The organism is Micromonospora sp. CPCC 206061 (assembly GCF_036906915.1).
Lineage (GTDB): Bacteria > Actinomycetota > Actinomycetes > Mycobacteriales > Micromonosporaceae > Phytohabitans.
In genome coordinates this window covers 57,672-113,816 of the sequence record NZ_JBAKHX010000009.1, presented here as the reverse complement: position 1 = coordinate 113,816, position 56,145 = coordinate 57,672, and the positions used below count along the sequence as shown (strand labels likewise).

At 70.0% G+C, this 56,145-nt stretch carries 64 protein-coding genes and 1 pseudogene (2 of these 65 running past the window's edge); 50 read left to right on the top strand and 15 right to left on the bottom strand.

From position 1 onward, the window contains the following. A protein-coding gene (locus tag V6V89_RS10185; protein ID WP_334618775.1) for a GNAT family N-acetyltransferase crosses the window boundary here: on the bottom strand, window positions 1–319 show its 5' portion. The gene continues 200 nt to the left of window position 1, outside the view; 319 of the gene's 519 nt are visible here — the first part of the coding sequence; the start codon lies at window positions 317–319; its stop codon lies beyond the left edge, outside the window. A 328-nt stretch (window positions 320–647) separates the two neighbouring features. On the opposite strand from V6V89_RS10185, the gene V6V89_RS10180 reads away from it, so the two are divergent. The 7 genes from V6V89_RS10180 (at window position 648) to purF (ending at window position 8,307) form a co-directional block, all read left to right on the top strand. Further along, window positions 648–1,598 (top strand): SDR family oxidoreductase, encoded by a 951-nt coding sequence (locus V6V89_RS10180; protein ID WP_334618774.1) that lies wholly within the window; start codon window positions 648–650, stop codon window positions 1,596–1,598. Beyond that, complete coding sequence (locus V6V89_RS10175; RefSeq protein WP_334618773.1) at window positions 1,595–2,938, top strand: B12-binding domain-containing radical SAM protein; 1,344 nt, start codon at window positions 1,595–1,597, stop codon at window positions 2,936–2,938. Before V6V89_RS10180 ends, V6V89_RS10175 begins: the two co-directional genes overlap by 4 nt. A gap of 12 nt (window positions 2,939–2,950) precedes the next feature. Then, window positions 2,951–4,045 (top strand): radical SAM protein, encoded by a 1,095-nt coding sequence (locus V6V89_RS10170; protein WP_334618772.1) that lies wholly within the window; start codon window positions 2,951–2,953, stop codon window positions 4,043–4,045. After that, window positions 4,042–5,028: an aminotransferase class I/II-fold pyridoxal phosphate-dependent enzyme gene (locus V6V89_RS10165; protein WP_334618771.1), complete on the top strand. Its 987-nt coding sequence runs from the start codon at window positions 4,042–4,044 to the stop codon at window positions 5,026–5,028. The genes V6V89_RS10170 and V6V89_RS10165 overlap by 4 nt, the downstream gene beginning before the upstream one ends. Then, window positions 5,025–5,984: a hypothetical protein gene (locus V6V89_RS10160; RefSeq protein WP_334618770.1), complete on the top strand. Its 960-nt coding sequence runs from the start codon at window positions 5,025–5,027 to the stop codon at window positions 5,982–5,984. The genes V6V89_RS10165 and V6V89_RS10160 overlap by 4 nt, the downstream gene beginning before the upstream one ends. A gap of 26 nt (window positions 5,985–6,010) precedes the next feature. After that, window positions 6,011–6,850 (top strand): class I SAM-dependent methyltransferase, encoded by an 840-nt coding sequence (locus V6V89_RS10155; protein WP_334618769.1) that lies wholly within the window; start codon window positions 6,011–6,013, stop codon window positions 6,848–6,850. Between the two features lie 86 nt (window positions 6,851–6,936). Continuing rightward, window positions 6,937–8,307 carry an amidophosphoribosyltransferase gene (purF, locus tag V6V89_RS10150; RefSeq protein WP_334618768.1) on the top strand — a complete coding sequence of 457 codons (1,371 nt, stop codon included), beginning with the start codon at window positions 6,937–6,939 and terminating at the stop codon, window positions 8,305–8,307. Window positions 8,308–8,493: 186 nt separating this feature from the next. Here purF and V6V89_RS10145 read toward each other — a convergent pair whose 3' ends face one another. From V6V89_RS10145 to V6V89_RS10125, 5 genes are all read right to left on the bottom strand, one after another. Beyond that, the gene (locus V6V89_RS10145; protein WP_334618767.1) at window positions 8,494–9,492 is read right to left on the bottom strand and encodes a hypothetical protein; all 999 of its coding nucleotides are present in this window, start codon (window positions 9,490–9,492) and stop codon (window positions 8,494–8,496) included. After that, window positions 9,492–9,740: a hypothetical protein gene (locus V6V89_RS10140; protein WP_334618766.1), complete on the bottom strand. Its 249-nt coding sequence runs from the start codon at window positions 9,738–9,740 to the stop codon at window positions 9,492–9,494. Before V6V89_RS10140 ends, V6V89_RS10145 begins: the two co-directional genes overlap by 1 nt. Before the next feature lie 119 nt (window positions 9,741–9,859). Then, window positions 9,860–10,528, bottom strand: coding sequence for a hypothetical protein (locus tag V6V89_RS10135; protein ID WP_334618765.1), 669 nt, complete (start codon window positions 10,526–10,528; stop codon window positions 9,860–9,862). A 322-nt stretch (window positions 10,529–10,850) separates the two neighbouring features. After that, complete coding sequence (locus V6V89_RS10130) at window positions 10,851–11,318, bottom strand: DUF2690 domain-containing protein (RefSeq protein WP_334618764.1); 468 nt, start codon at window positions 11,316–11,318, stop codon at window positions 10,851–10,853. Between the two features lie 168 nt (window positions 11,319–11,486). Continuing rightward, complete coding sequence (locus V6V89_RS10125) at window positions 11,487–11,828, bottom strand: hypothetical protein (RefSeq protein WP_334618763.1); 342 nt, start codon at window positions 11,826–11,828, stop codon at window positions 11,487–11,489. A gap of 771 nt (window positions 11,829–12,599) precedes the next feature. Between V6V89_RS10125 and V6V89_RS10120 the strand changes: the two genes are divergently transcribed. Next, entirely contained in the window at window positions 12,600–13,085 is a 486-nt protein-coding gene (locus tag V6V89_RS10120) for a hypothetical protein (RefSeq protein WP_334618762.1), read from the top strand. Between the two features lie 247 nt (window positions 13,086–13,332). Next, the gene (locus tag V6V89_RS10115; RefSeq protein WP_334618761.1) at window positions 13,333–14,166 is read left to right on the top strand and encodes an SAM-dependent methyltransferase; all 834 of its coding nucleotides are present in this window, start codon (window positions 13,333–13,335) and stop codon (window positions 14,164–14,166) included. A gap of 319 nt (window positions 14,167–14,485) precedes the next feature. Here the strand turns inward: V6V89_RS10115 and V6V89_RS41675 are convergent, their stop codons facing one another. The 3 genes and pseudogenes from V6V89_RS41675 to V6V89_RS10105 all read right to left on the bottom strand — a co-directional run bounded on the left by V6V89_RS41675 (window position 14,486) and on the right by V6V89_RS10105 (window position 16,828). Then, window positions 14,486–15,283, bottom strand: a complete 798-nt coding sequence (locus V6V89_RS41675) for an SAM-dependent methyltransferase (RefSeq protein ID WP_442935108.1) — start codon at window positions 15,281–15,283, stop codon at window positions 14,486–14,488. A gap of 120 nt (window positions 15,284–15,403) precedes the next feature. Beyond that, window positions 15,404–15,856 (bottom strand): annotated as a pseudogene (locus tag V6V89_RS41670) (DUF6545 domain-containing protein); the annotation flags it as partial. 489 nt (window positions 15,857–16,345) lie between these two features. Further along, on the bottom strand, window positions 16,346–16,828 hold the full coding sequence (locus tag V6V89_RS10105; protein WP_334618759.1) for a helix-turn-helix transcriptional regulator: 483 nt from the start codon (window positions 16,826–16,828) through the stop codon (window positions 16,346–16,348). A 243-nt stretch (window positions 16,829–17,071) separates the two neighbouring features. On the opposite strand from V6V89_RS10105, the gene V6V89_RS10100 reads away from it, so the two are divergent. Together V6V89_RS10100 and V6V89_RS10095 are read left to right on the top strand one after the other, a co-directional pair. Beyond that, on the top strand, window positions 17,072–18,040 hold the full coding sequence (locus V6V89_RS10100; protein ID WP_334618757.1) for a DUF6545 domain-containing protein: 969 nt from the start codon (window positions 17,072–17,074) through the stop codon (window positions 18,038–18,040). 65 nt (window positions 18,041–18,105) lie between these two features. After that, window positions 18,106–18,939: an SAM-dependent methyltransferase gene (locus V6V89_RS10095; RefSeq protein ID WP_334618756.1), complete on the top strand. Its 834-nt coding sequence runs from the start codon at window positions 18,106–18,108 to the stop codon at window positions 18,937–18,939. A gap of 37 nt (window positions 18,940–18,976) precedes the next feature. Here the strand turns inward: V6V89_RS10095 and V6V89_RS10090 are convergent, their stop codons facing one another. After that, window positions 18,977–20,836: a putative bifunctional diguanylate cyclase/phosphodiesterase gene (locus V6V89_RS10090; protein ID WP_334618755.1), complete on the bottom strand. Its 1,860-nt coding sequence runs from the start codon at window positions 20,834–20,836 to the stop codon at window positions 18,977–18,979. 480 nt (window positions 20,837–21,316) lie between these two features. Between V6V89_RS10090 and V6V89_RS10085 the strand changes: the two genes are divergently transcribed. From V6V89_RS10085 to V6V89_RS10070, 4 genes are read left to right on the top strand one after another with little or no spacing between them, the layout of a single operon-like run. Next, complete coding sequence (locus tag V6V89_RS10085) at window positions 21,317–21,886, top strand: hypothetical protein (RefSeq protein ID WP_334618753.1); 570 nt, start codon at window positions 21,317–21,319, stop codon at window positions 21,884–21,886. Then, window positions 21,883–22,470: a hypothetical protein gene (locus V6V89_RS10080; protein WP_334618752.1), complete on the top strand. Its 588-nt coding sequence runs from the start codon at window positions 21,883–21,885 to the stop codon at window positions 22,468–22,470. The genes V6V89_RS10085 and V6V89_RS10080 overlap by 4 nt, the downstream gene beginning before the upstream one ends. Continuing rightward, a complete protein-coding gene (locus V6V89_RS10075) occupies window positions 22,463–23,671 on the top strand; it encodes an MAB_1171c family putative transporter (protein WP_334618751.1) in 1,209 nt (402 codons plus the stop codon). The genes V6V89_RS10080 and V6V89_RS10075 overlap by 8 nt, the downstream gene beginning before the upstream one ends. Further along, window positions 23,668–24,297, top strand: a complete 630-nt coding sequence (locus tag V6V89_RS10070) for a hypothetical protein (RefSeq protein WP_334618750.1) — start codon at window positions 23,668–23,670, stop codon at window positions 24,295–24,297. Before V6V89_RS10075 ends, V6V89_RS10070 begins: the two co-directional genes overlap by 4 nt. 484 nt (window positions 24,298–24,781) lie before the next feature. Here the strand turns inward: V6V89_RS10070 and V6V89_RS10065 are convergent, their stop codons facing one another. The 4 genes from V6V89_RS10065 to V6V89_RS10050 all read right to left on the bottom strand — a co-directional run bounded on the left by V6V89_RS10065 (window position 24,782) and on the right by V6V89_RS10050 (window position 27,239). Then, window positions 24,782–25,126 (bottom strand): hypothetical protein, encoded by a 345-nt coding sequence (locus V6V89_RS10065; protein ID WP_334618749.1) that lies wholly within the window; start codon window positions 25,124–25,126, stop codon window positions 24,782–24,784. A 44-nt stretch (window positions 25,127–25,170) separates the two neighbouring features. Beyond that, window positions 25,171–25,656, bottom strand: coding sequence for a hypothetical protein (locus tag V6V89_RS10060; RefSeq protein WP_334618748.1), 486 nt, complete (start codon window positions 25,654–25,656; stop codon window positions 25,171–25,173). A 9-nt stretch (window positions 25,657–25,665) separates the two neighbouring features. Then, window positions 25,666–26,178, bottom strand: a complete 513-nt coding sequence (locus V6V89_RS10055) for a hypothetical protein (protein ID WP_334618747.1) — start codon at window positions 26,176–26,178, stop codon at window positions 25,666–25,668. Between the two features lie 77 nt (window positions 26,179–26,255). Beyond that, the gene (locus V6V89_RS10050) at window positions 26,256–27,239 is read right to left on the bottom strand and encodes a hypothetical protein (RefSeq protein WP_334618746.1); all 984 of its coding nucleotides are present in this window, start codon (window positions 27,237–27,239) and stop codon (window positions 26,256–26,258) included. 660 nt (window positions 27,240–27,899) lie between these two features. Here V6V89_RS10050 and V6V89_RS10045 point away from each other — a divergent pair. The 25 genes from V6V89_RS10045 to V6V89_RS09925 all read left to right on the top strand — a co-directional run bounded on the left by V6V89_RS10045 (window position 27,900) and on the right by V6V89_RS09925 (window position 48,317). Continuing rightward, window positions 27,900–28,283: a hypothetical protein gene (locus V6V89_RS10045; protein WP_334618745.1), complete on the top strand. Its 384-nt coding sequence runs from the start codon at window positions 27,900–27,902 to the stop codon at window positions 28,281–28,283. Window positions 28,284–28,367: 84 nt separating this feature from the next. After that, window positions 28,368–30,389 carry a ParB/RepB/Spo0J family partition protein gene (locus V6V89_RS10040; protein ID WP_334618744.1) on the top strand — a complete coding sequence of 674 codons (2,022 nt, stop codon included), beginning with the start codon at window positions 28,368–28,370 and terminating at the stop codon, window positions 30,387–30,389. A gap of 601 nt (window positions 30,390–30,990) precedes the next feature. After that, window positions 30,991–31,527: a hypothetical protein gene (locus V6V89_RS10035; protein WP_334618743.1), complete on the top strand. Its 537-nt coding sequence runs from the start codon at window positions 30,991–30,993 to the stop codon at window positions 31,525–31,527. A gap of 33 nt (window positions 31,528–31,560) precedes the next feature. After that, window positions 31,561–31,818 carry a hypothetical protein gene (locus V6V89_RS10030; RefSeq protein WP_334618742.1) on the top strand — a complete coding sequence of 86 codons (258 nt, stop codon included), beginning with the start codon at window positions 31,561–31,563 and terminating at the stop codon, window positions 31,816–31,818. Window positions 31,819–31,958: 140 nt separating this feature from the next. Then, window positions 31,959–32,363, top strand: coding sequence for a hypothetical protein (locus V6V89_RS10025; protein WP_334618741.1), 405 nt, complete (start codon window positions 31,959–31,961; stop codon window positions 32,361–32,363). Between the two features lie 86 nt (window positions 32,364–32,449). Continuing rightward, complete coding sequence (locus tag V6V89_RS10020; protein WP_334618740.1) at window positions 32,450–32,731, top strand: hypothetical protein; 282 nt, start codon at window positions 32,450–32,452, stop codon at window positions 32,729–32,731. A gap of 132 nt (window positions 32,732–32,863) precedes the next feature. Then, window positions 32,864–34,357: a hypothetical protein gene (locus tag V6V89_RS10015; RefSeq protein WP_334618739.1), complete on the top strand. Its 1,494-nt coding sequence runs from the start codon at window positions 32,864–32,866 to the stop codon at window positions 34,355–34,357. A 264-nt stretch (window positions 34,358–34,621) separates the two neighbouring features. Beyond that, entirely contained in the window at window positions 34,622–35,326 is a 705-nt protein-coding gene (locus V6V89_RS10010) for a hypothetical protein (protein WP_334618738.1), read from the top strand. Window positions 35,327–36,013: 687 nt separating this feature from the next. Beyond that, window positions 36,014–36,409, top strand: coding sequence for a single-stranded DNA-binding protein (locus V6V89_RS10005; RefSeq protein WP_334618737.1), 396 nt, complete (start codon window positions 36,014–36,016; stop codon window positions 36,407–36,409). Between the two features lie 182 nt (window positions 36,410–36,591). Continuing rightward, window positions 36,592–37,131 carry a hypothetical protein gene (locus V6V89_RS10000; RefSeq protein ID WP_334618736.1) on the top strand — a complete coding sequence of 180 codons (540 nt, stop codon included), beginning with the start codon at window positions 36,592–36,594 and terminating at the stop codon, window positions 37,129–37,131. 140 nt (window positions 37,132–37,271) lie between these two features. Further along, a complete protein-coding gene (locus V6V89_RS09995) occupies window positions 37,272–37,676 on the top strand; it encodes a hypothetical protein (protein WP_334618735.1) in 405 nt (134 codons plus the stop codon). 90 nt (window positions 37,677–37,766) lie between these two features. After that, the gene (locus tag V6V89_RS09990; RefSeq protein ID WP_334618733.1) at window positions 37,767–38,054 is read left to right on the top strand and encodes a hypothetical protein; all 288 of its coding nucleotides are present in this window, start codon (window positions 37,767–37,769) and stop codon (window positions 38,052–38,054) included. A 29-nt stretch (window positions 38,055–38,083) separates the two neighbouring features. Beyond that, entirely contained in the window at window positions 38,084–38,611 is a 528-nt protein-coding gene (locus V6V89_RS09985; RefSeq protein WP_334618732.1) for a hypothetical protein, read from the top strand. Between the two features lie 44 nt (window positions 38,612–38,655). Then, window positions 38,656–38,913, top strand: coding sequence for a hypothetical protein (locus V6V89_RS09980; RefSeq protein ID WP_334618731.1), 258 nt, complete (start codon window positions 38,656–38,658; stop codon window positions 38,911–38,913). A 113-nt stretch (window positions 38,914–39,026) separates the two neighbouring features. Further along, complete coding sequence (locus V6V89_RS09975; RefSeq protein ID WP_334618730.1) at window positions 39,027–39,617, top strand: hypothetical protein; 591 nt, start codon at window positions 39,027–39,029, stop codon at window positions 39,615–39,617. A 192-nt stretch (window positions 39,618–39,809) separates the two neighbouring features. Then, entirely contained in the window at window positions 39,810–40,310 is a 501-nt protein-coding gene (locus tag V6V89_RS09970; protein WP_334618729.1) for a hypothetical protein, read from the top strand. A 162-nt stretch (window positions 40,311–40,472) separates the two neighbouring features. Further along, window positions 40,473–40,766, top strand: a complete 294-nt coding sequence (locus tag V6V89_RS09965) for a hypothetical protein (protein WP_334618728.1) — start codon at window positions 40,473–40,475, stop codon at window positions 40,764–40,766. A 132-nt stretch (window positions 40,767–40,898) separates the two neighbouring features. Further along, window positions 40,899–41,852 carry a hypothetical protein gene (locus tag V6V89_RS09960; RefSeq protein WP_334618727.1) on the top strand — a complete coding sequence of 318 codons (954 nt, stop codon included), beginning with the start codon at window positions 40,899–40,901 and terminating at the stop codon, window positions 41,850–41,852. Between the two features lie 157 nt (window positions 41,853–42,009). Next, window positions 42,010–42,537 carry a hypothetical protein gene (locus V6V89_RS09955; protein ID WP_334618726.1) on the top strand — a complete coding sequence of 176 codons (528 nt, stop codon included), beginning with the start codon at window positions 42,010–42,012 and terminating at the stop codon, window positions 42,535–42,537. A 101-nt stretch (window positions 42,538–42,638) separates the two neighbouring features. Next, window positions 42,639–43,415 carry a hypothetical protein gene (locus V6V89_RS09950; RefSeq protein ID WP_334618725.1) on the top strand — a complete coding sequence of 259 codons (777 nt, stop codon included), beginning with the start codon at window positions 42,639–42,641 and terminating at the stop codon, window positions 43,413–43,415. After that, window positions 43,412–44,200, top strand: coding sequence for a deazapurine DNA modification protein DpdA family protein (locus V6V89_RS09945; RefSeq protein ID WP_334618724.1), 789 nt, complete (start codon window positions 43,412–43,414; stop codon window positions 44,198–44,200). The genes V6V89_RS09950 and V6V89_RS09945 overlap by 4 nt, the downstream gene beginning before the upstream one ends. Next, window positions 44,197–45,177, top strand: a complete 981-nt coding sequence (locus tag V6V89_RS09940; RefSeq protein ID WP_334618723.1) for a hypothetical protein — start codon at window positions 44,197–44,199, stop codon at window positions 45,175–45,177. Before V6V89_RS09945 ends, V6V89_RS09940 begins: the two co-directional genes overlap by 4 nt. Then, complete coding sequence (locus V6V89_RS09935) at window positions 45,174–46,367, top strand: hypothetical protein (protein ID WP_334618722.1); 1,194 nt, start codon at window positions 45,174–45,176, stop codon at window positions 46,365–46,367. Before V6V89_RS09940 ends, V6V89_RS09935 begins: the two co-directional genes overlap by 4 nt. Before the next feature lie 84 nt (window positions 46,368–46,451). Continuing rightward, entirely contained in the window at window positions 46,452–47,378 is a 927-nt protein-coding gene (locus V6V89_RS09930) for an N-6 DNA methylase (RefSeq protein ID WP_334618721.1), read from the top strand. A 279-nt stretch (window positions 47,379–47,657) separates the two neighbouring features. Beyond that, window positions 47,658–48,317, top strand: coding sequence for a hypothetical protein (locus V6V89_RS09925; protein WP_334618720.1), 660 nt, complete (start codon window positions 47,658–47,660; stop codon window positions 48,315–48,317). A 91-nt stretch (window positions 48,318–48,408) separates the two neighbouring features. Here V6V89_RS09925 and V6V89_RS09920 read toward each other — a convergent pair whose 3' ends face one another. Next, on the bottom strand, window positions 48,409–48,849 hold the full coding sequence (locus tag V6V89_RS09920; RefSeq protein WP_334618719.1) for a hypothetical protein: 441 nt from the start codon (window positions 48,847–48,849) through the stop codon (window positions 48,409–48,411). 707 nt (window positions 48,850–49,556) lie between these two features. Between V6V89_RS09920 and V6V89_RS09915 the strand changes: the two genes are divergently transcribed. The 10 genes from V6V89_RS09915 to V6V89_RS09870 all read left to right on the top strand — a co-directional run. Continuing rightward, a complete protein-coding gene (locus V6V89_RS09915) occupies window positions 49,557–49,886 on the top strand; it encodes a hypothetical protein (RefSeq protein ID WP_334618718.1) in 330 nt (109 codons plus the stop codon). After that, window positions 49,883–50,212 (top strand): hypothetical protein, encoded by a 330-nt coding sequence (locus tag V6V89_RS09910; protein WP_334618717.1) that lies wholly within the window; start codon window positions 49,883–49,885, stop codon window positions 50,210–50,212. The genes V6V89_RS09915 and V6V89_RS09910 overlap by 4 nt, the downstream gene beginning before the upstream one ends. Then, complete coding sequence (locus tag V6V89_RS09905; protein WP_334618716.1) at window positions 50,209–50,628, top strand: hypothetical protein; 420 nt, start codon at window positions 50,209–50,211, stop codon at window positions 50,626–50,628. The genes V6V89_RS09910 and V6V89_RS09905 overlap by 4 nt, the downstream gene beginning before the upstream one ends. After that, window positions 50,625–51,524 carry a tyrosine-type recombinase/integrase gene (locus V6V89_RS09900; RefSeq protein ID WP_334618715.1) on the top strand — a complete coding sequence of 300 codons (900 nt, stop codon included), beginning with the start codon at window positions 50,625–50,627 and terminating at the stop codon, window positions 51,522–51,524. Before V6V89_RS09905 ends, V6V89_RS09900 begins: the two co-directional genes overlap by 4 nt. Window positions 51,525–51,536: 12 nt before the next feature. Continuing rightward, window positions 51,537–51,965, top strand: coding sequence for a hypothetical protein (locus V6V89_RS09895; RefSeq protein ID WP_334618714.1), 429 nt, complete (start codon window positions 51,537–51,539; stop codon window positions 51,963–51,965). A 22-nt stretch (window positions 51,966–51,987) separates the two neighbouring features. Further along, a complete protein-coding gene (locus V6V89_RS09890) occupies window positions 51,988–52,350 on the top strand; it encodes a hypothetical protein (protein WP_334618713.1) in 363 nt (120 codons plus the stop codon). Between the two features lie 258 nt (window positions 52,351–52,608). Next, complete coding sequence (locus V6V89_RS09885; protein ID WP_334618712.1) at window positions 52,609–52,773, top strand: hypothetical protein; 165 nt, start codon at window positions 52,609–52,611, stop codon at window positions 52,771–52,773. 367 nt (window positions 52,774–53,140) lie between these two features. Then, window positions 53,141–53,983, top strand: a complete 843-nt coding sequence (locus V6V89_RS09880) for an alpha/beta fold hydrolase (RefSeq protein WP_334618711.1) — start codon at window positions 53,141–53,143, stop codon at window positions 53,981–53,983. Window positions 53,984–54,483: 500 nt separating this feature from the next. Then, window positions 54,484–54,942 (top strand): hypothetical protein, encoded by a 459-nt coding sequence (locus V6V89_RS09875; protein WP_334618710.1) that lies wholly within the window; start codon window positions 54,484–54,486, stop codon window positions 54,940–54,942. Next, window positions 54,939–56,145, top strand: the 5' portion of a protein-coding gene (locus V6V89_RS09870; protein ID WP_334618709.1) for a relaxase/mobilization nuclease domain-containing protein. 254 nt of this gene lie beyond the right edge of the window; the window shows 1,207 of its 1,461 coding nt (coding positions 1–1,207); its start codon is at window positions 54,939–54,941; its stop codon lies beyond the right edge, outside the window. The genes V6V89_RS09875 and V6V89_RS09870 overlap by 4 nt, the downstream gene beginning before the upstream one ends.

Here is a 56,145-nt window from a genome sequence, read left to right as displayed (position 1 = left end):
CCTCGCTGCCCAGACCCTTACCCCAGTACGCATGCCGAAGCTGGTAAGACACCTCCCACGGGCCTCGCTTACGGGCCAGATCACCGCTGCCGATCACCACGCCCGTACTGAGATCCGTGATCACGAACTGGCCCCATGCCGGGTTAGTGACCGTCTCGGCGGCATTCGCGACGGCGACGTTGCGATCGACGGGGCCACCGACATAGGCGCGGACCCGCGCGTCGGTCGCCATCTCAATGAGCGCCGCCTCATCACCGGCCCTGGGAGTTCGAAGCAAGACCCGCTCACCCAGTAGGGGAGGCCACAGCCAAGCCGTCATTGATCAAGAATCACAGACCAACGGGCCGAACGAGACCGGTTCGGCAAGGACGGCGAGGCGACAACTTGGGGCCGGTCGTCGACGACTGGTGATGCCGCCGGCATCACTACCAAAGGATTTGTGCACGGGCGGCCTCTCGCGGCCTGGCGTCCGTCGGGCAATGCCCGAGTTGCGTGTGAGCAGCTCACACATCCGCCGTCTGTGTGAGCCGCTCACACTGCCGCACCGATGGCCCACGCAGACATGCTGACGGGCGAAGGCACCACGCTGTCGGCCCTGCCGCCTCAGCGCGGCAAGGGCTGCTCACCCCTGCTGGAGGTACGCCCACATGCGGGAACACAGACCGCCGACGATGCTGATCACCGGTGCGGCGGGGATGCTGGGCTCCGCGCTCGTGCCCGCCGCGTCCGCCGCCGGGTACCGGGTCGTCGCCACCGACATCCAGCCCGGCATGCCCCGCCTGGACGTTCGCGACGGCGCCGCCGTCGAGGAGGCCGTCGAGGACATCGGTCCGGACGTGCTGGTGCACCTGGCGGCCCTGACGGACCTTGAGCAGTGCGAGCGGGATCCGGCCGCGGCGATGCTGACCAACGCCGCCGGTACCGCCCACGTCGCCCGCGCCGCCGCCAGCAGGGAAATCCCGCTGGCCTACATCAGCACCGCGGGGGTCTTCGACGGCCACAACGCCAACGGCTACCACGAAACCGACCCGGTGAACCCGATCAACACGTATGGCGCCAGCAAGTATGCCGGCGAGGAGGCCATCCGGCGGTACTGCGCCCGCGCGGCGATCGTCCGGGCCGGCTGGATGATGGGCGGCGGCCAACGCGACCACAAGTTCGTCGGCGCGGTCCTAGCGCAGATCCGCGCCGGCGCCCCGGTCATTCACGCCGTCACCGATCGGACCGGCACCCCCACTTACACCCGTGACTTCGCCGCGGCACTGCTGGGGCTGGCCGCTGTCGGCTGGGACGGGTTGTTTCACCTCGCCGGGCATGGTGCCGCTTGCCGGTACGACGTCGCCGCGCACCTGCTGCACGCGCTCGGCGTCAACGACCGGATCCGGCTGGAGCCCGTCGCCTCCTCGTTCTTCACCGCCCGTTACCCGGTGACCCGGCCCGTGTGCGAGGTGCTGCACAACACCGCCGCCGCCCGCCTCGGCCTGGACCGGATGCGTGGCTGGCAGCAGGCGCTTACCGCCTACCTGCACACGGACTTCCCCGCCGACCTGCCCGCCACCGGGACCGGCCGGCTCGCCACCATGGGACAACCGCGGTGATCACTGACGTGTGGTTCTTCCAGCCACGAACCATGGCCAAGGCCAACTACGCCACCGCGGCCGGGCAGGAACAGACCTGGACGCCGTGGTGGGCGTGTTACCTGACCCCCGCCGCCGGCGCCACCGGCCTGGCCGTGCACCTGATCGACGCGCGGGTCGACCCCGAGTGGCGCACCCGGGTGGCCGCCCTCGGCCCGCGGGACGTGCTCGCGGTGACCGCAATGACCGGCGCCGCGCTGCGCGACGCGCTCGACGCTTCCGACCTGGCTCGATCGCTGGGCGCCTACGTCGTCTGGGGCGGCCCGCACCCCACCCTGTTCCCGGCCGAAACTCTCGCCCAGTCGGCCGCGCATGCGGTCGTGCCCGGCTTCGGCCATGCCGGGTTCGCGCTGCTGCTGCGCCGGCTCACCGGCACCGCGCCCCCGCCGTCCCCGCAGGACCCGAGAATCCTCACCGAAGGCGGCACACCGCTGCCCCTCACGCCGGCCCGCCCGCACCGCGGCGGCACCATCGACGCTGTCGATCCGGTCCCGTCCCTGGAGCTGATCACCGACTGGGAACCCTACGTCAACCCGGACGTGGCGATCGCCGAACGGACCGTCAACTACGTGACCTCCGAGGGCTGCCTGCGCCGCTGCACGTTCTGCTCCGAGCCGGAGACCTCCGGGCACTCCTGGTACGTACGGCCCGTGGCTCGGGCGGTCGAGGTGATCGCGGACATGGCCGCCCGGGCTCGGGCCGGCGGGATCAAGCTGCACGACCCGAACTTCTTCCACGACCCGCAGCGGGCCGGCGAGTTCGCGGCCCGCATCGCCGAACAGGTCGCCCTGCCGTGGGCGGCGAGCCTGCACCCGGCCGACCTGCAGGCGATGCCCGACAGCCAACTGCACGCGGCGGCCGCCGCCGGCCTGTGTCGGGTCCTGGTCGGGATGGAGACACCCGTGCCGGAACTGATCAAGCTGTCGAACAAGCGGTACGACCCGGCCGGCATCGCGCACATGGTGCGCCGGCTCAGCGCCGCCGGGGTCCGGGGCATGTTCACCTTCATCGTCGGCTGGCCAGATGCCGATCCGGGCCACTACCAGCAAACCATCGACTGCGCCTTCGCCATCCGCGACCTCGACCCCGCCCACCAATGCAAGATCCATTTCTTGGAGCCGTGGCCGGGAACCCCGATCGAAAAGATGCTGCGCCGCCGAGGCGTCACGATGCCGCACACCCTCACCGACTGGGCCGAGATCGACTACTACCAGGCCCAGGTCACCGGCCTGCACGACCCGCGCTACACGGCCATCGTCCGCGAGGCGAACCGTGCGCTCTCCCCCTACATCGACGCGTAAGGGCGGCCCACCATGACCGAGCACCGCGCCGATCCCCAGCCAGACGAGGCACTGCGGTTCGTGCGCGCCTCCGTGGCCAACCAATGCAACCTCTCGTGCGTCTACTGCCCGAAAGACGCCGGCATGGAGAACCACGTCCCCGCCACCCTGCGGGGCCGCCGGCTGAGCACGCCCGCCTACCAGCGCGTCCTCGACGCGCTCGCCGACGGCGGCGTGATCGGCGGAATCTCCTTCACCGGCGGCGAGCCGACCCTGAACCCCGATCTGCCGGCGCTGGTGGCCCACGCCCGCAGCCGATACCGGCGCGTCGAGCTGACCACCAACGGGCGCAAGCTGCCGCAACAGCTCGACCGGCTCGCCCCGCACCTGGACGTGATCAAGGTGTCGCTGGACTCCCACGACCGGGAGTTGTCACACCAAATCATGCGAGGCCGGCCAGCCGACCACGACCGTGCCCTGGACGCGATCGGCCTGTCGCTGGCCGCCGGCCTGACCGTCGGGGTCAACGTCGTCGTCATGCGCCGCAACCTCAACCAGATCGCGGCCATCATCCGCACCATCGCCGACCTGCACGCCCGCGCCGGCGCGGGAACGGTGTACGTGTCACTGCTCGACCTGTACTACACACCCTCGACCCGCACCCTGTGGCAGCAGGAGTTCGTGCCGCTGGACGCGCTCAGCCAGCGCCTGGCCGCCGAGCTCGGCGGCGGCATCGAGCAGCACCGCAAGGGCTGCGTCATCCGCTGGTTCAACCACGGCGGCGTGCAGATCCGCGTCAAGGACAGCCACGAAAGCACCTTCCGCGGCGCGCGGTGCCGCAGCTGCGCGATCTACTGCCAGGAGGGCTTCTACGGGCTGAAACTGTCCGTCGAAGGGTGGCTGACACCATGCCCGAGCGGCGCCGAGGATCTCGGGGTCCACCTGCCGGCGAACCTCAGCGATCAACAATTGCGAGAGCGGATCGCGCCCCTGGTCCACGAGCTGGCCGGCACCACACTCGCCCCCGGCTCGTTCAACACATTCCTGGCCCGCAACGACCTGCGCATCGACGACAAGGACGGGCGTACACGGCTCCCGCTGACGGTCCTGCCCGGCGGCCACCGATGACCGCCGACACCAGCATGCCCGTTCCCCGCCCGTCGCCGGCCGCGCTCGCCGCGTACCACGAGGCCGCCAACGTCGACGCCGCACCCGACCCGGACTCGGCCGGCCTACGGCACGCGCTCGCCGCGCACTACGCCATCCCGGACGCGGGTGTGCGCGTCGGACCCGGCACCGCGGCCCTGCTGCACTCCACGATCGCCCGGCAGGCGCCGGCCGGCGGCGAGGTGATCTGCTCGGCCCCCTCCTGGCCCCCCTATGCCCACCTCACCGCGGCGTACGGGATGCGTCCCCGGCTCGTTCCGCTGGCCGGCTACGCCCATGACCTCGCCGCCATCACCGCCGCGATCACCGCGCACACCCGACTGATCCTGCTGGACAGCCCGCACTGCGTAACCGGCGCCACCGTGCCCCTGCACGAGGCGCGGACGCTGGCCCGCGCGCTGCCGGACGGGGCCGCCCTCGTCTATGACAACGTCTACGGCGAATACCAGGACGACGACCTGACCGCCGCCATCCGCGACACCGTCACCTCCGGCGCCCGGATCCTCGTATGCCGCACCTTCTCCAAAGCCCACCACCTGTTCGGGCTGCGGGTCGGCTACCTGCTCGCCCACCCCCACGTCATGCACTCACACGGGCCGACGATCCTGCGCTACGACGTCAGCCGCCCCGGCCAGGCCGCCGCCCTGGCCAGCCTCAACGACCCGGCGCACCTGGACCGCAACCGGAGCCTGGTGCAGGCCAACCGCCGCCAGGCCGGCGAGCTGCTGGCCCGCGCCGGCATCGCGCACTCGCCCGGGCAGGGCCACGGCGTCCTGTTCGCTCCCGCCGACCCGGCCGGCGTCACCGCGCGGCTGCGCGCGGCCGGCGCGACCGTCCGCACCCCCGACGAGCACGGCGTCCACGGGCACCTGCACCTACGCGTCGACGACCTGCCCACCGACGACCTGCTGAACACGCTCACCTCCTCGCTGGAGAGCACATGACGCCCACCGTCAACGTCATCTACATCCGTGGGACCGTCGCGGCTCTGGGCCGCTTCGCCCCCCTGCTCACCACCCACACACCCTGGACCTATCGGCTCGTCGCCAACGGCTGCCCGCCAGACGAGGTCGCGCTGCTGCACCACATCGCCGCCCAGCACGAGCACCTGACCGTGCACGACCTGAGCACCGGCGAGGTCATCCCGCTCGGCAAGGCCCTGTGCCAGCTCGCCGACACATTCGCGCACGAGGAGTTCTTCGCGTTCATGGACTCCGACATCGTCGTCACCGCCGACATCACCGGTGACCTGACCACACTGCTGGAACGCCACGACGCGGTGTTCACCGGCACCCCGATCTGGGCCCAACCCGAGGACACCATCCTGACCCGCGCGCACCGGGAGGTGTGCGGCCCGCACACCCACACGAAGGACGGCCTGCTACTCGGCGGCTCCTACGCCGGCATCTGCCACCGTACGGCACTCGACGACGTACGGCCCCGCTGCCACGTCACCGCCGACAAGTACACCGCCGCCGACCTGGCCACGCTCACGCCCGGCTTCCGCGGCTTCCTCGCCGACCACCAGCTGCTGCGCGACGACTACACGCCCATGAAGCTGCTCACCCTCGCCTTCGCGTACACCGGCCATACCGCCGCCTACACCGACATCGACGCCCTGCACCACATCGGCGGGTTCTCCATGACCACCTACCAGCAGCAACTCGACGCCGGCACCGCCGCCGACCCAGCCACCGCCGCGGAGATCATCGACTTCGCCGACACCCGCCGCCACATGGCACGCAAACGCGCCGTCTGCGCCCGCATCACCGGCTCGTTCGCCGCGATCGACACCACTGGCCGGCCCCGCCGCGTGCCGACGTTCCCCCCCGACCTCGAACAGCGCATCCGCCTCATCGAAGACCTCTACGCCCGCCACGCCCCCACCGTCACCAGCTGACCACCGCCGGAAGGGCCTCCCCTGCCATGACCACAATCGACACCACCCGCGCGCTGTGGGACGAAAGCGCCGCCGCCTATGACCAGCACACCCGCCGGTTCGGCACCCACGACCGAATCACCGCCACCCTCACCCTGCTCGCCCCACGCGATCCCGCCACCATCCTCGATTTCGGCTGCGGCCCCGGCAACTCCACCCGCCTGCTGCGACGCGCTTTCCCGAGCGCCACCATCCACGGCGTCGACTCCTCAGCGGCGATGATCAACATCGCGCGGCGCACCACCAGCCCTGGCGTCAGCTTCCACCACACCGACCTCATCACCGACGAGGCGCCCGAGCCCTTGGCCCCTGAAAGCGTGTCGCTGGTCGTGTGCGCCAACTCTTTGTTTCACGTCGCCGCCAAACGCGCCCTCCTGACCCGCCTCACGCCGCTGCTCACCCGGGACGCGATGGTCGTCTTCAGCGCTCCCGAGAACGTGTTCCGACCCTCGGACCGGCTCGCCTGGCCAATGCGCGCCGAGTCCCACGACACGCTCATGGACCTGCTGCTCGACCGGCTCCGCCGCCGCGGCCACCAGGTACACGCCCGGCAGGAGGACCGAGAAATCCTCACCGAGGAAGGCATGTCCGACCTGTTCGCCGGCGTCGGGCTCACCGTCCGATGCGGAGCCATCCTGCGGCTGCGCCGCACACCGGCCGAACGGCTCTCGTTCTTCGCCGTCGCCTCAACCGCCGCCGAAGTGTTCCCCGCCGTCCCGCCGGCGCACGTACAGGCCGCCGCCGCCGAACTGTCCGCGACCGTCGCCGGGCTGCCCGCCCAGGAACGCAGCCTGTTCGCCTTCACCGCCACCCGGACCCAGCCATGACCGACATCCCTCAGCAGCGAAAAACCCACCCGAAGGTGGCAGCGACCAACCCGCCCGGCCCCGGACCTACCCGTACAATCAGCCCAGTGTCAGTGGCCAGCGACCAGCCCAAAGAAGCGTGTGGCGTCTTCGGCGTCCGCGACCCCCAGCAACCCGTATCGCACCTGACCTACCTCGGCCTCTACGCCCTGCAACACCGGGGCCAGGAATCCGCAGGCATCGCAGTCAGCGACGGCACCAAGATCCTGGTCGACAAGGATATGGGCTTGGTCTCCACCATCTTCGACGAACACCGGTTACGGGCACTGCCCGGCGGCATGGCCATCGGCCACACCCGCTACGCCACCACCGGTGCCAGCGCCTGGGCCAACGCCCAACCCGTCTCCCGCTCCGCGGGCAACCACTCCTTCGCCCTCGGCCACAACGGCAACCTCGTCAACACCACCGACCTCGCCGGCGGACAACCCAACCTCGGCAGCGACAGCGACGTCATCGCCGGCCTCCTCGCCGACACACTCACCAGCCAAGACGACGGCGATCTCATCGCGGCCATGACCGGCGTCCTGCCCCGCCTGCAGGGCGCCTACTCACTGGTGGTCATGGACGAAACCCGGCTGATAGGCGCCCGCGACCCGCACGGCTTCCGACCGCTGTTCCTCGGCCGGCTCGACACCGGAGGCTGGGTCCTCGCCTCCGAAACCCCAGCACTCGACGTGGTCGGCGCCCGCCTGATCCGCGAGATCGACCCCGCCGAAATCGTGATCATCGACGACGACGGCGTCCGCAGCATCCAGTTCGCCGCGCCACAACCACGAGCGCTGTGCTCATTCGAGTTCGTCTACATCGCCCGGCCCGACGGCGTGCTCGCCGGTACCGGCGTACACGCCGCCCGTCGGCGAATGGGCAAGGCCCTGGCCCAGCAGGCGCCCGTCGACGCCGACCTGGTCATGCCGATCCCGGACTCCTCGATCCCTGGCGCACAGGGCTACGCCGCCGCCTCCGGCATCGAGTACGGCGACGGCCTGATCAAGAACCGGTACATCGGACGTACCTTCATCGCCCCCACCCAGGCCCTCCGCGAAAGCGCGGTCCGGATCAAGTTCAACCCGATCGTCGACATGGTTGCGGGAAAACGACTCATCGTGGTCGAAGACTCAATCGTGCGCGCCACCACCCTGCGCGGCACCATGGGAATGCTCCGCGACGCGGGCGCCGCCGAAATCCACCTGCGTGTGCTGTCCCCGCCATACCGATGGTCCTGCTTCTACGGCCTCGACACCGGCGACCGCAGCAAACTCATCGCCGCGACCATGACCACCGAACAGATCCGCGACCACCTCGACGCCGACTCCCTCGCCTACCTCACCCTCGACCGCCTACGCGAAGCCATCTCCCCCACCCCGGACGGGTTGTGCACCGCCTGCCTCACCGGCGACTACCCCACCCCACAAAGCTGACGGAACGCGATCGCAGGTCCACAGGTTGCGCCCGCATCGGCAAGGCCGCCGGAGTCGACCCCCCCATCAGGCCGTGACCGACCTGGCCTCGCTGCTCGGCGCATGGGGCTTCCAGCAGACCAGCTCCAACGCCAAGGCCCCGACCTAATTCCAGATCGTCCACTGTGGATACATCTATCCGGGAACCTAGTGTTCGTTCTTGGCTGGGGTGAGCTGGATCTCGCGGCGGTAGCGGCTGCCCGCCTGGTCGTCGCGGATGGCCCGGGCGACCGTGGCGGCGGTAGGCGCTCCGGTGGGGTCGGTGGGCCAGGTGTACTCCCACCAGCCGTCGTCGCGGCGGCGACTCCGGGGCTCGTGCCATACGGCGGTGACCGGGACGCCCAGCACGGTGGTGACCCGGTCGGCCAGGGCTCGGATCCGCTCGGCGCGAGTCGGCAGCGCCGGCATGAGTTCCCGCAGCGGCGATGGGCGGCCCGGCCGCACCCCTCGCACGGTTTCCCAGTCGATGCCGTCGATCTCGCGTAGGTCCTCCAGGTCGCCCACGTTGAACAGGCCGACCGACACGTCGGCGCGGTCGTCCGGGCACCGCTCCGCGGCGCGGTGGACCGGGCGGATCAGCCCGGCGGCTACCAGGTGGTCCAGCTCGACCCGGCGCACCTCCAGCACCTCGGCGGCCCGCTCGGCGTCCACGGTGCGGACCCGGCGCAGCCGGTCGCACAGGTCCGTGTCGGCGGCCAGGGCCTCGACGTCGGCCCGGGCGTACCGGCCCCACCGTCCCGGCGCGATGTCCCGGGCGTGGGTCTCACGGGTCAGCTCGTCATCGGTCCAGCCCAGCCGGGCCGCGGCGTCTCGGAGGCTCATGCTGGCGGCGAACCACTCCTGCCGGGCGGCCACCGCCACGGCGAGAGCCTCGGTACCCGCGACTGCGTCAACGGCGTCCAGGTCGTACAGCGGCCGACCCTTGTAATGGTCGACGACAGGAAGAAGGCCGAGGTCGGCCAGGGTCTCGATGTCCTCGTACCGCACCGGCAACCCAGTCGCCTCGGCCAACAGCTCGGCGCACCGGGCCGCACCCAGCGGCCACCTCCGCTCCTGCGCCGCCGGCGTGCTGCCGGACGTGCCCCCGAATGCCGCAGCGTCATCAGCGGCCGGGCCGACCGCTGTCGTCTGCTCGGTTGTGTCCATCACCGGCTCCCCCCTGCCCGGCGACGCCGGCCGGTGATCGCCCGACCGGACACCTCGGCGGGCACCCGCACAGGACCAGGCGTCGGGACTGGCGGCTCATAGCCGGGCATCCGGACCACGGCGTAGACGTGGGAGTACGCCCCCCGGTTCCTTACCCCACCGGGCTGGACCTCGGCGCCACCGGCGCGTAGCCGGTCCAGGAAAGCCCTGGCCTCGGCCTCATCGCCCTCGAGTCTGAGCTGCAACATGCCGCCACAATAGACACAGTCAAGCACCCTGTCAAAGAACAAAAGCGCAGTTCATCGGCATCCCAACCGCTTGTTAGTCATATGTCTAATAGGCGCGCCAGGCGGCCTTCTCGGGTCGCTCAGACGTTAGGAACTGGGTCGATATCCAGCGCGCGGCAGATCGCCGCGCGAAGAACCATCCCGGTCGTGACGATGGCCGCCTGCAGCCGGTCGCGTTCGGCCAACTCGGCGTTGCTGGGGCCAAGTCCACGCCAGACGCGCCCGCCGCGGTGCGTGCCTCGATGCGCCTCGCCGTGCCTGCCGTACCACCGTTGTAGGGCCTTGATGTGGGGGGCCGAGCTCCAGTGGCACCCGCGCGCCAGGACCTGGCCGAGGTCGTCGGGAATGTCCAGGGCAACTCGGGCGGTCCAGCGCCGGTCCGTGGTGCCCCAGGGGCGGGCCTTTCGCGAGCGATGCCCGGCCGGTACCGGTCGCCAGGTCCGCGCCAGCCACCCTCGCTCGGCTAGTTCGTCGCGCAGGGCCGGCACCACCACCGCCGAACGGGTACCCGACAGGCGCCCGGCGCCGCGCTCGACCTCATAGGCGGCCTGCGCCGCAGCCAGCCACCGGGCCCGCTGCGCCGGCGACAGGTCCTCGGGCTGCTCCGCCTTCCGCGCGCGCCACCACTCGCGCTCAGCCGCCTTCTCGGCTCGAACCCGCTCGGCGAGGCTGTCGCCCAACTCGGCTCTGCACCGCACCACGAACAGCAACAGCACACCTCCCAGCAGCAGAGTGTAACAAGTAGTCATATGTCTAACAGGCACTCAGGCCCTCCGGGTAGCCGGCGGGAAATGTGTGGGTTCTCAGGGAATCTGATCCGCCCGGCTGCGGGGCCGTGGTGAGGACCGTCGATAGCCTTGGGCGGTTCTGGATCACGGGGAGGCGGGTCGCTTGGACCATGCCAGGCAACCGCGTACGCGCCAACCAGGCACGCCCACACCGGTTCGACCATCCGAGCTGAGTCTGATCGCCGGCAAAGAGGAGTCGGTCCCCGCGGCGAGGTGGCCGCGGGAACCGACTCCGTTGTGCGCTCGGCCATCGTCGAGGGTGCCGGCGACGCTGGTCAGGTGCTTACCAAGGGCGAGCGATCCACGGTGTGGAGGTGCACTGCCGGTCCTCCCAGATGCAGGCGAAGAACTGGCCACCCGCCCGGGGCACGCCCACCATCGGAGTGAACCCGGATGCCCCCTTGCGGAGCCTGGTAGTCGTGGACTTTCGGGCGGTGAGTCGATCGCTGAAGTTGTAGCGCTCGATGAGGATGTAGTCGGACATCCCGTCGGCGTGGACATTGCTCCAGCGACTCCAGGTAGCCCTGCACGCCGGGGAGAAACGGAGCTCTACTCGGTTGGGGCCGCGGGTGAACTCCCGGACGGTCACGGCGTCCGACGAACACCCGGCCTTGTTGGGGTTCCGGCCGGTGCAGGTCCCACCGTGGCACGCCGGCGCGGCTTGCGCCGGCGCGGCGGACAGCAGCGAACCGCCGACCGCGATCAGTGCGGCCGTCGCGGCCACCAAACGCCTTCCACGTGCTCTGGTCACGAAGATCCTCTCCAATAGGTAGCTGACTCGGGTGGCTGGACAGGTCGCCCGGCCACCCGAGGATGCGACTTCTCGAGCGGGCCCGGGGCCCGGCACGGCGTACTGCCGGCCCCGGAACTTGCCTGGGTGCTGGCCAGGCTGGATAGATGGGCTTGATAGATGGGCTGGCTAGCGGCGGTACACGGTGCCGTGGCCCTTAACGTCGTAACCGACGTTGGGAACCCGGTACTCGAAGTGGTACGTGGCTGAGCCGTCGTGGTGCGGCCAGCAGAAGCTGTGCACCTTGCCGTTGTTGCTGAACCGGTGGGTCTCCAGCCTGACGTCGGGGCGGAGAGCACGGTTCTTGATCAGGGTGACGAGGATGTACGGGGTCGCCGCCCGGTTCTGCACGTAGTCAGCTCGGTAGCGGTTGCAGAAGTTGCCGCTGGGCGTCCTCATGTCCCGCCCACGCAGCGTGCTGTCGAAGCTGACCCGGTAGTCGAACAGGCGCCGACCAGCAGCAAGCACCACTGGGCCACCTGCGTCGCCTTGAGACGCCGCGACCGCAACCCGGACAGGTGCGTTGTCCGCCGCGCGGGCCGGTGTAGCCGCGCCCGCAGTCAACGCCAGGGTCGCCACTCCGGCCATCAACGCCCCAATCGCCGAGCCCGGCGGGGCAGTACCCGTAGCCTGTTTCATGACCACTTGTCTCCCTTCTGCCCTCGGCGTTTCCAAGGGCAGAAGCCACCCTCAGGGGGCAAAAAACGGCAGAAAAGAAGGCAGGAACTGCGACAACGGCAAGAACGTTTCCGCAGGTCACCGGGCCGGCCAAAACCCGGCAGGAACAGGTCCATGATCCAGATAGCGGCCTGATGCCAGTTTCCCGATGATCACGCGAAGAAAGGTCTGAAGTTGGGGCGTCCTCTTGAATCGGCCGAACCCTCGGCCGACGCGAGTCGGCGGTTGGTCGACGCAATGGAACACGCAGGGATGAGCGTGCCTGGTCTGGCCACAAGATTGGAGGGGGTAAACGAACGAGATGTGAGACGTTGGCGCTCCGGCAAGGACCGGGGGCCCAGCCGCCAGCAAGCCGACATGCTCGCCGAGGTATTTAACGATCCGGGCGTCGTGACCTGGTGGCAATGGCGAGACACCGCTCAGCGACCCACACGCGATGGACGGGCCACAGTGGTCGCTCCACCGCCCAGGTTCGGACCAGGCCGCGCGAAGTCCCTGCTCAAAGCCGCGACGGTACGGCTCAAATCCCTGTCGCCCCGCAGGAAGGTAGCGCTGGGAGCAGTCGTGCTGGTGCTCGCCGTCACGGCCACCGCGGGGCTGCTCGCGCGGCGTGGAGCAACCGACTCGCCGACGGACTCGGCAACCGGCCCGTCAGCATCCCCTTCGACCACCACACCTCAAGGCGTCTTGACCACCTTTGAAGCACCGATCAACGGCGCCATGGTCGGCACGCAGAAGCCATACGCGCACACAATCAGCCTGTGGACACTGCCGAGCACCAACTCGAACTGCGAGTTAAGCCCCTGTATCCCCGGCTCGACACCAGCCGCCACGGTGACTCTGCCCGCAACGGTGCAGGTCACATGCGTAACGACCGGCCAAAAGATTCGCAACGGCGAACCCGGCGTAAACGACGACTACTTCTACGAAGACGACCGCTGGCTCCGGACAGCTCCACACCCTGACATCGACGGCACCGGCTACCTGAGCAACATCTGGTTCGCTCGCGACAAGCTACCCACCAACCTCCCCGACTGCCCGAGGCCCTAGGCCCCGACCAAGGAACGGCCAACCTAGCGCCGCCAACAGGCGCAGGCCGAAGAGGCGTCGACAGCGAAGACTCAAGCGCTTGCCGACGCCTCTTCATGGACATCGCAGTGGCGCCCACGCAGCGCGAACGTCGTGATCGACGGCATACACCCGCAGGTCCCATTCGACGACATCGAGCCAGGGGGATGCGCGAGTGATCGACCTGTAGCACACTGCTACAGGTCGGAATCGATCGAGGGAGCCGCCGATGGTAGAAACGGCCGCGTCGCTGCCAGGTGTGGACACCACTGTTCCCAGCCCAGCTCGCATGTACGACTACTTCCTAGGTGGAGTCCACTCATTCCCCGTGGACCAAGCCGCTGCGGAGAAGGTACTGGAGAACTGGCCACTGACTGGCCAGATCTGCAAGGCAAACCGCGGCTTCCTGCACCGCGCGGTGAGGTTTCTGGCCGCCGAGCGCGGCATCCGGCAATTCGTGGACCTGGGATCCGGCATCCCGACCATGGGTAACGTCCACGAGATCGCCCAGCAGGCCGCCCCCGATGCCCGCGTGCTCTACGTCGACATCGACCCGGTAGCCGTCATGCACAGCCACCAGCTCCTAGCTGACAACGACCTGGCCGACGCCATGCCCGGCGACCTGAACGACCCGACCGCCGTGCTGGAACAGCTCGAAAGCAACCCCTTGATCGACCTGAGCCGTCCCGTCGGCCTCGTGATGGCGTGCCTGCTGCACTTCCTTGACGACCAGCACGCCTACGAGGCCGTCGCGCGCATGGTCGACGCGCTCACACCGGGCAGCTACCTCGTCCTAACCCACGCCACGGTGACCGACTTCAACCAAGCCGCGGCCAAATCCGTGACGAAGGTTTACCAACAAACCACGACCAACGTTCATATACGAACCCGCGACCAGATCATGCGCTTCCTCAACGGCCTGGACACACTCGCCCCCGGACTGGTGTGGACACCCGAATGGCAGCCATACGGCACCCCCGCCGACACCGAGGCCGAGTTCGCGCCCAACCCCGCGCTGTCGGGCATCTACGCGGCGGTTGCCTCGGTGCCCTGGAGACCATAATGCCGAGGTCGACGATCGCGACTCACCTGCTGATTAGTGACATCAGCCATCGACTTGGCTTGCGGTAACGCACCAACCAATCGACGGCGTACCTTCGCGAGGCGCACCGAGCCGACACGATCGCCCGCCACAGCCACCGCGACAGCCTGGCGCTGGAGCATCTCGACGGCAGGTGCGGTCGCCGCACGCTGGACCAACCCGCCACCACAATGGACGCCGCTCTGGCCGCCGCCGGGCCGCAGCCGGGCGCTGTCGGCGACGCCTTAGGGCCCGAGGAGGGGCCAGGTCTTGGCGGCTGGCCATGCGCAGGGCCAACGGCTCAATCGGGCAGACGTCCGACGCCAGCCAGCATTCCGCACCGGCTCGCATCCCGCCCGAACGAGTCATCGATCCTGCCGCCCCGCCAGTGCGGCGTCCAGACCAGGCCGGGCTCGACCAGGTGGAAGCCGTCGAAGAACTTCTCGATCCCCTCCCGGGTCCGCAAGCCGCCCGGCGTCGGCGTCGACTCCGCATACACACGCTGCACCGCCGCGGCCTCGCCATCGGCAAACCCCTCCCGGGCGCCGTGGCTGATGACCAGCCAACTGCCCGGAGCCAGCCGGGCCCGCAGCCCCTCCACAGCCGCGTACGCCTCATCGTCGTCAGGCAGGAAGTGCAGCACCGCGGCGAGCAGCAGGGCGACGGGTTGGTCGAGGTCGATGATCGCCGAGAGGTGCGGGTCGGTTTCGATCTGGTGCAGCAGGTGATCCGGGTCGCGCAGGTCGCCCTGGATGGCGTCGGCCAGGTCATTGCCGGCCAGCAGTTGGCGGCTGTGCATGACCGCGACGTCGTCGATGTCGACGTAGAGCACGCGGGCGTCGGAGGCGGTCTGCTGTGCGACCTCGTGGACGTTGCCCATGGTCGGGATACCCGACCCGATGTCCAGGAACTGCCGTACTCCCTGCTCACCGGCCAGGAAACGGACCGCCCGCCCCAGAAACGCCCGATTCGCCTGAGCGATTGCGGGGATCAAAGGCATACCAGCGATGGCCTCGCCAGCCGCCCTGCGATCGACGGCAAAGTTCTGGTCCCCGCCCAGGTAGAAGTCATACATCCGAGCGGCGCTCGCAAACTCCATGTCGCCCACGCCGTCCGGCGGCAGATCACTAGCCCGCCGCCGCCGTGTCACCGCACCGCCGGCGCCACCAGGCGCCGCCGTCGCATCGTCACTGATCATCGGCCACCGCGCGAAGGCATCCGCGACCCTGCCGAGCGCCCGGGCGTTGCTCAACAAGTCCAGGTCCGTAGGAAACGGCACGGTGACCCGAGCACCAGATGCCCGAGGGGCCGTCGGCGGGTCGCCAGACAGCACCAGCGTCTTCACACCAGCGGCGACGCCGACGGCCTCGGCGTCGTCCAGGCTTAGCCCAGCCGCGATGGCGAGTTGACGGGCGTGGCCAACCACCGCCGAGTCAACGGCCGGCAGGATCAACCGAAGGCCGTCGTAGATCTCGATCACCCTCCGATAGAGGGCACGGTAGGAGCCGATCAGCGGCAACGACCGATCAGCCGACGCGGCGACCGGGGCCTCGAAACTGATGCCGACGTCGGCGGTCACCAAAGCGGCCCACAGCGGATACAGGCGCCGATACACGCCCCCGCCCCAAGCAGCGCATACCAGGTCGGCCGAAAGACGCCACGGCCTGTGCATGCCCAACCAACGCTGCTGCGAGGCCAGGTACGCGAGTTCCGCGATGCTCGTAGCCAGGCGCTCGGCCTCCCGCTCCTCCGCCTCCGGATATCGGTCAGGCCCCGCCGACAGGTCGCGCTTATCAGGCGTATCCACGACCGATGGTGTGCTCTTGGTCGGGCCGCCGCGGTGCCCGAGAATCAGGTGGACCACCTCGTGTAGGCCGATGTGTAGCCGCAGCAGCGGCGGGACGTCGGCGGCCACGACGATGTGGTCGCCCGTCGCGGTGGACACCGAAACACCCGCGAGGGCCGAGGTGATCGGGACCTGCTGCAGTGTCATAGTCCGACCACGGCTGGCCGCCAGCTGGCTGACGAAGTCCTCGAGGATCAGCGGGGTCGGGATCGGCACGCTAAGGGACCGCAGCCGTCGAAAGTCGCTGCCTCTGGCAGAGCCCATCGCCAACCCCTTCACCGTAATGTCTGGTTCGGGCAACCCCTCATGTGGACGTCATTGCGTCCGCGGCTCGCCATCCCGGCCGGGGTGCGTGGCGCTCTCCCGTTCCGCAGAGAGACGGTCCTCGACCACCTTCAGCGCCTCGGCAAAGCCCTCGTCCGTGAGACCGCGGAACTTCACCGCGAGCAGGGCCGCCCGCGGATCCGCAAGAAGTTCTTCCAGCTCCCGTGCCGCCCGCAGCTCGGCGAGTTTGCGAAGCGTGTCTTGATACGCGGTGTCATCGAAGAAGTAGGCCGGCGCCACTCCGAAGAAGTCGGCCAACGCCTGCACCAGCAGCATCGTCGGGTTGGTCTTCTCACCACGCCGTAGCAACCCGATGTAGCTGTGGGAGATGTCGGTGCCCTTCCGCTTGATCGCCCGGGCTACCTCCCGATCGCCGTAAGGATCCTTGCTGCCTTCCGGACGCACCGTCTCGAACAGCTGGTTCAAACGCTCCGCGAACGTCGGACGGTGATGCCCCGGCGTATCAGCTGTCATGATGCCTCCCCGCGCTGGCCCACCGGCCCTCTACCTGTGGTTACTATAGTTGACACCTGTGATGATCGGTGGTTTGCTCGGCAAGGACATCCAAGGCGGTGAACAGCGGCCACACGGAGAAGGTAGCTGCCGCCGGTAGGCGAGCCGGCAGCAACGCTGTCCTGGTCGGTCCGGCGAACCGACCAGACCACCGTCTCAGCAGGAGGCGTGCTCGCGCGGGCGGGCAATCGGGGGCAACTGAAGATGAGCACGAGCGTCGTACGGCAGTGCGAACGCAGATTGGCCGCCTTGGGGGTCAACGACGTTTCCGATCTTGACGGGTTGTGTCGTCAGATCGGCAAGCAGCAGGGCCGATCAATCCACCTTGTCGCAGCCGACCTGCCCATCGACCGGCTGTGCGGCATGGTCCTCGGTACCGACACGTGGGCGGTCATCTACTACCACCAGCAGCGTGACCACCCGTCCGGCGCCCTGACGCTGCACCAGAAGCACATCATCCACCATGAGCTCGCACACCTGCTGTTGAACCACGAATCCACCTCTGCCGTCGGTGCGGACGTAGCGCGGGTTCTCGCGCCACGGATCGATCCCGGCCTGGTTCAGCAGATCTTGGCCCGCACCAGCTATCGGGACGGGAAAGAGATCGAGGCGGAGGTGACGGCCTCCCTCCTGACCTCCATGTCGGCCACCAAGAGCCAACCCGGTGCCCACCCCGATGTTCCTGCTGCGGCGGAACCGATCGGGGATCTGGACCATGAAGACGGCGCTGAGAACCTGCGGCGAACGCTCGAACCGCTGTGGGAGGTGGTCGCGCGGGCCACACCCGAGGTGATCCTGCAACAGTGGTTCCCCCACCCGTCGACCCGGCTGACGCGGTGCCTGGTGGAGATCCACGACGGCCAGCTCGCTCTGGGGCCGTATCGCTGCTCACACACGGCTCGCACGGCCCGACGGCTGGCGGTCGCCGGCCTGGCCGGACACGACATCGAGGCGGTTGTCGAGGCCGCAGTTCTCATCGACGCCGCGGACGCCAAGACCCGCAGCCTGCGTCCCCAGGCGCGCCACGAACACGCTCGGCCAGACACCGACCCCATCGCGGAGAAAGCCTGGCTAGTAAAAGTCGCCACCGCGATCGCAGACCCGGCCGTGCGGGACCTCGCCCGCCACGCGCGCCAGGAACGCGACGACGCCCGGCGCCCGGACCACACCTGAACTCCATACCGGACCGTGGGTCACTACTGTGGTGGCCGCGAACAGGCACAGGGGAGGAAGAAGCCGTGGAGCTCGACAACGCCGAGGCGAACAAAAGCCAGCAGGCCACCGCCGCGCGGATGTACGACTACTACCTGGGCGGCTTCACCAACTTCGAGGTGGACCGTGTAGCCGCGGAGAAAGTGCTCGCCCAGATGCCGATCATCAAGCCGATGGCCCATTCCAACCGAGCGTTTCTAGGTCGGGCGGTCCGTTTCCTGGCAGGTGAGCAGGGAGTACGGCAGTTCCTGGACATCGGGTCGGGTATCCCGACCATGGGCAACGTCCACGAGGTCGCACAGCAGACCGCCTCCGACGCCCGCGTGCTCTACGTCGACATCGACGACGTCGCGGTCATGCACAGCCGCCAACTGCTGGCCGGCAATGACCTGGCCGACGCCATCCAGGGCGACCTGCGCGACCCGGATCACCTGCTGCACCAGATCGAAACCGACCCGCACCTCTCGGCGATCATCGACCTCGACCAACCCGTCGCCCTGCTGCTCGCCGCGGTACTGCCGTTCGTACCCGACGACGATGAGGCGTACGCGGCCGTGGAGACGCTGCGGGCCCGGCTGGCTCCGGGCAGCTGGCTGGTCATCAGCCACATCGCCGTCGAGGGAATCCAGGCGATGGCGCGGGCCGATGCGGCACGCGAGGTCTACGCGCGGTCCACGTCCACGCCTGCGGGCATACGCACGCGGGATGGGATCGAGAAGTTCTTCGACGGCTTCCACCTGGTCGAGCCCGGCCTGGTCTGGATGCCGCAGTGGCGACCTACCGCCGGCGATCCTCTGGACTTCGTCGACGCGCCGCAGCGGGCCGGCTGCCTGGCCGGGGTCGGGGTGATCGAGTCATAGCGTCGCCCAACACCGCGCACGATCGGGGCCGTTCCCTCTAGGCCGTGACCCCCTGGCGCACCCGTGCGGCGGCCGCCAACTGTTGTATCGGGCTCGCGAGTCTGACGCCCCCATCGTCTTGCCGGTCCCGCAGAAGACGCACTGCCTCCTCACTCGGCAGCGGCGCCGCGAACAGCGGCCCCTGACCGGTCACACACCCCAACTCGTACAGCAACTGCCGCTGGGCAGCCGTGCTGACGCCCTCAGCTCCCACCGCGTGACTGATGCCTAGATCCTTGCCGAGCCGGACCGCCGCCTGCACGGTGAGCCTGTTGCGCGGGAAGCCGGGAAGGGCGGCCACCAGTTCGGGATCGACCTTCAATCCGTCGATGGAGGGCAGGCGCGTAAGAACAGAAAGCGTGGAATAGCTGGCGCCGAACCTGTCCGCCACGATCCGAACGCCAGCGCGCCTAAGGCTCGTCAGCGCTTCGCGCACCGACTCGGCAGGACTGATACCGGCAGTCTCGCTCAACTCCACGATCAGGTCGTGGGGCTCGAGGTTATGCATCCGGAGCCGAGCCAGGACGGTGTGGGGAAAGCGCACGTCAAACAGGCACCGCTGGGGGATGTTCAACGATACCGGGAACGTCATACCCAGTTTTCGCCACCGCGCCGCCGCCCCGACGGCCTGATCCAGCACGTACTCGGTGACCGTGGCCACGTGCGCGGAATTCTCGGCCAGCTCGAGCCACCCGGACGGCTCCAGACGACCGTGACGAGGATGCTGCCAATGCGGGACCGCCTCGCAGCCCACAACCTCCCCCGTGCCCAGATGAACCACCGGCTGAACCCACACCCCGATCTCCCCAGCCGCCAACGCACGGCCAAGCTCCCGGGACAGCCCAACCCGGTGCGGAACCCCGCGATCCACCTCCTCGCGATAGAGCACGGTCTGCACTCGGCCGCGCTTGGCCTGGTACATCGCCACGTCCGCGCGGCGCAGCAGTTCCTCCGCGTCGATGTCCTGCTCGCCAACGGCCACGCCGGTGCTGCCACGCACGACCAGCGACATCCCGTGCACGTCGAAGGGCTCGTCGAGGCAGCCAACGACCGCTTCAGCGTGAGAGACCGCGGACGCCGCCACGTCTGACGTCGAGAAACCGATGGCGAACTCGTCCCCGCCCAGCCGCCCCACGAAGGCACCCACATGCTTGGCCGCGGCCGCCAGGCGAGCCGCCACATCCACGAGCAGCTGGTCGCCGGTGACATGGCCGAGCGTGTCGTTGACCCCTTTGAACCCATCGAGGTCGAGGATGGCCAACGCGGGCCCGTACACCGCCGCCCGCCGCAACTGTTCATTTAGCAGGTCGAGCAGCCCGCGACGGTTCGGCAGGCCGGTCAGCGCGTCACGTCGGGCCAGCTGTTCCGCGCGCTGCGCCTGCTCGACCGCCCGGTCGTGCCTGTGCACATTGGATAGTGCAGTGGCCAGTGCCATGCCCAAGGTGCGCAACACACTCCGCTGCAGACCGGTCAACGCCGCAGCCCCCATGTGGACCCGGATGACACCCACCGGGCCGCTGGTACGGCCGGCAACCGCGCAGTGGGCGGTGTACCCCCCAGCAGGGGCCGCAGGAGCCTCCGACACAGGGCCGTCGTACACCAACCGGGCCCAGTCCAGACGGACCAACCACTGCTGACCCACACCCCACAGCTCGATATCAACGGCCGTGGCGCCAGTGAGCGTCAACACCGAGCGCGCCGCGGCGTGCACGATACTCGTCTGATCGGGCAAGGCGTGCAGCTCGTCCGCCGCCGTGGCCAGCCGCTCCCACATCTTCCATGACAATCGGCGCCTGCGCTTGAAGAAAACGAAGACGACGAAGGCGACAAGGGCCGGCGAGGCGGCGACACTCAGCACGAACAACGCATGGAGCTGCGTACTTGTGACACCTAGGACGCCCACGCCAGGACCCCGATCACGACGCCGCGGTACGCCGGTGCCGGAGGTCCAGCATGGCCACCGCCATCAGATCGAACTGGGAGCCATGAACAGTGTCGACCGTGCTGACTGCGGTGGCTACCGAGACGCCCCGTATGCGCGGGTGAGGACGTGGTCGGCGGCGCTGTCGATAGTAGGCCTGCCCACAAGGTAGGAGGTTGCGCGCATATGCTGGCGACCGGCAGCCGCCGCAGAGCCAGGCCCTCCGGCTAGCGACGCCCTCACGATGCATCTGGGGTGCTCCCCTCGGGCACGCCGTCCATGCGGAACGGCTCCAAAGAGTCATGCGACGGGCAGTGATCTTATGCTCACGTTACCCCGGCTTGTCAACGGACATTACGAGCTTTTCCTGTGCCTTGAGGGGTGTTAAGGTACACCTCGCGACCGGGGAGTATCAACATGACAACCAAACGTGACGTCACGGCGTTCGAACGCAGATTCCACGCCAAGCTCAAGGCGCTCTATGACGGCCACAGGCGCGAAGACGGCAAGGTCTACACCAACGCCGAGATCGCCGACAAGATCAAGAAGTCCGGATCGGGCGTCACGGTCACCGAGGCTTACCTGTCGCTCCTGCGGAACGAGAAGGCGCCGTTGCCGAGAATCGACGTCGCCGCAGCGATCGCGCGCGCCTTCGGGGCCCCGGGCAACTACTTCCAGGACATCGAGGACGACGACGTCACACCGCGTCTGGATGCCGACGATGTCGAAGGTCAGCTACGGGCGTTGGTCATCGAGAATCCCGGCGCGGCAAGCCAGGTGGAGCTGCTGCTGGAGCTGCATCGAGCTGGTATCCGGGACTTCGCGGCCAGGGGCACCCAATACAGCGACGCTGGGCGCCAGGCCATGATCCGGCTTGTGCGCGCGGCGACCCAACTGTCCGATCAGGAACGCGGCGCCGTCGTACGCGTGGCCGAGGTCATGGCAGACTCCACCTCGGACAAGTCACCGGGGGACGACGCGGGATGAACGACGATGAAGAACTGCGCAGGGAATGCGTCGGGCGGCTCGACGAGATCGCCGACCTCATCCCTGCGCCGTGGAGCATCGACGAGTTTCTCGAGAACCTCGCTGAACGCCGCCAGCGACGCATCATCCTGAAATCCTTCAGGCCCGACCCCGACGCGCCGTGTGGGATCTATATGGCGACGGACGACGCCGACCACCTCGTCTACCCGAAGACTTACCCGTACCACCGCGACCATGTCCTTGGGCACGAGATCGCCCACATGATCATGGACAGCGATCAGGCCGACGCCTCGCACCCGGGCGCACGTAAACCCGCTGGCGCTGGAAGCACCGTCGATCCGGCATACGCGCGACTCCTGTTCCCCGACGTCCCACCTCACCTGATCAAGGCCCTGCTGGGACGCCACGGATACAGCACCAGGAGGGAACGACGTGCCGAACTCTTCGCCGAGCTGCTGCTTCAGCGTGTCCGGGACCGCCAAGCGGCAGCAGCCGCACGCACGTTGACCGCAGCTCAACAGGAAATCGCCGCGCGGCTCAGCCGCGCCCTCGAACACCCCCACGGAAGGAACATGCATGGTTAGCGTGCTGTTCATCATCGCTGCCCTGGTGGCTGAGGGTGCCGCAGCGTATAAGTTTCGCGATCTGCGCGCTGACCGTGGTAACCCCGGCCTGCGCGCCGCCATCGCCGGCCTAGTCTTCCTGGGCGCCGCATTCCTCTCCGCGGCGCCGGTCGTCTACCAGAACATCGACGATCTCCTAGGCTTGCCCAACGTGATGCGGTTGGTCGCGCACATATGCATAGTGGCCTTCGCCGCGTCCATCGCGTTGATGCTTCTGTACTGGTCCTACTCCCAGTCTGAAGCCACGCCACGCGCCCGTCGCAGGCTCGTCGGATACTCAGCCGCCACCGTACTGATGACCGTCCTGTTCGTCGCCGCCCCAGTCGACGAGGAACGCGTGGACTGGACGGTCTACTACGGCCACGAACCCATCGTCGCGATCTACCTCATCGTCTACCTCCTCTCGTTCGGCGCGGCAATGCTCGAGATCGCCCGGCTTTCCCACCGGTACGCGCCACTCGTCCACAGCGTGATGCGGGTCAGCCTCCGCTTCGACTTCGTCGGAGCCTGTTTCGGCCTGGCCTACTGCCTCTACAAGGCCGTATACATAGCGGCGCTGGCCGTAGGAGCCCCTGGGCGCTGGTTCGGGCCCGAAGACCTCATCTCGCCGCTGCTGGCCGTTCCCGGCGCGCTCCTGGTGATCATCGGTCTGACCATGCCAGCGTGGGGTCCCTCGATCCTCGCGCGCCGTCAGCGGCGGGCCGACCGCCGCACCTACCGCCGCCTGTACCCGCTCTGGCTGGATCTCTACACAGCTAACCCGGAGATCCTGTTCGGCGAGAAGCCACCGGCAGACCCGGGACGCGATCCGTCGCGCTGGTTCTCACGGCTCGCTGTCGAGATCCCCGACGGCATGCTGCGCCTGGCGGACTTCTACGAACCACAGGTACAAGACCGGGCCAGAGCGGCGGCCGAAAAGGCACACCTCGACGGCGATGATGCCCGCGCCGTCATCGAGGCAACCTGTGTAGCCGCAGCACTCGCCGCGAAAGCCGAGGGCCGCCGCGCCGCCGAGCCGCAGTCTCCCGAGTTCGCGAACCCTCAGACCCTCGATCAACAGATCGCGTGGTTGGCGAAGGTGGCGCACGCCTACGGAAACTCCGCTGTTGTCGCGTCGGCAGCGCAGTCGGGCTCCGGCCACCAGGCGGTGGCCTCGGCATGACCACAGAACTGGAGAACCGGCGCGAGGAAACACCGCAACGTCCGCTCCGGCGCACGGTATTCGCCCGCGCCGTGACCGACGCACTCCAGCCGCCGGCCGTTTTGGTCGTGGCCATGGGCGTCGTAGCCGCAACGAGCGCCACGACTGTTGGCCAGGCGTTCCTTTGGGGCGTACCGGCGGTACTGTTCGGTGGCGTCCTGCCATTCCTGTTCATCCTGATCGGGGTACGACGGGGTCGCCTCAGCGACGTTCACATACGGGTTCGCCACCAGCGGCACATCCCGCTCGCTGTGGCTCTGGCCTCCGTCCTCGTCGGACTGGCCATCCTGTACGCCACCGACGCGCCGCGCCCCCTGACCAGCCTGTTCATCGTGGTCCTCCTCGCCCTGCTGCCCTGTATGGCGATCACCGTCTGGTGGCAGATATCCGCCCACGCGGCCTTCGCCGCCGCGGTGGCGGTGTACTGCATCGCGCTGTGGGGCCCGTGGCTCGCCTTCACCGCCGCCGCAGTAGCGCTCGTCGGCTGGTCACGGATAGAGCTACGCGCCCACACGATGCGCCAAGTTCTCGCCGGCGCCGCCCTGGGGGCGATCACCGGCTGCTCATCCTGGCTGCTGCTCACCTAAACCGGGCGCGCCGTGACCAACACACTCCAGCCACCGGCCGTTCTGGTCGTGGCCATGAGCGCCGTGGCCACAAACAAGCGCCAGAACTATCGGCCAGGCATTCCTTTGGGGGTACCGGCGGTACTGTTCGGGGGCCTGCTGCCGTTGGCTCTACCCCGACATGACGGTAGAGAAGATCACCAAGGCCCCTGGCCGCACCCACCCCGGCTAGCTTGGTGATCGGTCAGGGTGAGCGTAAGCGCCTGTTCGGCCGCGACGGCATCCGCGCGACACACCACAAGATCAAAACCAAGAATCAAACCATGATGTCCCGGGCCCGCCGTGGTCCAGACCGTCGCTCCCGCCGGAGACCGGGCGGGCCGGCCGCTCGCAAGCTCGCACCCATGGCCGGCCCGCCCTGCCACCACCGCGGCCGCGAACGCTTGGGCCTCAAGGCCGGCCCCGGCCAAGAATCAATCCAGGACGCCGCTTCGCGTCGCGTTCCCTAAATCGTGGCAAGGCGTTGGTCGCGGGCGAGGACGACCGCCTCGGCGGCGTACAGAGCGGCCAGGCCGGCGTCAGGGCAAGACGGGCCCGCACCAGCCCGCACGAGCCGGGTCAGCGCCAGCGTGATCACGCCGGCGGCGGACTTGTCCTCGTGGCGTACCGCGCCGGCCAGCGCGTCGCTAGGCCGGTCCCTCACGATCCGATACTGGGCCGCCAGCCCGTTGTGCTCCTCGGAGGCGTCGAGCGTGTACCGGGCAGCTGCACGGCGGGCCAGATTGATGGCCGCCATGTCCGGCGCGCCGACGGTCCTCAGCGCCGCGGTGATCGTGTCGATCGGCGTCACGAAACTCCCTTCCGTCCTTCGCTGCTCACACCAGCCGAACTCCCCTACACCGCGCCCGGCTCAAGGGCGGGCATCACCACCGCGTCATCCCGGCCAAGCAACGCCGCATAGCTCGCCGGCCGATCCGTCGCAACTGGCCACCCCATCGCCGCCGCGTACGCGGCGACGAACGCCATCAACGGATCGCCGCACCGACCCAGCATCGCTTGGTGCTCCGCTAAATCCTCAGGTCGCGAGTCGATGAGCCACCACACCCCGCGCGGACCCACCACGCGCAGCGGATCACCGACCGGCCGGAACCGCTCCGGGAACAGCAGCGCACCCAACACCATCCCGCCGGGCGGATCGAGGTATCCCGCCGCCCGCACCGCAGCCAGCAGCGGCACACCAAGTGTGAGCCCCTCATCGCGGGCCCGGTCGTACAGCCGAGCCCCCGCACCATCCTTACGGCGGCGGGCCAGGTCGTTGGCGATCGCGACGACAGCGGCGGCGTCACACACGACGCCACTGACGTAGTCGGGGGCGGTCACCCGTGCAGGCTACCGGCTGCCTGCCGGGTGCGAACGCAGCCAATCGCCCTCAGTGGACAACGCCTCAGCCAGCTCGCCGGGCAGCCCCGGCGTCTCGCGGACCGCCGCCCCCTGGTCTGCGCGAGCCGCCCGAACCAAGTCCTGCCGCAGCTGCGGCACAACCGCCGCCAACCCCGCGCCGGCCCCAACAGCGTCATACAGCTCGCCGAGCACCTGATCGACGCCGCGCACCAGCGCGATCGCTCGCCTCTCGGCGTCGGCGAACCCGCAGCCGGCCGCCCGGAACACCCGAGAATAGACACCGCCGGGCTCCCGACCGGTCGCCAGGCCCGCGGACGGGTCGAGCGCTTCCGGAGGGGCGTACGTCACGAACAGCCGGTACAGCTCGCCCACCGCCCAATCGGCCGGGGTCACCAGCCGCAGCGCCGGCCGCCCGGGCGGGTGCACCGTCACCGGGTGGCCCGGGGCCACATCTGCGGCGGCCGTCGCCAGGTCATCCCACTCGGCGTGCGCGCTGGTCATGGCGTTACGGTACCGCCACTTGGTGAGAAGTAACCAACCGTCGGGGGGTGGATTTCCCGGCCACCTCACAACGTTCGTCAGCCTGCCTCCGCCTGCCCGCCCCGGGACCGCGGCGACGACGGTCTGCCTTCCCGCCACAGGTCGGCCCACGGATCCGGTGCCGCGCGCGGGGCTTCCGCCTGGGTTACCTCGCCCGCACGCGGCGCTGGCGCAGAACGTGGCCGCTGCGCCAGCAGCTCCTCAAGCGCCGCGCCGTACTCTTCCCCCGCGTCGTCGGTCAGCGACTGCGGCGGCATCGGTACCCGAACGCGGCGCGGCGCCACCGCGGAACCACGTCCCCGCGCGGTCACGTCCACCTCCAGGCGGCGTAGCCGGCCCTGACCCTGTCCAAGCCCCTCCCAGCGATGGCCGGTTACCTCCAGCACCAGGTCCGCACCGGGCCACCGCAGCGGCGGCCGCGTGCCGTCCGCGTCCAGCCGCGAGGTCGGCATCAGCACGCATCCGCGCTGCCGAGCGCGCGCCGCGAGCCGGCTGGCGACCCCGGCCGGCACATCCTCCGCCGGTGCGACTACCACGAGATCCACCCCATCCATCAAGATCGCCACAATGTGGTCCCACTGCGGCCCAGGATCCGGCACCAGCGCCAGGCGGCTCAGATCCACGGCGTACTCGGGCGCCGCGACCGCGCCGAACCATGGACAGCCGACCACGGCGACAAACCCGCCGGCACGCTGCGCGCCCCCGATCAGCGTCATCAGAACCGCCCCCGAGCCCGCCGTGGCGATCGTTGCGCCCCGCCGCAGCCCGCCCCACGGCAACAGCGGCGCCAACTCGGCCACCACCGGCAACGCGTTGGTCGCGTCAGGCGTCCGGTAGGCGCTGCTGGACGCGCGGTCCACCAACCGCGACAGATCCTCGGTGACCGTCCGGCGCACGCCGGCGTCGTTGACCGCCGCCAGCACCCTGGCCACATCACCGGGGCCGTCGACGCGCCCCTGTCCCCGCCACCGCCCGGGCTCCGGCTTCCCATCGGGGCCAACGGCGCGGGCCGGAATCGTCACGCACCTCTCCCCCTCCACAGCCCCACGCGATGCCGGCGGGGGAAGCGCGCCGGCACCGACCAGACCCCACATGCGAACGTCTGTTCTAAGACACCTGGTCAGGATAGGTCCGACATACAGACCCGTGCAACGTGCCGACCGCGATCCGCCGTCCAGGGATCGCCAGAAGCGCCCACCATGTGCTGTCGTGCGGCTCGACATCCATCGGCGCGGGCCGCTCGCCCCGATATGTCTGCTTGGCCCCGAGTGCACCCTCAACCCGCTCCGTAGCTGTACGAAACTCCGCCGCCAGCGAACTCGCCGAAGCCGCCCGCCTGGCGCACCACGCTTCCGACGAACCCGGAACGCCGGACCCGGCCCGGCCAACGGTCGAGCCCTCCGGCTCCCACCGCGGCCGCCACCCGGCCCCTCTTCCCGAGAGGGCACCCAGCCCTCCGACCCGCCGTTCTGGCGTCCCAGCGACGGCCATTCTGCACCCGCCGGAGCCACCCGCAACCCCCGGAAAAAGCGCCCGGGGGTTGCGGGCGGCGCCACCGGCCGGTGCCGAAGACCTTTTCGCCGGGACGCCCGGACAACGGCCGCAATCCCAATGGCGCCCACCGCGCCCACGGACCGCCGCCACCCCGGCGTCACCCACTACCAACCTCAAGGAGGTCACCGATGCCCCAGCACCCACGCACCCTGGCCGACACCGACGCGCTCAACCGCATCTGCGCCGCCATCAACAACACCGGCCTATCCGGCGCGGACGCCTACATGGAGATCGCCAACCTCATCGCCGACACCGGCCGCCCGGTCGTGGACGACGCGATCCACATCACCGCTCGCGTCCGCCACGACGACTACGGCCTGCCCATCGCCAACGTCGACACCGACCAGGCAGGCATCACCGTCACCGTCTACCAGAACATCCGCCCACACGGCATCGCCGTAGAGATCACCACCGAGGATGGCACCGACCCCTCAGACCTCTCGGTCGAGATCAACGGAACCAGCATCTACAACGTGACCAGCGAAAACACTTGCCTCAACGGTAGTAAGTAGGGTACAATTAAATGCGAAGGGGTGAGGGACGGCAACCCGAGCCCCGAGCACTCAGGAACCCCCAGACGAAGGGAACAGCCAACAGTGGCAACCGCAACCCGCGCCCACCGGCGCACGAAGCGCACCGCCCGCGTCGAGGCCGCCGAGCAGGTCCCGGCCGAGACCGACGACACCGCGTCGGTCAACCAGTCCGTCGAGCCCGCCGACCAGATCGACACCGACGAGGCCGCGCCGGTCGAGGCCGACGCCACCGAGCAGGCCGACGCCACCGAGCAGGCCGACGCCACCGAGCAGGCCGACGCCACCGAGCAGGCCGACGCCACCGAGCAGGCCGACGCCACCGAGCAGGCCGACGCCACCGAGCAGGCCGACGCCACCGAGCAGGACGCCCCGGTCGGCGAGTCCGACATGCTGTCCGTCGACGACCTGCTCGCACACCCCGACAACGTGCGGGACGAGGCCAAGCCGAACCCCGGCCTGGTCGCCAACCTCAAGACCGACGGCGTTGCCGGACTGCTGTACCCGATCATCGTCACGGACCACCCGGAAGGCACCGGGTACCTCATCATCGACGGTCATGAGCGGGTGCTGTCCTTCCAGGAGGCCGCAAAGACCCGCGCCGACCTGAGCCACATCCCGGCGATGATTCGTCCGGACCTGGCCGACCGCGCCGCCCAGATCGTGACCATGCTGCGCACCGGTGTGCACCGCCGCCAACTCAGCAGCGTCGAGGAAGCACGCGGCATCCAGCAACTGGCGCTCGCCGGACTCACCGAGTACCAGATCGCCAAGCGGACCGGCTACAAGCGGCCACAGGTCAAAGACGCCCTCGCCGTCGCCGGTATCGACACCGACACCGCCACCAAGGTCAAGACCTACGGACTCGACCTGCACCAGGCCGCCGTGGTCGCCGACTTCGCCGACGACAACGACGCCGTGGCCCGCCTACTCAAGTCCGCCGAGAACGGCCCCATCGCCTTCGACAAGGCCGCTACCCAGGAGCGCGACGAGCGCAAGGAGGCTCAGCAGCGGCAGGCCCGCATCCAGGAGCTGACCGACGCCGGGATCACCGTCCTGACCGGCGACGACCTCTACGGCCACCACCCGGAGCGCAAGCGGATCAGTGAACTCATGCACGACCGGCAACCGGTCACCCCGGAAAACCACGCCGAGTGCCCCGGCCACGCCGTCGCCATCGAGCGCATCTTCAACGGCTTCCGCGAGTCGGTGTACTGCACCAACTGGCGCAAGCACAAGCACACCGACCGCTACGGCGGCAGCCGGAGCGTCACCGGCCCGATGAGCGACCAGCAGAAGGCCGAGCGCCGCACGGTGATCGCCAACAACAAGGCGATGAAGGCCGCCAACGAGGTACGCCGCAAATGGCTCACCACCCTGTTCGCCCGCAAGAGCATCAAGGGCGCGGCCCGCTACGTCGCCGAGACGATGGTGTCCCGGCCTCACTTCATCGGCCGGTGGGTACAGAAGGACGCGCCGCTGCTCGACGACTTCCTCGGCACCAAGACCAACCGTCACGACCTGGCCATCGTGCCCGCGTCGGCCAACGACGCAAGGTGCATCGTCTACGCCCTCGCCGCCGTCGCCGCCGCCCACGAGAACGAGATCACGCACGAGACGTGGCGGCACAACAACAGCGGCACCGCCCGATGGCTCGCGTTCCTGGCCACGGTCGGCTACGACCTCGATCCGGTCGAGCAGATGGTCATCGACAACGCCACCAAGGATCGCGCCGCCACCGAGGAGGACGAGGACACCGAGGACCTCACCGACACCCAGACGGCCGCAGCGGACCCGATCGCCGGCGTCAGCGCCGAGCAGGACCCCGGCGACCAACCCGCCGACCCGCATACCGACCAGGAGCACCAGCACGCCCCGAACGCCGATGCGCCGTCGCACACGGTCGAGACGGAACCCGAGCCGGACGACCACGAGCCGCACGACCAGGACCCGGCCGACGCCCACCGCGACCCCAAGCCGGTCACCACCGAGGCACCCGAACCGGCCGACCCGATCAACCGCGACGACCTGGTCGAGCTGGTGCCCGAGGACGCCAGCGCCCTCGCCAACGAGTACGCGCCCGCGTAACAGTCCTTCCCCAGACGGGTGGCCCGGCACCGGCCGGTGCCGGGCCACCCGCACGCTCACGTCCAAGCCAGGACAGCCGCCCGAGAGCCGGGCGACACAAACCGGAGCCGCCCTGACGGGCGGCGCTGCGCTTCCCGCCGCCGCGGCTGACGCCGCCGCGGCGGCCATTTCACCACCCAGCCGGCAGCCCATTGTGGGGCGCCCGGCCCGCCAGTCAAGCCCGCCCCCGGGGTCGAAAAGAATCTTGGCAAAGAGCGGCCAAGATTCTTTTCGCCCTGATCCGGGGGCGGGCTTGACTTCTGGGCCTCCACGGCGCCCCGCAATGCGCTTTTTGCCGGCCGGCCGGGGAAATGGGTGGAACCCCGCCCGGCCAGCCGTACGCGGCCAGGTCCGACCGGCCGTCACGTCCGCGTGCCCACGAACCGCGCCACGGTACGTGTGGTCCAGCCTCCCGCGCGCCTCACCGAGCGCCGTTTTCCCAGCTAAACACCGGTTCCGGAGTTGCCACCAAGCAGGCTAGTAGGGTACAATTAAAGCAGAGCGGGACGGGACGGCAAACCCGAAACGCTCCACAGGAACCCCTCGCCAGAAAGGCCATACCGTGACCGAGCCAGCGACCATCGCGCCGCCGCAGGCCACCGCCTCCCATGAACTGCACGTCTTCCACTACCCGACCCACAGCATCGTTGTCTCGATCATCGTCGACGCGATCGTCCGATGCGCCCCCGAAATCGCCGCCCACGTGCTCACCCACGAACACACCATCGACGGCCGCGACCTTCGCCGTGAGACCTCCTTCTTCCACCGCCGAAGCGCCGCCGAGGAGTTCGTCAGCCGCTGGGAATGCGACTACCGCGAGTACCCGACGCTCGGCAGCCTGACCGTGATCCGCCACGAAACCGCGCCCGCCGGCCGGCCCTACGCCGTCAAGGTCAGCGCACCCAACGGCGACGACGGCAACCCCAAACGCGGATGGCTCATCTATACCCCCGCCGGCCGCTATCTCGGCTTCGTGAACGAGGGATACGCAGGCCAGCAGGCCCTGGCCGCCGTGGGCGACGTCATCGAGCTGTGCACAGTGCCGACTACAGGCCAGCACTACCGCACCTGCGCAGGCGAGCCTTACCCGCATTCCTGAACGCGCCCGCCACCGGCGGAGAATGGAGCCCCGATGAGCCTCATCAACGCCTACGCACTGCGCACCGCCAGCGCGGCGACCGGATGGCAGCGCCTGCCCCACGACGCCGGAGTGACGCGCACGGCTGGCCCGATGCGCCTGAGCGTGTACGCCGAGCAGCACGGCTACTCGGTCGACGTGCGCGACACCCGCTCCCCGCTTCTGGCCGGCAACGCGGTGGAGGCATGGCACAACGACCCCGCCGAGGCCCTGGCCCTCGCCCAGCGCGCGGCCGCGTGGTTCACCGACTGAATCACCTGCTCACGCGGGGTGTGTCGGCACAGCCAGCGTTGACACACCCCGGATTAGTAGGGTACAATTAAAAGCAGAGCGGGACGGGACGGCAAACCCGAAGCGCTCGACAGGAACCCTCCACCGAAAGGACAACCGGCATGCAGCGTGAGCACCCCGAACCCCGGTACCCGCTCGCCATCGACATCAGCGCGGAACCCCAGCCCGGCGATCTCGCGCCGGCCACCTTCACCCGCGCGGTCGGACAGCGACTCGGCCAGATGCTCGGCGCCAAGCCCGACATGATGACCCTCCTGCTGACCGCGCCGACCGCGCCGGTCACCGCCCGGCGCACCAAGCACCGCATCGCGGTCGCTGGCGTCGTCGTGGTGATCAAGGGCAGCCCCGATCCGTTCCTGCTCACCACGCCGATCTACGAGGTCGAGGTCGACGGGCGGCCCGCGCCGTATGAGTTCACCTGGGATCGCCCGATCGTCGATCTGCTGGCCGAGGCCGCCCACCGCGTGATCAGCGAGCAAGAAGCCGCGCCCAGCACCGGCGCCTGATCCCTGCCCCTAAGTCCCTCGTCGGTGGCCGTGACTCGACTCCGGCCACCGGCGAGGCGGGCGACCACTTCGAAAGGTGACCTTCGATGAGTGCCCCCCTACGGCTGAGCATGCAGTTCTGCAAAGGCGGCTACGACATCACTAACCAGGTGTACGCGGAGATGGACGCCGACGAGGCCCGCGCCTGGGACGGCGATTTCTGCGTAGTGGCCCTCACGCGCGACGACGAGGACCCAACCACGTGGCGCATCGACCGCAGCGACGGATTCCTGCCCGACGACGCGCACGAGGAGCGCTTCACGCGCCCGGCGGCCGCCGTCGCATACCTCGCCGAGCGGGTCCCGTTCGCCTACGAGTTCGCCGACTGACGGGGGCACGCGGCACACCCGCGCGCCCCTCAGGCCCCCGACGAGACACACCCCCAACCGTGATCACCGGGGGTGCCCGCCGAGGCGGGCACCCCCGGGCACCCCAACACGCCCAAGTGGAGATCTGGAACAGTGACCATCACCGATCCCGGCGCCCACGCGTGCCGTATCTGCCGCGCGGTGCTCAACCTTGCCAGCGTCGACGGCCACCGCCGCTTCATCCATCCCCGGCCACCGGCGGACGGCCACACGCCCGACCCCGTACCACTGGAGGAGATGCCCGACGCGGCTTTCGTCTGCGACTTTTGCTCCTCCTCCAACCCGGTTTGGAGCTACGAGTTCGAGCCGCCGGCCATCATCGTGGTTGACCCACGCGACGAAGAGCCGATGCTGCAACGGGAGTTGGGCCGGCATTGGAGCACCTGCACCCCGTGCGCGCGCCTGATCGAGGCCCGCGACGCAGCCGGCCTCACCCGCCGCGCGTTGCGCCGAGTCGGCGACTTGTACTCCTCCCCCGTGGTCGAGCAAGCCGCGCCCTACTGGGCAGAACTCCACCGCCTGCTCATCGCGTCCGGCCCGCGCCACCGTCGCCCCCTCCGGCCGTCGCCAACGCCGCCGGCCACCGGGCAGACCGGCCCGGCGCACCGCCTGCGCCCCACCCACTTCCCCAAGATCCGCGACGGCCTCGCCCGGTACTGGCGCCAGCACTCCACAGACGATGTCGTGGCCGCCATGCGGCGCGGCACAGCCATCATCCCCGCGCACCTGGTGCCCGGCGCGCCCGACGATCGCGCCGCCGTCGCGATCGCGTGGCCCTACACGGCGCCGGTCGCCGACTACGCCAGCCTGATGGGCGCCCACACCGAACACGCCGCCCTCTACTGGATCGACTCCGACTTCAGCGCTCTAGCCCGGCACGCCGCCGCGACGCTGCCGGAGGTCCAAGTCAGCGAACACGAGGTGCCAGCCACTGAAGGACTGCTCATCTGGAGTGAGGCCGTCTGCACCGTGCGCCTGCCCGGCGTCCCCCACGACGTACCGATCGTCGCCGTCCAATGGGGACGCATCCCCGGCGGAACGTGGGTCACCTTCCACACCACGCCGGAGGCGATGCGCGCCACCGAGCCCAGCGGTCCCGAGCTGCAGCAGATCCGCGAGCGGATCGGTTGGCTCGCTCCCGTCATGACCGGCAACGCATTCCGCTGGGACATCCCGCACGTGGCCGACGACGACACCGCGCAGACCCTCTCGGCGACGCTGATCGCGACCTGGCTCCTCATCGCCCAGCCCTACGCCGAACAGAGCCACATCGAGCCCGACAAGGCCATACGCAAGGCGTACGCCCGCAAGAGCCGCCCCATGCCACCGGTACGGCTGGTACGGCTACGCCCCAGGAAACCGCAGCGCGCCAAGCCCAACGCCGAAAAGACCCGCGACTACAGCCAGCACCGCTGGTATGTCCCCGGATTCTGGCGTGAGCGACAGCCGCACGGCCCCGGCCGGAAGCTCCGCAAGCGCGTCTACGTCCAAGGCCACTGGAAAGGCCCCGAAGACGCCCCGCTCCTCATGACCCCCAAGGTCAACATCCTCGGCAGCGCCCGACCGCCCAAGAGGCCAGCCGACTAGGCCGGTCACTCCGCGCGCCCGAGCCCAGCGCCGGGCGCGCGGAGCGCCGCAGCCTGCCCGTCGACCCTGCCCCCGGCACTTCCCCGGCCGGGCGCGGGAACCGGCGGCGCCCGCTCCGCGCGGGCGGGTGACCGGATCCGGCGCGCATCGAGCGCGCCGGATCCGGAACGAGGGGCGCTCACGCGCCACCCCCTCGTGCTCCCCCGGCTACCCGTGCCGGCCGCCGCTCCCCAGTCACCCCTTCCACCAGCAAGGAGCAGCACCGTGCCAGCGCTCACCCTCGAGGTGCCGGGCTACAGCAGCATGAACGGCACGTACGACCACGACTTCGCCACCGCCGAAACCCGCTACCAACTCACCGCCGCCCGCTTCGACGGCGTCATCGTCGTCGCCCCGCACATCGAAACCGCGTACTACGAGTACACCGACAACATCGAGCCCTTCACACTCGACAGCGGCCGCCTCGCCATCAGGTATGGCGACCGCGACCCGTCCGTCAAACCGCACCGCTTCGCCGACTGGGACCGACTCACGAGGCGCAACCGGCCCACCGTCAACGGCGTACAACTGCTCGGCGGCACCATCGTCACGATCGCCAAGGCCTACCTCGGCGTCGACCGACCGATCCGCGCCCACAAGCTCGGCATCGGCGTCCACCGGGACCTCGACGGCCGCGCCGTGCCGGCACCGGACGCGACCGCGACACGGGTCGCCTCCGTCCTGGCGGCCCTGGCACGTCACTGGGCCGGCTTGCCCCCGACCGACCTCGCCGAACTGCGCACCGCAGCCGGCCGCCAGGTGGCGGCCGGGTACTGGGCCGACGCAGGCCGAGCCTTGGCGAAGACTCGCGAGCAGATAGCCGCCCTGCGCGAGCGGGAGCAACTGCTCATTCGCGAACGCGCCACCCTCTCAGCCCTGGTGCCGCCAGAGCACGACGAGCGAACCCCCCTGCCCCCAAGCAGGCCCTGACCGTCGCTCAACGCGGGGGCGCCCGGACCTGGTTGAGCTGGTGCCCGAGGACGCCAGCGCCCTCGCCAACGAGTACGCGCCCGCGTAACAGTCCTTCCCCAGACGGGTGGCCCGGCACCGGCCGGTGCCGGGCCACCCGCACGCTCACGTCCAAGCCAGGACAGCCGCCCGAGAGCCGGGCGACACAAACCGGAGCCGCCCTGACGGGCGGCGCTGCGCTTCCCGCCGCCGCGGCTGACGCCGCCGCGGCGGCCATTTCACCACCCAGCCGGCAGCCCATTGTGGGGCGCCCGGCCCGCCAGTCAAGCCCGCCCCCGGGGTCGAAAAGAATCTTGGCAAAGAGCGGCCAAGATTCTTTTCGCCCTGATCCGGGGGCGGGCTTGACTTCTGGGCCTCCACGGCGCCCCGCAATGCGCTTTTTGCCGGCCGGCCGGGGAAATGGGTGGAACCCCGCCCGGCCAGCCGTACGCGGCCAGGTCCGACCGGCCGTCACGTCCGCGTGCCCACGAACCGCGCCACGGTACGTGTGGTCCAGCCTCCCGCGCGCCTCACCGAGCGCCGTTTTCCCAGCTAAACACCGGTTCCGGAGTTGCCACCAAGCAGGCTAGTAGGGTACAATTAAAGCAGAGCGGGACGGGACGGCAAACCCGAAACGCTCCACAGGAACCCCAAACCCGAGGAGGGACAATGTCCAGCATCCGCATCGACGTGGAAGGCAACATCGCCACCGCCCCCGAACTGCGCATCACCCCCACCGGCAAGAGCGTGTGCAGCTTCCGCCTGCTGAGCACCGCGCGCATCCCGGACGGCAACGGAGGCTGGCGCGACGGCGACACCACCGCCTTTGAGGTCACCATCTGGGGCAAGCCAGCCGAGAACGCCGCCACCCGGCTACGCAAGGGGCACCGCGTGCAGGTCACCGCCTCCCGCATCACCGCCGAGGCATGGACCGACCGCGACGAGGCCATGCGGACCACAATGAAGCTCACCGCCGACCGCGTGGCCCTGGTGATGAACCTCGACCAGCAAACCGAGCGCACCGGGGCCGACCGCGCCACCGACCGCGAACCCGTCGCCGCCTGACGACCCCAGCGGACCGAAGGGCCGACCCCCACGCGGGGGTCGGCCCTTTCGCATTTCCCTTACGACACAACAGATGCCGGGTTGACAACCGGACCTAGTAGGGTACAATTAAAGTAGAGCGGGACGGGACGGCAAACCCGCAGCGCTCGACAGGAACCCCAACGGCCAGGAGGACCGAAACCGTGACCCAGCAAGCAACCGGTGCAACCGCCACGCTGAGCGCACCGCCCGCCCCCACCGACGAGCTGCACCTGTTCCACTACCCCTCGCACAGCGTCGTCGTGCGGATCATCGTCGTGCACGACCCGAAGTGGCGCTCGGTGTGCCAGCGGCACGAGCACACCCCGGACGGCGCACACCTCATCCGCTCAACCCGCCTGTTCGCCAGCTACGAGGAGGCCGAAACGTTCGTGGGCAAGGCCGCATCTGTCGGCCAGGTCCCGAGGACGAACGTCACGGTGTCCACCGTGCGCCACCGCGTCGAGCCGATCGGCCCACGCCTCGCCGTGAAGATCGACGCGGACAACGACCGGGACGGCAACCCCCGGCGCGGTTGGATGATCTACACCGCCGGTGGTCAATACCTCGGATTCGTCAACGAGGGGTACAACGGATCCGCCGCCCTCACCGTGGCCGGAGACGTGACCGAGCTCGGCACGATCGACGTGATGCCCCGCGTGTACCGCGACCGCGAGCGCGAGCCCTACCCGCAGCCGCTCTGACCAGCCCGAATGGGTGCGTCAACCGCTCACCGATGTTGACGCACCCGAGATTAGTAGGGTACAATTAAAGTAGAGCGAGACGGGACGGCAAACCCGAAGCGCTCGACAGGAACCCCCCGCGAGGAAAGGCGAATCCCGTCATGGGCAACCAGCAGCCGGCCGAGACGACCCACCACCGCCCGGCCACCTTCCCTGTCCCGGCCGAGCCGGTCAGCGGCGAGCACCCGATGTTGACCTTCACCCGCGACATCGCCCGCCGCATCCGCGCCACGGTCGGCGCGGCCGCCATCGACTACATGAGCTACCAGCAGTTCCCCCCGAGCGCTCCCGCCGAGCTGCACGGCTGGAAGCGGCACCAGATCGGCATCGCCGGGCACACCGTGGTCATCCTCGGCGTCCCTGACGCGTACCTGCAAGGCGTGACTGACTACACCGTCGAGGTCAGCGGGGAGCCCGCGCCGTACCGGTTCCTCTTCAGCCGGCCGCTGGCCGAGTTGCTGGCCGACGCGGCGAGCGCCGTCATCACCGCGCGCCGCACCGCGTAGCCCCGCCCGGATCCCTCGCCGGCGGTCGTGACCCACTCCGGCCGCCGGCGAGGCCACCAACCCGCGCCCAGCCACGAAGGGAGCCGACCCATGGAGCCCGTGCCCGTGCACTGGCAGTTCTGCCGCAACGGCACCGACATCACCAGCCAGCCGCTCTACGCCGAGGACGACGCCGACGAGGCCCGCGCATGGGCGCCCGAGGGGTTCTGCGTCGTGGTCCTCACTCGTGACGACAGCGGCGCGTGGCGCATCGACACCAGCGACGGCCGCCTGCCCGACGACGCCCACGAGCAGGAGTTCACCCGCCCCGCGCACGTCCTGGACTACCTCACCCAGTGGCACGGCGTGCCCTACGACGTGACCACCGCCGACCTGTGACCACCCACCCGACGCGAGGAGACACAGCGATGACCATCACCGCCCCCGCCACCACCCAGCCAATCGAGATCCCCGCCATCTACCGGCGCATGGAGGTGCACGCCGTACCGGCCGAGCCCGTACCAGCCGAGTGCGGAGCCACCACGCACGCCCGGGAGTTGGCCGCCGCCCTGTGCACCACCCTGCGCGGGCAAACCTGGCAGGCCGTCACCCGTAGCCCCTACATGCCGCACCCGATGGTCGAGCTTCGCTCGGACATCATGGTCATGATCGACGGGCGGCACCTCGTGGTCGTGGCGCACCGCCGCCCGGCCGGAACCGACCGCGACCTGTGGTCGATCCGTGTCAACGGCCGGTCGATCCCGCACCGGGTCTTCCCGCGTGAGATCCCGCACGCAATCGAGCCCATCACCCGCAGCGTGTGGCGCCACCACCACGGCATGTCCGTCGACGGGTGCGACAGCATCGGCTGCCCCGGCGCCGCCATCTTCGCCACCTGGGGCAACCGGTCGATGTGCCGACGCTGCGCCCAGCGCTACGCCGACACCGGCCAGTGAGCCTACCCCCGATCATCCACATTAGACACTAAAGGAGTGCCCCGATGGCCTGGATCGACATCATCGACGACAACAGCCGCGCCAAGATCGACGCGAAGCTGACCGAACGTGGCGCCGAGCACCTGCGCTACGCCAACGGTGACCGCGAGTTCGCCGCCTTCCTGCTCGTGGCCGACGCCTTGGCGTACAAGCACTTTGGCTTGTCGATCTTCGATCTGCCCGACTACTGCTGGCGCGACGCCTACGACGACGAGATGACCCCGGCGCAGGCCCTGCACGTGGCCCTCGAAGCCGGAATCTGAACCGGTCCCGGTTGCAGAATGCGAACTTAGTAGGGTACAATTAAATGGTCGGGGTGAGGGACGGCAAACCCGAGCCCCGACCAGGAATCCACCGACGAAGGGATCGCCAAGGCATGAGCAGCATCGAGCGCGTCCGCGTCCTGCAGGGGCACACCAGCGAGGACACCGCCTACCTCGTGGACGACTACCCGTACAGCCGCTCCCGGCAACTGCGCTGCAAGATCCGCTACTGGATCGAGACCGCCGCCAAGGGCGCCAAGAAGGGCCAGCAGCGGTTCGTCAGCCAGACCACCGACGCCCGGCGCGGCAACGTCTCGTGGAACAAGCCGCACGGCAGCACGTACGCCCTGATGGCCGTGATGTTCCTGGACGACGAGGACCACGTGCAGTGGACCGGCGTCAGCGAGTACGGCCTCACGCCGGAGAACGACGCGTGGTGGCGCTACCGGGGCATCGTCGAGCAGTTCACCGACGAGCAGCGCGCTACATACCAGGCCCTCATGCGGCTGTCCCGCCGCTACGCCCGGCAGTGGGACGGGTGGGACGCCAAGGTGAACGCCATCGCCGCACACCTGAAGACGACCGGCCAGGAACCGGCCACGGTCAACAGCGTGTGGGACAGCCCCACCGGGCGGATCTACCTACCCAGCGAGCACATGGCGGTGTGCCTCGCCGCCGCCCGCGAGCGGCTGACCGCCGCCTGACCCGGACCCCGGCACCCGCCCCGGCACTTCCCCGGCCGGGGCGGGACCGGCCCTCACCGCCCGCCGGGGTAACGGAGCCGGCTGCGCATCGAGCGCGCCGACTCCGGCCGAGGGGCGCTCCGCGCCGCCCCCTCGCGCTCCCCCGGCGCGCGTCGCACGGTCCGTAACCACCCTCACCCCAGGAGTGCACCCATGCCCGAACCGATCCGGCTCGGCACGCTCACCGCGGCACAGCGCGCCGAGCTCAAGCCCGATGACCGAATCGTCATCGCGGACAACACCACGCACCGGCTCGGGACTGTCCTGATCGAACGGGACGACGCCAGCGGCGAGTACATCAAGGCCGTGGCGTTCTCACTCACCGCGGACCGGTGGCTCAACCTGCTCACCGGCTACCCGGCACACGACCCGCGCGCCGATGCCGAGTTGGAGCGTGTTGCCCGCTACTACGACGCGCGGGAACTCGCCGTCGACCTGGACGCCGCGCGCCGGCTGGCCGAGCACCTGCGCCGTACCGAGCCGCACAGGTACGCGGCCACCGTCGCCCTGCTCACCGACCCGCAGGTCTGGGCCGACGAGGATGGCCTCTGCGTATGCCCGCTCGCGCGCCATTGGAGGCACGCGCCCGGCCGCCGGGCCGGCTGCCAGGCCGGCCAGTACGAGCCGGCTCCAGAGTCGCCAACCGAGAGCTAGTAGGGTACAATTAAATGGTCGGGGTGAGGGACGGCAAACCCGAACCCCGGCCAGGAACCCGCCCACGAAGGGGATCGCGCGGCGTGAGCCGTCGAGCGCGTCCGCTTCCTGTGGGGCTCCACCCCTGGTACGCCCGACAACTACCCACAAAGGACGGACGGCATGGACGACTTCTGGAAAGCCATCGAGGCGCAGTGCGACGAGCTGCGCAAGGCAGCGACCGCTGACGAGGTGATCGCCATCCTCAACCGGTACGGCCCGCCAAGCTCGGGTGACGCGTTCTTCGCCGGCGGCGGCGGGGACCTGTCAGTCAGCGAGTGTCTTCGTGAGGCTGGCTGGAGATTCACCTGGAGCGAAGCAAGGTACTTCTGGGTCATGCGGGCCCCGGCAGACGGCTCGCTGCTGACCTACATCGAGGGCGATGTCTACAAGGGCGACGTCGCCAGGAAGTCCTAAGTGGTGACCGGCTGGGAGCTGGCGATCGACTTGCCAGCCGAGGGTTAATAGGGTACAATTAAATGGTCGTGGTAAGGGACGGCAAACCCGAACCCCGACCAGGAACCCACCGACGACAGAAGGGCACTACGCGTGACCACGACCCTCGTGCGGACCGACCCGCACACGCTGCGCCACCTGCGCCCGGACGACTACCGGTTCGTCGCCGCGTTCGACAACGAGCCCGAGCGTGACTGCGACGCCTACCTGGACGACCCGGACCGGCACAGCCTCGCCATGGACATCGCCGCGCAGATCGGCGACGCGCCGCAGATCGCCGAGCACTGGCGCGCCCGGCTGGCTGCCCAGGCGATGCCGGACGGGCACTGGAACCGCAGCGGCGGCGGCCGGTGCGACCACTGCGGCGCCCGCCCCCGTTACGTCGCGGTCCTGCGCCACCTGCCCACCGGGCAGCTGCTGCCGGTCGGGGAAACCTGCCTGGACAACCGGTTCGGCGATGACGCCGTGGAGCACCTGGACCGGCTGCGCGGGCAGGCCGCCGCCCGCCGGGAGCGCGTCAGCTGGCGGCTGCAGCGCACCGCGTGGCTGTCCGCCGACCCCCGCCACGTCGAGGCGATCATCTACCTGCACGCGCGGGTCAAGGCCGCCGACCTTCCGGTGTCCCGGTTCGCCGACAGCGTGGCCAGCTTCTGGGACCGGCCGTCAACCACCCACCTCACGCCGCGCCAGGTCGAGGCCCTGCTCGAGATGCGCGACCGCGAGGCCGCCGCGCGCCGTCGCGCCGAGCAGCCCGACAGCCAGGCCCCGGAGGGACGCGTCAGCGTCTGCGGCACCGTCGTTGCGGTCCGCAAGCACGACGGCTACAGGGGCCGGCGCGAACTCAAGCTGATCGTGCGCGACGACCGGGGCTTCGCGGTGTGGGTGACCCGCACCGCCGAGATCGGCCGCAAGCTCGGCTGGGACGCCGACGCCTACCGGGGCGCGCGGATGACGTTCACCGCCACCCTCGCCCGCTCCGCCCGCGATGCCAGCTTCGCGTTCGCCACCCGGCCCACCCAGGTCACCGCGACGGCCGCCGCCGCCTGACCGCCGCAGCCCTCGCGCAGCAGGGGGACCGGTCCCGGGCCGCATCGAGCGCCCCGGGGCCGGTGCGGGGCGCTCACGCGCCGCCCCCGCACCCCCGGCTCCGGGCGCGCGGTCACCGACCACGCCTCACCCACCGACGTCACACCAGGAGAAGACCATGCCCACGTTCATCGGACTCGTCCCCGGCTACGGCGCGAGCACCATCACCTTCGACGACGACCTCACCATCGGAGCGACCCGCTACCACCTCAGCGGCCCCCGCGTGCACGGCGTCGTCGTCGCCGTCCCGCTGCTCGACACCCCGACGCAGCAGCCCGGCACCGGCCGCCTCGCCATGGTGTTCGGCGACGGCCCACCCCCGCCGCCCGGCGCCGACCCCGACACCTTCCGACGACGCGTCGACCGACCCACCGCCAACGGGCTGCGCCTCACCGGCACCACCACCGTCGAGATCGCCCGCGCCGCCCCGGCCGTACGGGTCAGCACGCACGACCTCGGCGTCAGCGTCACCCGCGAGACCCCCGACGGCGCCCGACCCGCGCCCGCCGCCACCGCCGACCGGGTCGCCAGCGTCCTGGCCCTGCTCGCCCGGCACTTCTCGCACCGCCACCTGACCGTTCTCGCCCGGCTGCACACCGCCCGCCTCGCCGCGCTCGACCGGGCCGCGGCCACACGACCCAACTGAACCGCACGCCTAACCCTCCCCGCGAACCAACCCGGGCGGGCGCCGGACGGCAAACCGGCGCCCACCTCGGCACCAGGAACCCCTGACCGAAAGGACCCACCGTGCCCACGCGCACCCTCACCCACCCGCCGACACCCGCCACCGGCCTGCACGTCGTGCAGTACAGCGGCGGCATCGGCAGCTGGGCCGCCGCCCAACGCGTCGCCGCCGAACACGGCACCGCCAACCTGGTGCTGCTGTTCGCCGACGTGCTGACCGAAGACGAGGACCTGTACCGGTTTCTCGACGACTCCACCGCACAGCTCGGCGTCCCGCTGACCCGCGTGGCAGACGGCCGCAACCCGTGGCAGCTGTTCCACGACGTTCGCTACCTCGGCAACAGCCGCGTCGCCCCGTGCACCTACTGGCTCAAGATCGTGCCGTGTCGCCGGTGGTTGGAAGCCCACGCGGACCCGGCCACCACCACCCTCTACATCGGCCTGGACACCTCGCCCCGCGACCGCGGCCGCGCCCCCGGCATCGCCGCCGGCTGGGCACCATGGAACGTCCGGTTCCCCCTGCTCGAACGGCCGCCGCACCTGAGCAAGGACGACCTGCTCAACTGGGCCCGGCAACTCGGGCTACGCCCGCCGCGGCTCTACGGACTCGGCTTCGAGCACAACAACTGCGGATCGACATGCGTCAGGGCAGGCAAGCGGCACTGGGCCCGCGTGCTGGACGTGCTTCCCGACCGGTACGCCGCCGCCGAACGCGAAGAGAACCGGCTACGCGCCGAACTCGGCGACGTCGCCATCCTCACCGAGCAGCGCGGCGGGCAACGCCACCGCCTGCCACTGGCCGCGCTGCGCCAGCGCCTGGCCGCCGGAGGCCAGCCGTGACCGCCACACTGCCCACCTTCTACCTCGGCACCCACCAGCCGGCGTGGCTGGCCGCCTCCGACGTGCCACTGTTCGTCTCCCACCGCCGCCTCGCCGGCCGCCGCACCCTGCCGCGCGCCGCCGCACCATGGGCGCTCGACAGCGGCTTCTCCGAACTGTCCCTGTACGGCGAATGGCGCACCAGCGCCCGGCAGTACGTCGCCGCCGTACGCCGCTACCGCGACGAGATCGACCGGCTGCAATGGGCCGCACCCCGCGACCACATGTGCGAGCCCGACATCCTGGCCCGCACCGGCCGCAGCACCGCCGAGCACCAGCGGCTGACCACCGCCGACTTCATCGAACTGCGCAGCATCGCGGCGGACCTGCCGTTGATCCCGGTCCTGCAAGGGTGGTGCCGCGGCGACCACCTTCACCACGCCGAGCAGTACGAGCGTGCCGGGGTCGACCTGTCCGCGTACCCGGTCGTCGGTGTTGGGTCCGTCTGCCGCCGGCAGAACACCCTCAGCGCCTACCTGATCTTCACCGAACTGGCCCGCGAGACCGAGCTGCCGCTGCACGGGTTCGGCGTCAAAACCACCGGCCTGCTCGACTACGGCGACCGGCTGGCCTCCGCCGACTCGCTCGCCTGGAGCGTGTCCGGCCGCCACGAGCCCGGCTGCACCCCAACCCACACCACCGAAGCCAACTGCCAGCCCTACGCCCTCGCCTGGCGCTCCGAACTGCTCGCCCGCCTCCACCGGCCCACGACCAGCCACGACGACCGTACGGGGGTGGCGGCATGACCACGAACCACCTCGCGCTCATGCTGCCCGGCGCCGAACAGTGGTGCCAGCGATGGCGCCGTGGCGACCACTCCTGGCGCCCCACCAGCGAAGGCGGCTTCGACCCCGCCCGCTACACCGTGGCACCGCTGCGCACCGCACCGGTCGGCCAGTTCATCGCCCAACATCACTACAGCCGCAGCCGAGCCAGCACCGTGCTCGGGTACGTCCTAGTCGACCTCTGGCCCGACCCCGACCCCGACGCCCAATGGCTGGACCTGCAGCCGCTGCGCAGAGACTGCCTGCCCGAACCGGGCCGGGCGCACAAACGCGGGCAGATCGTCGGCGCGTTGACCCTCGGCAACCCGATGAACCGGTTCGTACTCCCCGCCACCTTCCCCGGCCTCACCCCGTACAAGCAGGCCCTTGAGCTCAACAGGCTCGTGCTGCTCGACCGCGTTTTGGCGCCGGCCGAGTCATGGTTCTGCGCCCGGTCTCTCCGGCTGGCCGGCCGGCTCGGCGTCCGTGGCGTGCTGGCCTACTGCGACCCCGTTGGGCGCCACCGCATCCAGCCCGACGGCACCGTCGAAATCCTCACCCCCGGTCACTGCGGCACCGTCTACGCCGCCATGTCAGGCCGGCAACTCAAGCGCGGCCGCGCCAGAGTCCACCTCCTGCTCCCCGACGGCACCACCCTGGTCGGCCGCAGCGCCAGCAAAATCGTCGGCGGCGAACGCGGCGCCCAGGGCGTCATCCAAAGGCTGATCAAACTCGGCGCAACCGCACCGAAACCCGGCACCGACCTGACGGCCTGGTTCAACGGCACGCTCAAAGACCTCGGCGTCGTCGAGTACGACCACCCCGGCAACTACAAATTCGCCTGGCCCACCGGCCCACGCAAACAACGCCGCCGGGTCGACATCCGAGGCGTCGTCGACGGCCCATACCCAACCCACATATTCCCATCGGTCGCCGTACCCACGGGACGGCCCCGATGAACGCCATCGACCCGAACCGGCCGGTCGTGCTCAGCCTCGGCATGGGCACCGACAGCGTCGCGCTGCTCACCCGCTGGCTACTCGACCCCGACAGCCGCGGCTTCGACCTGGACCGCCTGGTCGTGCTCACCGCGATGACCGGCGACGAGTACGCCACCACTGGCGAACTCATGACCACCCACGTTCTGCCCCTGCTGCGGCACAACAGCGTTCGATACGTGCAGCTGTCCCGCGCCGGGCAGTCCAGCGCCGCCGGGTACGCCGTCCTCGACGACAGCCGCGCCCCGACCGCCATGCACATGCGCGGCCCGTGGCGGCTATCCGATGAACTGCGCGCCAACGCCACCGTGCCCCAGGTCGCCCACGGCCAGCGACGCTGCTCGATCCGCGCCAAGGGGGAGCCCCTGGACGCGTGGATCGCCGACCACATCGGCGGCGACTACACCCACGTCATCGGGTTCGGCGCCCACGAACAAGCCCGCATCACCCGCGACACCAGCTACACCCGCAACGCGCGCCGGCCCTTCTACCCGCTGGCGCGGTGGGACTGGGACCGCACCCGGGCGCACGCGTACCTGGCCGACGTCTACGGGGTCCGGTGGCAGCGCAGCTGCTGCACCTACTGCCCATTCAGCGCGACCAATCCCGACGAACTCGCCGAGCGGTGGCGCCGCGAACCCGACGCGGCCCACGACGCACTCGACCTCGAGTACGCGGCGCTGGCGTGCAACCCACGCTCCAAGCTGTTCGGCCGCACCAGCGCGCACCAGTTCGCGGCCCGGCACGGCTTCACCGCCGCGCTGCGTCAGACCGCACAGCGGCGCGCCACCGGCGCGTGGAACCTGATCGAGATCCGGCGGGTCTACACCGCCCGCCGCGGCCAGGCCGACCGCAAGGGCACTGCCTGGCGCAGCCTGCGTCAGCTCGCCACCGGCGACCACGCCACCCTGCGCGCCGACCTCGCCCGCCGCGCGGCCGCCGCGGGCGTGCCCGTCGACGTCGACGACATCGGCGTGCACCGAGCCTGGCTGCGCCGCGCGGCATTGCCGTACCCGACCGCCGAGCATCTGCTCCTGGTCGCCCCCGCCGGCGCAATCGACAAGCAGCGCACCGGCTTCGAGCGGCTCTGGCGCTCCACCACCACCGAACAGCAACTCGCGCTATTCGGCACCGCCCCGCTCATCCCGTGAACGCCCCGGCCCACCCGCGCGGCCCACCCGCGCGGTGGCCACCCGACCGCTGTCCACCAACCCTGTGCTGACAAGGAGCGCACCATGTCCACCCCTCGATCCAGCCGCCCCGTCACGCCCCGCGGCCCGCGCCGGCCCGGCGACGCCAGCAGCCACGCGTGGCGGATCGCCGAAGCCGTCGACGTCGCCTGGAGCCGCCACCACTCCACCGGAACCGACCTGCACATCCCGGTGTCCGTCGTGGCGGCGCTCAGCCTGTGCGGCGGTCGCGCCGACCCGGACGGCCCCGACCCCGCGCAGCTGGTCGCCCGGCTCGACCCGGCCGACCTCGCCCGCCTCCTGCGCGGCATCTGGCGCGCGTTCGTCACGACCCGCCCGGACCTCGCCGTCCGCGTCATGCCGCTGATCTCCTGGCTGCACGACAACCCCAGCGACTGGCAGCTGTCCGGCGCGCACACCGCAGTCCGGGCCGCGTTGCGGGCCGGCATCCTCACCTTCGCCGCCGACATCGACCAGTGCCGCGAAACCGACCTGCTCGGCAACCTGCTGCAGATGCTGCGCAGCCACCGCAGCAAAGCCGGCCGGGGCCAGTTCTACACCCCGCAGCCGGTGGCCGAGGCGCTGGCCCTCATCAACCTCGGCGGGCTCATGGCCGAAGCCACCAAAGCGACCGAACGACCACCCGGCCAGTCGATCCTGGACCCGGCCGCCGGCACCGGCGCCCTGCTGTGCGGCGCGGCGCGCGCCCTTCGACAGCGGGGCCTCGACCCTGCCGATCACACCTGGTACGCCAACGACATCGACCCCCTCGCCGCGGCGTGCCTGGCCGTCAACGCCCACCTGTGGGGACTCGGCCCGAACGTGGTCATCGGCTGCGACGACGGCCTCGACCCGCACTGGATCGACCGCGCCGTCCAGGACCGCAACGACGGCATCATCGGCCTGCAGGTCGCCCGGCAGATCGTCGTCCTAGACATGCTGACCACCGCCCTCGAACCACCCGCAGCCTGACCCCTGCCGACGCCCGACCCGCCGCAATCCGGGCCGGGCGCCGGCCACCTCGAAGGGAACGCCGCCGTGCCGACCACGACACACCGCCGGAACTCAGATGCCAACCACACCCACGCGACCGGTACCATCGAAAACCTCTCGACCGGATCCTTTCCGCGTCGGGGGTTCCTGAAGGATGGCCGGGGCTTTGCCGGCTCGGGGCTTCACCGCCCCGGGCGCCGCTCTGCGGCCCCCGGCCATCCCCCCTATCCGGGCCAGGCCGTCAGCGGGGTACCAAACGTGGAGATCCGCACCATCAACGGACGCCGCGCGACCGACCGCGCCGGCGCCGCCGAGGTGCTCGGCGTCTCCGTACAAACGATCGCCCTGCGCGCCTCCCCGAAACAGCGGCCAACCTCCGGCTTTCCCGCCTCGATCGGCACCGAGGACCGCCGTGAGTGGTACGCCCTCGACGACCTCGACGCGCACGCCGACGCCTTGCGGGAGCAGCACCCCGACACCCCCCGCCGTGCACCGGCCTGGCTGCGCGACGGCGACCCCGACGAACTGCTTCCCGCCACCACGTTCCGGGCCGCAGCCGGCATTACCCAGGGCACGTGGAAGCGGTACGTCCAGACTTCCAAGCCCGAGTGGGACGCCGGCCGTGACGGCTACCTGCTGAAGCCCGACGACGAGGAGGACTACCGGGGCACCGGCAAGCGGTACTCCTGGAAACGCAGTCGCATGATCGCCTGGCTGGACAACCGGCCCGGCGAGCGGGCCGGTGCCGGCCGCAAAGGCGGCGACAGCCCGACCATCGACGACGCGGTGAACGCACTGCGCGGCGCCGGCGGTGACATGAGTTACACCGAGCTGGCGGCCGCCCTCGGGGTCAGCCACTCTCTGGCCCAGTTTCTGCTCAAGCAAGCCCGGGATCGGCTCGCCGCCGCCTCGAACTAGCCACGGCTCACGCAGAAGGCCACGTCCACCGGGACGTGGCCTTCCGTGTGTTCGAGTAAGAGCCGTCCCCCGCTGAACGTCTCTGACCCGTCTACGCCGCCGTCGCCTCGCGCATCTGCTCGTCGACGACCGGCTCGACCGGTCGCTGCGCCGGCACGGCAGGCACCGCCCGCACCGCATCATCCGGTGTCGACGACTGCGCCACCCGACGCGCGGGCCGCGGTGGTGCCGCATACCCCATCGCGGTCAGCATCGCCGCCGACCAGCCCTCCTGCACCGCCCGCCGGAACGCCTCGGCATACCCCGCGTCAGCGTCGGACACCCGCGACCGAGCCTGCTCGATCAACCGGTCGCCTTCACGGCGGGCTTGCTCGATCAACTCGCGCGCCCGCTCTCGGGCCGCCTGCACTCCTTCCTGCGCGGCGACACGCTCCGCCGCCGCTTGTCCCACGTCGCCGATGAACGCGACCTTGCCGCTGAGCAATTCGCGGGCGCGTTTCTCCGCGTCTCGCCGTCCCCGTGTATCTGGCATGTTCTGGACCATAGCCCGCGTCTGCCACGATGCAAGGACGTCGATCACTCGCCGGCCGGCGACGCACCCAGACCCAAGGTCACAGCCCGCCGCCGCGCGCGGAGCCTGCCCCGTCGGTACCCCGAGCCCTCACACCCGCGCCCGGCCGATCCGCGCCGCGCAGCCGGCCAACCCACGGCGACGCGCGCCCGCCGTGCCCCGAACTTCGCTGCGAGGGCGACCGCAATGTTGAGCGCCAGGTATTTGTCCGAGGGCGCGCCGGCTAAGTGTCTCGGCCTACTGCGGGATCTCTGGCCTGACTAAGCCCGCGCGGCATCTGCCCCCGCTGAACGGGGTTGGCACCCGACCGACCTACCGTGGCCCGGACGGTGGGCGGCCGAGCTCGGGCCCGGAGGGCGGCCGGAGTCGTTACGCGGTGCGGCGAATGTGTCGTACCGCTGCTGCATCATCGACGCCTGGTGATGGGTGCTGATGGGCGGGCGGATGCGCGGCCGCCGGCGGTGCGGCGGTTGTTGGCCGAGCACGCCGGTCCGCGGCGGCGGGTGGTCGACGATCACATGTTCATGCGAGGCGCCTTGAGGGACTCCACACGGCTCAGGGGATAACTACTCTTATCCGCTGAGCCACGGTAGGATCTCAGCGGATAACGTAGTCCCAGCGGCCACGAAACCCGGGCCGAAACTCAGCGGATAACAAGGAGACGGCCCGTGGCCGAGACCCCCGAGCACGCCGACACCGACCGCACCAACGACGCCCCGTCCGTAACCCTCGCCGACGTCGCAGCGGCGCTCGCCTCCGGGAAGGGCAGCGTCGGCAAGACCACCTCCACGGTGCACCTCGGCGCCCTGCCCACCAAGCCGGTGCTCATCACGGACACTGACGGCGCTCCCCGGCTCGACGACGGGGACCGCCACGCGCAGCTGCGCTCCGCGGTCGAGCGGGCCACCAGCCAGTACGACCTGATCCTCATCGATGTTCCCCCGAGACCCGACCTCCTCCCGCTGGTCGACCCCGACGACCCGCGCCGCGCGCGATGACGAGCCAGCGCCACGATCGCGTGGCCGAGGTCGACTGGGGTCACCCGCGGCCGCCGCGCCCCGGCGCGCTGCCCACCGAGGAGCAGATCGCCGCCATGACGCGCTCCGAACTGTTCGCCATCGCCGCGCCGGCGGTCGAGTACTACCAACGCGCACCACGCGCCTTGGCGCCCAAACAGCAGGCGGAGTACGAGGCATGGTGGAAGCTGTTCCGCACCTACTTCAGTCCAGAAGACGCGATCGGCGCCACGCGCCAGTACGTGGAATCCGGCCACGATTCGTACTGGACGGGGCGTCCCGCCCCGGTGGAAGGCGACCGGGCATGACGGCGCCCGCTGCCCCACGGCGGGTCCATCTCATCGACGGCCTGGTCCCATCGGGCGGGAGGGTCTACGCGGTCTGCACCTGCGGCGCCCGGACCACCCCGCGGGTCAGCGAGGACCGGGCGCTGGCCGCTCTGGTGGAGGCTCACCCGCTCACGGAACCGAAGTGCGCGCTGTGCGGCGCCGACCACGCCGGCCACGACTGGCTAGCGCTGCGCAGCAGGTACGTCCAGGTCGTCGCCGACCCGGCCACCGGGGATCAGTTCCTCGCCTGCCGTGGGATGCCCCGGTCTTGCCAGGACGGAGCCGCGCAGCGGCAGCTGCACCTCGACCGGGCCGCGGCCGAAGCCTTCGGCCTCGAGCCACGGCCCCCGGCGGTGCGAGTCGTCGGCGGCACCGCCATGGACGGCAACCGGTGACCGCGGACGTCCTCCCCCTGCACCCCCGCGCCGACACCACCGCGGCCGCCGGGCAGGCCCTGGCCGCGGTCGAGCGCTACCTCGACCGGTGCAAGCTGGCCGCCAACACGGTCAAGGCGTACCGGCGGCAGTGCACCGCCTACGTCACCTGGCTGGGCCGGCACACCGACGCTCACCCCGACGCGTTCGCCGACGTCGTCGGCGCCGAGGCCGCCGTCACCGCCTGGCGCCGGCACCTGCTGCGCGCCAAGGCCAGCCCGGCCAAGGTCAACCAGGCACTCGCCGCGGTGACCCTCATGTACGACCACGCCGCCGGGCTGCGCATCGACGTCAAGCGCGCCCAGGTGCCCCGGCCCGGGGAACCGGATGCACTCACGCGCCACCAGCAAGGGGCGGTGGAACGGGCCGCCGCGCGCCGCGGCGAACGGGACGCCGCGATCGTCGACGTGCTGCTGTACGCCGGTGCCCGCGTCGAGGAATGCGCCCGCCTCGACCTCGAAGACGTCGCCATCACCGCCCGCACCGGCAAGATCCGGCTGCACGGCAAAGGCGACGAAGTTCGGTGGGTGCCGCTGCCCGCGATCGCCCGGGAACGGATCAGCGCGTGGATACGCCTCCGCAGCAACCAGCCAGGACCACTGTGGACCGGGCAACGCGGCCCGCTGACCATCTCCGGCATCACCCAGGTCGTGCTCGCCGTCGGCGACGCCGCCGGCATCCCCGGCCTGCGACCGCACCGGCTGAGGCACACCTACGCCACCCGGCTACGCCAAGGCGGCGCCGACCCCGCCCATGTCCAGGCCCTGCTCGGCCACGCCTCCATCGAGTCCAGCGCCCGCTACTTCCGCGTCGGCCCAGCCGAACAGGCCGAGGTCGTCGAGCGGATCTTCGAATAAGGATCGCCGCCGATGGCCACCGTTCCCTTCTACGAATTCGTCGACGGGTGCCCCGACTTCGACACCGTCTACACCCGCTGCCCAACCTGCGGCGTGGTCGCCGCCTCCGGCAGCGCCACCTACCGCGTCACACCCACCGGCGATCTGGACCCCACCAACGAGATCCGGCTGATGTGCACCCCCGCCGGCCACCCCTACACAGTCACCACCGCAGCATTCCTGGCCCGAGACGCGGTGCGCACCTGCTGCCGTGAGGAGTGCCGCACCACGTTCGCCTGCCCCGCCGAGGCCGACGAAGTCGTCTGCCCCGGCTGCCGGCTCCACCAACCCGGACCGTTCCTCAACGCGGACCCCGCCCGCGCTGACTACGTCAACCGCGTCCACGCCGAATGGATGGACGACGTACGAGCCCGACTCCGCCGACTGCGCGGCCAGCCATGATCTCCGGAGGGAACACGACGAGATGCCCAACACCACCGACCGCCGCGGCTGGGAAACCGGCACCACGCCATGGGTTCGCCAGCAGCCACCCGGAACCCGATTCCTCTGCTACTTCTGCGGCGCCACCAGCGCCATCCTGTCCTTCGGCGACCACCCGGACCCCGGCCGCATCGAGGTGTACTGCGACAACACCGGGTGCGACGCGCGCACCGTCGCCGTGCTGGTCCTACAGGACGGCACCTCCGCGACCCCTGAACGTGCCGACGTACGCGCCCTGGAAGCCATCGACAACCCAGACCGCCCCAGGGCTGGAAACATCCGGGAGTTGCTGGCCATTCAGACCAGCTCCGCCGAAGTCGTTGCCCGTCGCCAGAGCCGCCCCTGACCGAACAGAACGATCGTTTGTGGACGTCGTACCGTAGACCTAATCGAAGGGACCGGCATTCCTTAGCCGGGAACCGTGGGGCGAGCACCTCCGGCTGATCCCCGCCGGACACCCCACACGCGGTGACCAGTGGGCAAGCCCGCACCGAGCGGTCAGGCGCCGACGTAGCCCCGGGGATCGGTTACCCCGGTCGCGAGGGCGGCCCGGGTGCGTGTGGCCCCTGGCGTAACCGGGGCGCGAGCCGACGGAGGAACCGTCATGGCCCGATCCACACCCATGGACCACGAGTCCGCCGACCGCATCAGCGCGGCCGCCGACCGCGATCCGGACTCACCGACCGCAGCCAGCGGCTTCGACAACCGGGCGCAGAACGCCGCGGACCGTAACGACGCGCAGGACCCGTACGACTACGACATCGAGTAGCCGGACGCCCAGAAGATGCCCGCCGCCGCGCACTGGCGGCGGGCATCTGCGCGTAGAACCCGGCCGGCCCACCGCCTTCTGTCCTGTCTCATTCGAGTTGGCCCGAGGCCGGCGCGGTGACCTGCGACGGGACAGATTGAGTGAGACGTGATCACTCCCGCGTCTCACCGAATCTGGTCCGACGGTCCGGTTCTCTCACGACCGTCTCACTGAACCTGGCCCGTGAGTCAGCAATAGGGGCTCTTGTCGATATCCGGACGAGAGTTGAGACAGGCCCAGGTCGGATGTTCGTCCGACGGTGTCAGAGCAGCGCGATGAGTTTCCGGGTGCTGATTCGTCTCAGTTGATGACTCAGAAGGAGCGGGACATGCGGATCAAGGTCAACGGTGTCGAGTTGTGTGTGGAGACCTTCGGGAACCCGGCGGATCCGCCGGTGCTACTGGTCGGCATCACCAGGTCGAGCTGGCCGGACGAGCTGTGTGCCGCGCTGGCCGGGCGGTATGTGTTGCGCTACGACCTGCGCGACGCCGGCCAGTCGACGTTCGTCGACCCGGACAACCCCACCTACGACTTGCGCGACCTGGTGACCGACGCGTCCGAGTTGTTGGTGGCGCTGGATCTGGGGCGTACGCACGTGGTCGGGATGGGCGTCGGCGGTTTCATCGCGCAACTGCTCGCGCTCGACCATCCCGACCAGGTCGTGTCGCTGACGCTGGTCTCCACCCGTCCGGTCGCGCCCGGTCCGGTCGATCCCGACTTGCCCGACCACGCGCCGCAGATGATGGGGAAGCTGTTCGGGCGTCCGGAGCCGGACTGGACCGATCGGAACAGCGTGGTCGACTACATGACCAGTTCCGCGCGGCTGATGTCCGGGTCGCGGGGATTCGACGAGCAGGACGTACGGGCGGCTGCCGGATCGGTCTTCGACCGAGCGGCACGCACGGCGAAGGCGCAGCGTGCGAGCCACCTCGGCAGCATGTTCGCGGCCATCAACTGCCGGCCGCGGTGGCGCGAGCGGCTCGGCGAGATCACCGCGCCGACCCTGGTGATCCACGGGGACGAGGATCCGTTCTTCCCACACCGGAACGGGGTCGTGCTGGCCGCCGAGATCCCGGGCGCCACGCTGCTCACACTGCCCGGCATCGGCCAGGGCGTGCCGCGCGTGACATGGCCAGCCGTCGTGGACGCCCTGCTGCGCCACACCTCCTGACCACCGCTGCGACCCAAGGGCGGCGCATGGGGCATTGGACGCCTACATCGCGGTCGTCTCACTGAGTCTGGTCTGTCCGGCGACGATCAGGCCACGTTCGGTGAGACACAGGCCGAGTTGCGTGAGACGGGACACCTTCGGTGATCTTGAAGATCCCGCGCTCCCCGGCCGCTCGGAAACCGGACGGCCCGCGTGAGGGAGCGAGTTGCGTGAGACGGGACACCTTCGGTGATCTTGAAGATCCCGCGCTCCCCGGCCGCTCGGAAACCGGACGGCCCGCGTGAGGGAGCGAGTTGCGTGAGACGGGACACCTTCGGTGATCTTGAAGATCCCGCGCTCCCCGGCCGCTCGGAAACCGGACGGCCCGCGTGAGGGAGCAAGATATACCTTTGCTAAGCAAATCCCTGGCCCTGCGGAGCCAGGGATGTCATCCTTAGCTGCGGTGAATGCGTGTCCCGACCGGGCGCGGTCGGGACTGAAGTGCACGGGAGGCCCGCCGGATGGCGCGCGAGGAGCAGGGACAGGACGAGCAGGCCGATGGGTCAGCGCCGGCCCGCAGGCTGCGCCACCGCCGTCACCACTCCCCCGGCGAGGGCCGGGCTAGCAGTCCGGGCGGCAAGACGGTCTCGTTGCGGTACGACGCGGGCGAGTACGCAGATGTGGCCGCCGCGGCGGCGCGAGCGGGGCTTCGGCCGACGAGTTTCGTGGCCGCCTCCGCGTTGGCGGTGGCGCGGGAGTCTGCGCCGCCGGTGCCGTCGCCGGTCCGGGATTTGCTGGCAGAACTGAACCAGGCTCGTACGTTGGTGGGCCGGTTCGGGGTGAATGTCAACCAGGCAGTGGCGGCGCTCAACGCGACCGGGGACGCGCCGCCGGAGCTGTTGCGCGTGTCGGAGCTGTGCGCCCGGGCGGTCGCCCGCCTGGACCAGGTGGTCGTGGCCATGCAGAGGAAGCTGCCGTGATCGGGCGGGTACTGCCGCGTGGGCAGAAGGTCGCCGGGCTGGTGCGCTACTTGTACGGCCCGGGGAAGGCAGAGGAGCACCACAATCCGCACATCGTGGCGTCGTGGTCCGGTGAGACGGCGAGCCTGGAGCCGACGGTAACCCCCCGTGGCCAGCGGGATTTCCGGCAACTCGTCGGCCTGTTGGAGGCGCCGATCAAGCAGGATGAGCAGTGGTCGCGGACGCCGGATCCGGTCTACCACGTCGCGGTCCGCGCCGCTCCGGAGGACCGGGTGCTCAGCGACGTCGAGTGGGGCGAGCTGGCGACGGAGATCATGCACAACATCGGCCTGTCCCAGCGGGATGCCGCGGAGGCCGGGGTGCGGTGGATCGCGGTGCGGCACGCCGACGACCACATCCACATCGTGGCCACCCTGGCGCGGCAGGACGGCAACCCAGTTCGCCGTAACAACGACTTCTTCCGGGTGCGCGAGACGTGCGAGCTGTTCGAGCGTCGGTACCGGTTGCGTTCGACGGCGCCGGCGGACATGACCGCAGCGCGGCGGCCGCACCGGGCGGAGCTGGAGAAGGCGCGGCGCACCGGCCGGCACGAAACCGTGCGGGACAAGTTGCGCCGGGAGGTGCGGGTGGCGGCGGCGGCCGCGATCAGCGAGAGCGACTTCTTCGCTCGGCTGGACGCGGCCGGCGTGCGGGTGAAGCTGCGGCAGAGCACCGTCAACGCCGACGAGGTGACCGGCTACGCGGTGACCCTGCCCGGCGTGCGGACCTCCGATGGGCAGCCGGTCTGGTACGGCGGTGGTCGGCTCGCCGCTGACCTGACTTTGCCCAAGCTGCGGCAGCGGTGGAGCCAGCCCGGCGATGCGGACCCGCCACGTGCGGCTGCGAAGCGGATGCGGCCTGTGGAACGCCAGCGCGTGCTGCGGGAGGCGGCGCGCGAGACGGCGCAGGCCGAGCAGGAGATGCGAAGGTTGGCTGCCGAAAACCCGGCGGCCGCCGCCGCGGCCGCGTATGCCTCAGCCGACGCGGTCACGGTCGCTGCGCGGGTCGTCGAGGGGTCACGTGGCGGACCGCTGACGCGTGCGGCGGACCGGTTTGACCACGCCGCGCGGGAGCGCTACGGGCGGGTGCCGCGCTCGCACGGGCGGGCCGAGCAGATGCGTTCGGTGGCCCGGTTGCTGGCCGCCGTGCGGCGGATCCACCCGG

Bases quoted from the DNA above. Each gene is read 5' to 3' on its own strand.
- V6V89_RS10180 (WP_334618774.1), top strand. From the start codon at position 648: ATGCGGGAACACAGACCGCCGACGATGCTGATCACCGGTGCGGCGGGG.
- V6V89_RS10170 (WP_334618772.1), top strand. From the start codon at position 2,951: ATGACCGAGCACCGCGCCGATCCCCAGCCAGACGAGGCACTGCGGTTC.
- V6V89_RS10165 (WP_334618771.1), top strand. From the start codon at position 4,042: ATGACCGCCGACACCAGCATGCCCGTTCCCCGCCCGTCGCCGGCCGCG.
- V6V89_RS10160 (WP_334618770.1), top strand. From the start codon at position 5,025: ATGACGCCCACCGTCAACGTCATCTACATCCGTGGGACCGTCGCGGCT.
- V6V89_RS10155 (WP_334618769.1), top strand. From the start codon at position 6,011: ATGACCACAATCGACACCACCCGCGCGCTGTGGGACGAAAGCGCCGCC.
- V6V89_RS10145 (WP_334618767.1), bottom strand. From the start codon at position 9,492: ATGGACACAACCGAGCAGACGACAGCGGTCGGCCCGGCCGCTGATGAC.
- V6V89_RS10140 (WP_334618766.1), bottom strand. From the start codon at position 9,740: ATGTTGCAGCTCAGACTCGAGGGCGATGAGGCCGAGGCCAGGGCTTTC.
- V6V89_RS10135 (WP_334618765.1), bottom strand. From the start codon at position 10,528: ATGACTACTTGTTACACTCTGCTGCTGGGAGGTGTGCTGTTGCTGTTC.
- V6V89_RS10115 (WP_334618761.1), top strand. From the start codon at position 13,333: ATGGTAGAAACGGCCGCGTCGCTGCCAGGTGTGGACACCACTGTTCCC.
- V6V89_RS41675 (WP_442935108.1), bottom strand. From the start codon at position 15,283: ATGGAGTTTGCGAGCGCCGCTCGGATGTATGACTTCTACCTGGGCGGG.
- V6V89_RS10105 (WP_334618759.1), bottom strand. From the start codon at position 16,828: ATGACAGCTGATACGCCGGGGCATCACCGTCCGACGTTCGCGGAGCGT.
- V6V89_RS10100 (WP_334618757.1), top strand. From the start codon at position 17,072: ATGAGCACGAGCGTCGTACGGCAGTGCGAACGCAGATTGGCCGCCTTG.
- V6V89_RS10085 (WP_334618753.1), top strand. From the start codon at position 21,317: ATGACAACCAAACGTGACGTCACGGCGTTCGAACGCAGATTCCACGCC.
- V6V89_RS10080 (WP_334618752.1), top strand. From the start codon at position 21,883: ATGAACGACGATGAAGAACTGCGCAGGGAATGCGTCGGGCGGCTCGAC.
- V6V89_RS10075 (WP_334618751.1), top strand. From the start codon at position 22,463: ATGGTTAGCGTGCTGTTCATCATCGCTGCCCTGGTGGCTGAGGGTGCC.
- V6V89_RS10070 (WP_334618750.1), top strand. From the start codon at position 23,668: ATGACCACAGAACTGGAGAACCGGCGCGAGGAAACACCGCAACGTCCG.
- V6V89_RS10055 (WP_334618747.1), bottom strand. From the start codon at position 26,178: ATGACCAGCGCGCACGCCGAGTGGGATGACCTGGCGACGGCCGCCGCA.
- V6V89_RS10045 (WP_334618745.1), top strand. From the start codon at position 27,900: ATGCCCCAGCACCCACGCACCCTGGCCGACACCGACGCGCTCAACCGC.
- V6V89_RS10030 (WP_334618742.1), top strand. From the start codon at position 31,561: ATGAGCCTCATCAACGCCTACGCACTGCGCACCGCCAGCGCGGCGACC.
- V6V89_RS10025 (WP_334618741.1), top strand. From the start codon at position 31,959: ATGCAGCGTGAGCACCCCGAACCCCGGTACCCGCTCGCCATCGACATC.
- V6V89_RS10020 (WP_334618740.1), top strand. From the start codon at position 32,450: ATGAGTGCCCCCCTACGGCTGAGCATGCAGTTCTGCAAAGGCGGCTAC.
- V6V89_RS10005 (WP_334618737.1), top strand. From the start codon at position 36,014: ATGTCCAGCATCCGCATCGACGTGGAAGGCAACATCGCCACCGCCCCC.
- V6V89_RS09995 (WP_334618735.1), top strand. From the start codon at position 37,272: ATGGGCAACCAGCAGCCGGCCGAGACGACCCACCACCGCCCGGCCACC.
- V6V89_RS09990 (WP_334618733.1), top strand. From the start codon at position 37,767: ATGGAGCCCGTGCCCGTGCACTGGCAGTTCTGCCGCAACGGCACCGAC.
- V6V89_RS09985 (WP_334618732.1), top strand. From the start codon at position 38,084: ATGACCATCACCGCCCCCGCCACCACCCAGCCAATCGAGATCCCCGCC.
- V6V89_RS09980 (WP_334618731.1), top strand. From the start codon at position 38,656: ATGGCCTGGATCGACATCATCGACGACAACAGCCGCGCCAAGATCGAC.
- V6V89_RS09975 (WP_334618730.1), top strand. From the start codon at position 39,027: ATGAGCAGCATCGAGCGCGTCCGCGTCCTGCAGGGGCACACCAGCGAG.
- V6V89_RS09970 (WP_334618729.1), top strand. From the start codon at position 39,810: ATGCCCGAACCGATCCGGCTCGGCACGCTCACCGCGGCACAGCGCGCC.
- V6V89_RS09965 (WP_334618728.1), top strand. From the start codon at position 40,473: ATGGACGACTTCTGGAAAGCCATCGAGGCGCAGTGCGACGAGCTGCGC.
- V6V89_RS09955 (WP_334618726.1), top strand. From the start codon at position 42,010: ATGCCCACGTTCATCGGACTCGTCCCCGGCTACGGCGCGAGCACCATC.
- V6V89_RS09940 (WP_334618723.1), top strand. From the start codon at position 44,197: ATGACCACGAACCACCTCGCGCTCATGCTGCCCGGCGCCGAACAGTGG.
- V6V89_RS09935 (WP_334618722.1), top strand. From the start codon at position 45,174: ATGAACGCCATCGACCCGAACCGGCCGGTCGTGCTCAGCCTCGGCATG.
- V6V89_RS09930 (WP_334618721.1), top strand. From the start codon at position 46,452: ATGTCCACCCCTCGATCCAGCCGCCCCGTCACGCCCCGCGGCCCGCGC.
- V6V89_RS09920 (WP_334618719.1), bottom strand. From the start codon at position 48,849: ATGCCAGATACACGGGGACGGCGAGACGCGGAGAAACGCGCCCGCGAA.
- V6V89_RS09910 (WP_334618717.1), top strand. From the start codon at position 49,883: ATGACGAGCCAGCGCCACGATCGCGTGGCCGAGGTCGACTGGGGTCAC.
- V6V89_RS09905 (WP_334618716.1), top strand. From the start codon at position 50,209: ATGACGGCGCCCGCTGCCCCACGGCGGGTCCATCTCATCGACGGCCTG.
- V6V89_RS09895 (WP_334618714.1), top strand. From the start codon at position 51,537: ATGGCCACCGTTCCCTTCTACGAATTCGTCGACGGGTGCCCCGACTTC.
- V6V89_RS09890 (WP_334618713.1), top strand. From the start codon at position 51,988: ATGCCCAACACCACCGACCGCCGCGGCTGGGAAACCGGCACCACGCCA.
- V6V89_RS09885 (WP_334618712.1), top strand. From the start codon at position 52,609: ATGGCCCGATCCACACCCATGGACCACGAGTCCGCCGACCGCATCAGC.
- V6V89_RS09880 (WP_334618711.1), top strand. From the start codon at position 53,141: ATGCGGATCAAGGTCAACGGTGTCGAGTTGTGTGTGGAGACCTTCGGG.
- V6V89_RS09875 (WP_334618710.1), top strand. From the start codon at position 54,484: ATGGCGCGCGAGGAGCAGGGACAGGACGAGCAGGCCGATGGGTCAGCG.